Here is a 42,800-nt window from a genome sequence, read left to right as displayed (position 1 = left end):
GAAGGGAGATTATCTGCCTTATCAGCTGAGTTTTAGCGGTGCAGTGTCGGAGATATTACGGTTGTTAATCGGGCTGCCGTGGGCATCAGCGGGAGCCATCCCGGGTCATCTGAAGCATTTTTACAGCAACGCAGCGATGCTAAAGCTGCCCTCGAGGCGTGAGCGTGAATATGCGAGGGAAGTGAGAGAAAAAAGGTCAAAATATCCCTTAAAAAACAATGCCGGTCACCTTAAGTGACCGGCATTAGCCGATCGGCAGCCTTTTTTGTTGCCGTCAGTCCAGCAAAATCACTTTCGAACTCTCCGTCTCGAATAGCGGCTTACAGAGTATTTTATAACTGTCGCGGTCAAAGTGCTGCACAGCGATATCGAAGGCTTTGGCGTCTTCCAGCGTTTTGACCGTTCCCAGATAGAACCAGTGATTGATGACGTGATAATCGGTCAGCCCGTTGGCTTCTTCGGCGATGGCAATGCGCCCCGGATACGGCCAGCTGCGGATTCTCAGGGTGCTGAGTGCATTTCTGAGGCGCGCCTGATGGACGTCGGGCGTCTCTTTACCGCAACAGACACCGGCACATTTGCCGAGTGAAAAGCGGAAACACGCACGATTTTTTGCCAGTTTTTCCAGCCCCAGCGCGCCGTAACACAGCTTTTCCTGATCGGCGATATCCCGGATTTTTTCGACTGCCGACATTTTAGTTTTAAACAGGCCAAATAAATCTTCGCTGTGAGAAAAATCCACGTCATCACTAAACACAATACTGGCCGTCAGCCCCTGAAGCCGGATCGAACACAGCTTGCGGGCGGTGCGCAGCCGCTTATTAAACAGCGGTCGTCGGGTTTTAATCAGATCCGATTCCAGCAGTAACGCCCCCACTTCACCGATCGTCTCAATGAATTCAATATCGCGGGTCATATGCAGAAGTTTGGCTTCGGCAGGATTGCGGAAATGCGACATCACGCGGCTGCGGATATTCACGCTTTTACCGATATACAGCGGAAAGGCATTATCGTCGCCGTAAAAAATATAGACGCCGCTGCCGTTGGGTAAGTTTTCTAAGGTATGGCGAAGATGTTCAGGGTACTGATAAAGCTCGGTAAAAAACTCTTTTTCGGGATTCCACAAAATAACTGACCTGCTTTAACCGGATAAACGTCGTATAGAAAACAGACGAATAATACTGGCGATTTATACAGCCTTCAACCTTTATGGAAAAAATCGGGTGTAAATGTTGGACGTCAGTATTTACGCCTGCGTACGCAGCTCAATATATTCCTGTCCGCTCAGTAAGTTGGCTAATGCCGCCTCACGGATTTCGCGCTGATCGGATTGTATCCAGAGATACAAATTATCGAGGTTATCAAACCGCACCAGCACGGTATAGATAGTTTCGCCATGCACCGGGCGCAGGATATTTACATTCTGATAACCTGGAAACCGGGCCGCATCGGTCTTCAGCTGTTCCAGCCAGCGTTCATATTCCGTCAGCTTATCCCGCTGTACGCCGTGGGTGATCACCAGAGTAATGTGGTCAGGTTGATGAGGATAAGTCACAGGATGTTCCTTCTGATTAACCGTTGTTCTGGTTAACTGAATGTTGCGTTATATTCATGAACGATACGAAATCAACACGGCCATTCATAACGGAAATATTTTGGGTTGTTGTTAAACAATTTTTGGGGTGGGGAAAATAATGCGATTAAGCCTTGAAGCGCTGCTGATCCTGGATGCGCTGGACAGACACGGCACTTTTGCCGCAGCGGCCGCCAGACTGTTTAAAACCGCTTCTGCACTGAGTTATACCGTGCAGAAAATGGAAAGTGACCTGAACATTAAACTTCTGGACCGCTCAGGCCACCGTGCGACATTCACACCAACAGGCCGTCTGATGCTGGAAAAAGGCCGTGTGCTGCTGCGTGCCGTCAGTGAGCTGGAACAACAAGCGCAGTACGTCGAAAGCGGCTGGGAAAGCAAACTGACCATCAGCGTGGATGCTTCCGTCCCCTTCGCGCTGCTTGCGCCGCTGATTGACCGTTTTTACGCAGAACATCAGCACACGCAGTTATTGTTCCGCCACGATGTACTGGCCGGTTGCTGGGAAGCGCTGAGTTATGGCGAAGCCGACATCGTATTTGGTGCCGTGCAGGAACCGGTGACGCGCAGCGGCATTGAATACCGTCCGATCGGCTGGCTGGAATATATGTTTGCCGTCGCGCCGCATCACCCGCTCGCCTCGCTGCCGGAACCGCTGGTGCGTGAGCAAATCCGTCAGTATCGCGCCGTGGTGGTTCACGACACGTCCCGCCATGGCACAGGTGCGGATTTGCGCGTGCTCGATGAGCAGAAAATGCTCAGCGTTCATGATTTTAACGCCAAAGTTCACGCACAAATTGCCGGGCTGGGTTGTGGCTATCTGCCGCGTTATCTGGCCGCCCCCCATCTCGAAAGCGGTGCGCTGGTTGAACGTCGTCTGGATACCGAAACCCGCCGCGATCAGGCTTTTATGGCCTGGAACGAAAACGCGACCGGCAACGCTGCCATGTGGTGGCGCGAAAATTTACAGGATTTCGAGGGCATTGCGGCGGTGTACAGCCAGGCCTGAAAAACAAAAAGCCGCACAATGCGGCTTTTTACGGCGACTAACGCACCGACAGATAATGATGCACCTGAGGTTTATTTTCGCCACGGTGATAACGCGTCACTTCGCTTTGTAAATCGGCATCGGCATGTGACACACGCTGATGCTGACGCAAATGCTCATGCCAGGACTCCACCAGGAACCATTCCACCAGACGCGACGGGTCATCGCTGTGTTCGGTGATCCCCCACGCATAAGCACCGTCACGGCGACGCGCCAGCGAAAGTTTCCGAATTTCCGCCAGAAACGCCGGGCGATCTTCTTGTGCAATCATGTATTCAATCTGGATCATCACCGGACCGCGGTCGCCCTGCACATCGCCTTCGACGACCGGATTTTCCCAGTGACCGGCAGGCTGTAAATCCGCCTCGCCTGCGGGCAGTTTCAGCCGCCAGCATACCAGCGCGGCGATAACCAGGCCGGTACCGGCGAGTAATAACGCCCCGACCAGACCGGTTTCCTGTGCGATTAACCCCCAGAACAGGCTGCCCGCCGCCATAGCGCCGTTAAATACCATCAGGTACACCGCCAGCCCGCGGCCACGTACCCAGTCAGGCAGCACCGCCTGCGCCACGCCGTTCATGGATGTCAGCGCGATAATCCAGCCAATCCCTAATACCACCATCAGCACCACGGCCAGCCATTTTGCCGGTGACGTCGCCAGCAGCAACATCACGGCGGCGGACAGTAAGGCGGAAAGCAACACCAGCCCGTCAACACTCAGTTTCTGACGTAAACGGGGCAGCAACAGTGCACCGCAAATCGCACCGACGCCCACCGCGCCGAGCAGAATGCCGTAAAATCCGGCGGTACCGTGCAGCATATTGCGGGCAATCAGCGGCAACATCGCCCAGATCGCACTGGCGAAAGCGAAGTAAATCGCGGCACGCAGCAGCACACGATGAAGTTCCCGGCTGGCTTTGACATATCGCAGCCCGGCACGGAACGCGCCAAGAAAGTGTTCTGATAACTCATTTTTCGCTTTGACCGGACGCTTCCACCACAGTAATGCGCCAATCACAAAAACATAGCTCATGACATCTGCGCCATAAGCCGCACCGGCACCGAGACTGGCTAACAGTAAGCCACCGCCCGCAGGCCCTACTGCGCGGGCAATATTAATCCCAAGCGAGTTCAGGGCAACGGCATTTCGCAAATCAGAACGGGGCACCAGTTCCGGCACAATCGCCTGCCAGGCTGGCCCCATCAGCGCCGCACCGATACCGCCGATAAAGGTCAGCGCGACCAGATATTCCACGGTCAGCAAATTATTGTGCGACAACAGAAGCAAGGTTCCGCTGACGCCCGCCAGTAACAACTGAACAAAAATCAGCAGGCGGCGACGGTCAAGAATATCGGACAGCACACCCGCGGGGATCGCCAGCAAAAAAATCGGCAACGTTGCTGCGGTTTGCATCAGCGCCACCGCCGCAGGGTTTGATGAAAGCCCGGTGACTAACCATGAGCTGGCCACATCACGCATAAAACTGCCGGTATTGCCGAGAATGGTTGCCACCCAAATCGTGGCAAACAGCCCCTGTTTGAGCGGCGAAAAAGCGCCGCCGGCCGCAACATTATTCTGGCTCATGCCCGCTCCTTAAGGTCATTCCAGGCGACATAGATAAAAGCGCCGACCAGCCCGATGTGCTCGAAGAAACCGTTCATCATCATGGCGCGTTCATGGCCGGAAACCTGCCAGTACGCATTCGCCATAAAGTTGGCGCTGAAAGTGAACAGTGCCAGCGCCAGCGCGCCAGCCCAGCGAAAGCGCCCGGAAAGAATCAGCGCTGAAGCGCCCAGTTCCAGCACAATCACGGCCGCAGCCATGGGCGCGGCGGGCGATAAGCCGAAATGCTGCATCTCGGCAATCGCGCCAGGAAAATCGAACAGTTTGACGATACCGCCCTGCAGATACGCGGCACACAAGGCCAGCAGGGCCAACCAGCGGATAACCGCGAAAGGGATAACAGGTGCCGACAGGCGGGAAACAGGGGCATGACGCATGATGTCTCTCCTGCCGGAACCCGCCTGAGCACGGTTCCGGCTTAATGGATAAATGAAGAAGGTTACGCTTTGCGCTGAGGGGCTTTGTGCACCATGGTATAGGCATAATCGACGCCCATACCGTACGCACCGCTGTGCTCGCGAACCAGATTCATCACATCGTCGTAAGTCTCTTTGCGTGACCAGTCGCGCTGGTATTCGAGCAGAACCTGCTGCCAGGTCACCGGCACCGCACCGGCCTGCACCATACGGTCAATGGAACGTTCGTGTGCATCCACGCTGGTGCCGCCGGAAGTGTCGGTCACCACATACACTTCATACCCTTCTTTCAGCGCCATCAGTGCCGGGAATGTCAGACACACTTCAGTCCACAGGGCCGAGATAATCAGTTTCTTACGGCCTGTGGCTTCAACGGCTTTCACGAATGCCGCGTCTTCCCAGGAGTTCATTGAGGTACGCTCAATCGGTTTCACATCCGGATGTACCGCCAGTAATTCCGGCCAGATATAGCCGCTGAAGCTTTCCGTTTCAACCGAGGTGTAAATCACCGGCACGTTAAAAACTTTGCCCGCTTTAGCGAGAGCGACCGTATTATTTTTAAGCTGCTGGCGATCGATATTCGCAACGCCGAATGACATTTGTGGCTGATGGTCGATGAAAATCAGGGTGGAGTTCTGTGGGTCCAGCAGATCGAATTTAGACATTTTCATTTCCTCTAAGAGTGCATTGTTGGGTTGTGTGTTTGTATTTCACGTTGTGTTGTTGTGCTGCTGGAATTAACAATAGGTCAGGACATCAAAAGCGGATAGCGGAAAGAATTTGGCAACTTGTTCAGATTTTTTTGACAGGCATTCCCCTCTCTATACCGTCTTAAATCCCTATTACTTTCAGACTGATAGAAGCAACAAAATCTTTTAACGACTTGTCAAAAATAACCCATTATCAATATTTCCCTGCCATGCCTAATGTTGTTTGCAACACAACACACAACCTGTTTAAAACCTGCAAATAACCGCTGAGGAAATATAAAAATGAGCACATTCAATACCCAAGACGGCACTCAAATTTATTTTAAAGACTGGGGCAAAGGTAAGCCGGTGTTATTCAGCCACGGCTGGCCGCTGGATGCCGATATGTGGGACAGCCAGATGAATTTCCTGGCCGATCGCGGCTACCGCGTTATCGCTTTTGACCGTCGTGGTTTTGGCCGTTCAGAGCAGCCATGGGAAGGTTACAACTACGACACTTTCGCCTCTGACATCAACGATCTGATTGAACATCTCGACCTGCACGACGTTACGCTGGTCGGCTTCTCGATGGGCGGCGGCGACGTCACCCGCTACATTAGCCGTTACGGTTCAGAACGCGTCACCAGCCTGGTATTGCTCGGCGCGGTCACCCCGCTGTTTATTAAAACGGATGATCATCCGCAGGGCGTGGATAAATCAGTATTTGACGGCATCCGGGCCGGTTTACTGAAAGACCGCGCACAGTTCATCAGCGACTTTGCGACGCCGTTCTACGGCACTAACCAGGGGATGACCGTTTCCGACGGCGTGATGACCCAGACGCTGAACATCGCGCTGATGGCGTCGCTGAAAGGCACCGTCGATTGTGTCACGGCCTTCTCTGAAACAGATTTCCGCCCGGATATGGCGAAAATTACCGTGCCGACGCTGGTTATTCACGGCAGCGCGGATCAGATAGTGCCGTTCGAAGCCACCGGCAAGCTGGCGGCAGAAATGATTAAAAATGCAGAACTGAAAATCTATGAAGGCGCACCGCACGGTTTTGCCGTCACGCATCAGGATCAACTGAACGACGATTTGCTGGCATTCCTGAGCGGAAAATAAATCAGGCCGCAGAAATAAAACAGGCAGGTGATCTGACGATCGCCTGCCTTTTTTTATGCGGCCACTCTTACTTGTCTTTTATACCTAATATTTTGATATTCATGATGGAAAGTGAATTCGGCGGAATTTTACCCGGAATGCCGTCTTTGCCATACGCCAGTTCAGGTGGAATATACAGTGTCGCTTCGCCTTGCAAACCCAGCTTCAGCACGACTTCCTGAAGCACTGCAGGGATTTCCGTTACGGACGCGCTGATCACATTATTGTCTTTTTCGCTGGCAATGACTTTACCGTCGCCCAACGTCTCAATAATCTGCAAACGAATGCCCTTATCCATCGTCACTTTAGGTGCAGAACCTGGCTTAGTAATCTGGTAAATAAAGCCAGATTTGGCTTTCACCGCGCCTTTAGCCTTGCCCGCTTTATCGAGGATTTTCTGGTTATTCTCTACATTTGACGTTTTTTGCTTTTCCTGACGAGAGCGGATATCACTGTCCAGACTGTTCAGCGACTCCCGCATGTCTTCAGTCGACATGCTGGACAGCTCATTCATCCGGTCAACAAAGCCTTTAACAATCACATTGCGATCAATTTTCTCACCGGCGGATACCACCTGCTCGATTTTTGAATTCGCGGCCTGCCCCAGCAAATACCCGACAGAATAAGAACGCCCGGTTTTCTTGCTTTCTTTCGCCTGCAACGTTTTAAGTTCTGCATCACTGATCRACTCTCCGCCAGATTGCGTCACGGCAGCAATACTGTGTGAGGCGAGGTCTTTCTTCGTTTTATCCAGTTCCGCTGTCAGCTTATTTTTTTCTTCAGTGACTTTGGTCGCCGCCAGCTGACTCTCGCTGAGCTGGGCTGTCAGACGTTTCACATCCTCAGAAGATTTTGATAATGCCGTTTGTGACGCCTGATAATCACTTTGCGACTTTTTGTTCGCGGCCTCAGACGCCACCAGTTTTTCCGCCTGCGCTGCGCTCTGTTTCTGCAAATCTGCCAGTTGAATACTCAGTTGCGCTTTATCATCCGTGGCTTGTTTCAGGGTTTTCTGCAAGGCCAGATAACCTGCCTGAGATTTCTTATTGGCGGCTTGTGAAACGGACAACTTTTCATTTTGTGCCGCGCCTTGTTTCTGCAACTCTGCCAGTTGGGTTTTCATTTGCGCATTCTCATCAGCGGCCTGTTTCACGCTTTTCTGCAAGACCAGATAGTCAGCCTGTGACTTTTTGATGGTCGCCTCATACACGGACAGTTTGCCATTCTGTGCGGTGCCCTGTTTTTGCAAGTCTGCCAATTGAGTTTTCATTTGCGCATTCTCATCAGCGGCCTGTTTCAGGATTTTCTGCAGAGCGACATAGTCGGCCTGAGATTTTTTAACCGCCGTCTCTGACACTGACAATTTTCCGGTCTGCGCAGCAGTTTCTTTTTGCGATGCCGCCAGTTGGTTTTTCAACCCGGCATTTTCATCGGTCGCCTGTTTGAGGGTTTTCTGCAGAGCCACGTAGTCAGCCTGAGATTTCTTATTCACAGCATCTGAAACTGACAGTTTGTCATTACGTACAGCATCCTGTTTCTGCAAGTCTGCAAGCTGCGATTTCAATTGCGCATTCTCATCAGTGGCCTGTTTAAGGGACTTTTGCAGTAGCTGATTTTCATTGAGGGATTTGTTATTGGCCTCGACAGCGAACGCTATTTTTTCATTCTGGCTCGCGCCTTGCTTTTGCAGGCTGGCCAGCTGCGTTTTCAGTTGAACATTTTCAGCAGCAGCTTGTTTTGCCGTCGTCTGCAACTCAACCACATTAGCCTGAGATTTATTGCCCGTGCTTTGTAAAGCCTGCAATTTATCGGCCTGTGCAGTCGACTGCTTTTGTAGTGTCTCAAACTGCGTTTTAAGCTTATGATTTTCTTCTGTCGCCTGCTGTAATGTCGCATTCAGCACTRCGAATTCTGCCAGAGATTTACCGTTAGCGTGTTCGGATGAGACCAGTTGTTCGATGCGTGCCGAGGATTGCTTTTTCACGGTATCGAGTTGCGTTTTGAGCTGTGTATTCTCACTGCTTAATTTTTTAAAGCTCGCCTCCAGAGCAGCGAATTCTTTCTGGGCTTTTTTAGTCGCCAATTGAGAGGCAGCTACCTGTTCGGAGGATTTTTTGACTGAGCCGTCCTGACTGGTTTTGAATGCGGTTAACTGTGCTTTCAACCGGGCATTTTCACCCATAGTCTTTTTCAAAGATTGCTGAATATCTGCCACTTCGTCCTGGTATTTTTTTGTCGCCGTCTGCGCCACGGAAAGTTTTTCCGTCAGACTTTCAGCATGTTTCTGGCTGCTCTTTAGCTTCTGCAACTGAGTGGTAATCTGTTGGTTTTCTTGTTGTGTATTTTTCAGCGAATTTTGCAGTTTTTTCAGTTCATCCTGCGTTTTTTTCTGCGCAAGTTTTTGATCTGCCGACGGCGGGATGACCACAGGTTTGGCTTTTAACGCCGCGATCTGCGTTTGGAGTTGTTGATTTTCTTTTTGTGTATCCGCATAAGATTTTTGCAAAGCCGCGTATTGATCACGGGATTTTTCTGCCGTGGATTTTGCTGTCTCAAGGGATTTTTTGAGCTGCTCATTGGCCTTTTTCTGGGTGTCGCTGACATTCGCAGTAGCAGGCACCGCAGGTGCAGACTGAGTGCTCGCAGGCTGAAGCGCTTTAGTGGCTTTCCTGACTGGCGCTGGCGTCGGTTTAGGTCGCGGTTTTTGCGCTACCGGTTTTTCAACAAGGGCTTTCGGCACGACGATATTTTTTGGAGGCTGGATCAGCGGAGAGGAAGTCTTATCTTTTTCCGCAAAAACAGACGGTTCTGGAGCAGAAATTAAATTTTCACTCTGCAACTGATCCAAAAGACCCAGGTTAGCATCCACCGGTTCTTCAGCATGGGCTCCCTGTATATTGATCAGGAGCAGAATTAAGAAGAAAGACTTCACTCGCGCCATCATATTTTATTCACTTCCTGAGAGCGCTCGTCCATGCTCTTAAAGGCCGCCCCTTTAACTCTTGCGCAGATAAGTTTTAATTTAGAATCCAGCTCTATGTTCAGGATCTCCTGAGCATCTTTATTTATCAAACCTTTATTGGTTTTATAGATATCATAAGATTTTGTCAGTTGATTAAACTGCTTCTGATATAGATCAAAATCGTGAGGAGAGAGACGTTGTAATGCTTTGAATTCATTAACGCACGTATTATTCGAGCTTTTATTTACTGATACCTCTTTTATCGTAGCCACATTATTTTTAGTGCTACAAGCAGTCAATGCGATTAACGCAATGAGAGTCAAAGACATTAAGCAAGGCTTATTCATGGGGATTATCCTGTAGGGTTTTACTGCTAGAACACATTATTTTCCCAGCAAAGTACCCCGTGGAACACCCACTTTTACTGAAATGATCATTTAGCAAACACCACATCAAATAAAAACAAAATAAAATCAATAAGTTAAATTAATAAAAATGAAAAAAACCTTTCTTTTTTATGCGTAAAAGAAAATAATTCGTCGTTGTAACGATGTCTTAATGGATAAATAATTTGTGAAAATTGACATATATCATTATTTATTTTTCAGAAATCCCGCGAGATCCTCAAATATCAATTAACATTTCTGGATAAAACGGAATGCTCCTCAATCACGATTAGGATTATTGGTAGCTTTAATTTTCAAACCACCTTCCCTGCATCCAAACGTTCAACAAGAAAATCAATCATACTACGGGGAAACTGCAGTGCTCATCAGGGCACGGCATTTCCGACGGTGCGGTGTGATAGCATAGATGCAGAAACGAAAAGGCATTCCCGCAAAGGAATGCCTTTTTCTTTTAAGCATATTTTTTAAGCACTACTTTTAAGCAAGCAGGCGTCAGACCACCGGCAGTTTATCCAGAATCGCCTGTGCGGTATTCACGTCAGTCACTAATGAATTAATCATGCCTGAACGCACGGCACCGATAATCCCTGCCGCTTTTTCCGGCGTTGCCGCCACGCCGATAGTCAGCGGCGTATGGCGTAGCTGTTCAACCGAGGCCGCAATCATTCGCTCCTCGCCTTCCCAGTGCAATAACTCTCCGGTTCCCGTGAAGTAATGGCGCAGCACATCGCCTGCGGCATCGCTCAATGCCTGCTCACCGGGCGTCGCGGTAGTGGATTCACTCGGTTTCGGGGTATGCGTCAGACCCACACCGACAATCGCCGCATCGAGTTTGTCCCACAGTGAAATGATTTCCTGCACGCTCGGGTCCGAGAGAAATGCATCACGCAGTTCCGCCGAAGAAAGATAAGGGGCATGAAGAAAATACGGTGTGCCTTCCATCTGTTCCGCCGCACGGCGCACGAACTCGGTTATCTGAAAATGCGGCGCAGATTGTTGCATCCCGCCGTTGAGCGCCACGGTCATGATCCCCGGCAGACGGGGCATACCGGCCAGCGTGACTTCGCGCACTGCTCTTCCCCAGCCGATGCCGAGCACCGATCCCGCGCCTAAACCGGCTTCCTGTAAAAGAGAAGCCAGCGGCGTCGCCAGCGCGCCGAGCACATTGCCCGGCGGTGCATCCACAACATACGCATGTTTCAGCCCGAGACGTTTTATCAGGTCTGCCGTCATGTCTTCCGGTGACGATAATCCCACCACTTCGATGCGCACAATCCCCGCCGCGCGGGCTTTATTCAACAACCGGGAAATGGTTGCCGTCGACACATCCAGCTTGCGTGCAATCTCCACCTGAGACATATCAGACTCGTAATGCAGCTTCGCCACCAGATGCATCATGGCACGCGTTGCTGCAATATCTTGCAAAATTGGCTCTTTCAGCTTGAAATTCCTTTCAGTAATGAATTACACTCAAATCGTCGATTGAGGGATTATTGCGCAACACCTGTAAAAATGCAATGTGCCGGATCGGGCTTCAACCCTTGTAATACGGCATGTTACGCGATTTTCCGCCCCGTTTTTTCAGGGGGGAAAGACAGAACGTCCAGTGTAATCGAGATTTTTTAATCTGTAATAAATTTCACGCAAAGGAGAGTTCCATGTCAAAGATGTCTACCTCAGAACTACGCAGCTACCAGCAGATTTGCGGCAAAAATGGCGCGATGCTGGTGATCGCCTGTGATCAGCGCGGTGCCATGCGCAGCCTGCTCGCCAGCGACCCGCAACAGCAATCTGCCATTTCAGAACACGAACTCGGGCTGATTAAAGCCGACATCACGCAATATCTTGCCAGCAAAGCCTCCTGCGTACTGGTCGATCCGGTCTGTGCCGTTCCGCAACTGGTGGACAACGGCATTATTGCCCGCGACACCGCGCTGCTGATTGGCCTGGATGCGTCGGGCTGGGACAGTTCGCCGGAAGGCTACCGCCTGTCACGGCTGGTGGAGAATGTCGATGCACGTCGTGTGCGTGAACTCGGTGCGACCGGCGGCAAAATCATGGTGTATCTGCGTTCAGACCAGGAAGCAGCAAACCGTCATAACATTGATATTCTGCGCCAGAGCATTGAGGATTTCGCCCGCGAAGACCTGCTGCTGGTGGTGGAGTTTCTGACCTATAAACTCGACAACGAAACCGAGGAAGAATATAAAGAAAAAGTCCCGTCTCTGATTTATGGCGGCACCAAGATTTGTCTGGAGTGCGGCGCGAAGGTGCTGAAACTGCCTTATCCTGGCTCAAAACAAGCCTGTGCTGACATCACAAAACTCGCTGGCAACGTGCCGTGGGCCGTACTTTCTGCCGGGGTTGACCATTCCACCTTCCTCAAACAAGTGGCAGATGCCATGAGCGAAGGCGCATCAGGCGTTATCGCAGGTCGTTCATTGTGGAAAGACTGCATCTCACTGGACCGCAACGCGACGAAATCCCGTCTTGAATCGCTGGCGGTACCGCGTCTGAACGAACTTCAGGCCGTCATTGAACAGTATTTCCATGCACCGTCACACAACCAGACACAACAGGTGGAACATGTCTGAAAACAGAAATGCCTCACGAAATGGCTCAACCGGCAAACGCGTCATCCTGGTGAACGGGATCCCGGCGTCAGGTAAAAGCCGGCTCGCCGTTGAGCTTTCTGCATACAGCGGCTGGCTGCAACTGTCGCTTGATGGCATTAAAAATCCGTTTCTTCAGCGATTAGAGAATGTTGACCGCCCTTTTAACCGCGTACTCGGGCTGGCAAGTTATCAGGTTATCTGGGACATCATCGGCGGCGCGCCCGAAGGCAGCACCTTTATTGTCGATGCCTGGTTTGGTTTTCAGCCCAAAGAGGTGTTGCAGGATTATCTGCAACGGGCGGGCATATCGCAGGTTGTGGAAATCTGGTGCCAGATTGATGCTGAACTGGCGGCCGAACGATTTTCCTCACGGCTGGGCGAACGTTTACCGGGACATGTCGGGGCAGAATATATCCCCGAATTAAAAATTCTCGCAGGAAAAGCACGACCAATAACCCCGGGACCAGTTTATTCTGTTGACCAGAATGTTATCGGCCAAAATAAGCCTGTAAATATTGTTGATATTCATGCGTGGATAATCAATTCATTCAATACGCAAATTCAATAAATACTGACCGGAGGAAATATTCATTTACTGAAAAAGTAAGTTAATTCTGATATCAGGACCTTGTTAAACCTCTACTATCATTCATTCTTTCAGGTCTTTTGAAATTATTATCTTTCATTGATGGCTAATAGGATTGGATAGATCACAGTTTTTATTTTAATTAAATATCATACTGAGAAAAGACCCTATTCATATGAAGAGGTATTATGTTAAGCGACTGGATTAATGAAAATAACACGCAAATCATTAGCAAAATAGATGACTGGAAAAGTGCCGTGGCATTTGCCGTGCAACCATTAATTGATTCGGGCGCAGCGGAAAGTCGTTATCTTCAGGCTATATATGATATGCACCGGGAAATCGGGCCTTATTATGTTTTGGGCGAAGGTATTGCGATGCCGCACGCCCGGCCGGAAGAAGGGGTTAACCGAACGGCACTGTCTTTGGTCATTGTTTCAGAAGGCGTTGAGTTTGGCAGTGAAGATAATGATCCGGTTTACGTTATCTTCGCGCTGGCCGCGGTGGACAGCCATTCACACATCGAAATGATTGCCAGCCTTTCCCATCTGTTCTGCGATGACGAGGCAGCGGAACGATTAAAACGCAGTAAAAWCAAGCAGGAAGCATTAGAGATTATCCGACAGTTTTAGACGTGAAGTGAAAAAGATAAACATAACCCTTTATGAACACCTACAAAGAACGTAAGGAAAAATGATGAAAAAGCTATCAATCCTGGCGGTATGCGGTGCGGGTCTGGGCAGCAGTTTTGCCTGTGAAATGAGTATCGAAGCGGCACTGAAGGATCTGGGTGTGGAAGCCGATTTATCACATTGTGATATTTCAAGCGCCACTTCTTCAAGAGCCGACATTATTATGACCGGCGAAAATTTCAGATCGCAATTCCAGCATTACACCATCAACGCCAATATTATTTACCTGAAAAGACTGGTCGATAAAAATGAAATAAAGAGCAAGCTGACGCCTATTCTTCAGGAGATGGGTCACCTGGCCACTTAATAACAGACCCACTCAATTCACAATACTTATAAATCGATAAAACAATTACCGTGAACTCTACAGGGGACGCTTATGTCTTTCCTTCACTTTATTGTCAATGATGTATTAGGCCAGGCATCAATTTTAATCTCACTGATCGCCATGATTGGTCTGATCGCATTAAAGAAAAGCACCGGCCAGATCATTACCGGTACATTAAAAACGCTGCTGGGTTTTCTGGTTCTGCTTTCCGGGGCCAGCATTATTGTTAATGCCCTGACCTTTCTGGGTGAAATATTCCAGAAAGGGTTTCACATGCGCGGGATTGTTACCGACGTCGGTTCTATTGCCGGTATCGCACAACAAACTCTCGGCCGTGAAACCGCATTAATTATGGTTCTGGCGTTTATCGTTAATATCCTGATTGCCCGCCTGACCCGTTTCAAATATATCTTTCTCACCGGACAAGCATCGCTGTGGATGGCCACAGTGTGTTCCGTTATCGGTTATATGGGCGGCTTGCGCGGCACGGAACTGATCCTGACTGGCGGCATTATTGCGGGCGTCATGGCCGTCGGGATGCCGGTGCTGGCTCAGCCGATTGTGCGTAAAATCACCGGGTCCGATGATATTGCACTCGGCCATTTTTGCACCATCGGCTATATCGTGCAGGCAGGCGTGGCGAAAATCACCGGCGATGTCAGTAAAAGCACCGAAGATTTCGAGCTGCCGCAATCTTTCTCGTTCCTGCAGGACACCTACCTGTCGATGATGGTGGTGATGATCCCGATTTACCTGATCCCGGCGATTGCCGCGGGCCCGGAAGTCGTCGCGCCTTACGCCAACAGCGTTAATTATCTGGTCTATTCGTTCCTGCAATCCATTCAGTTTGTGGTCGGTGTTTACGTTCTGCTGTCGGGTGTGCGCCTGTTGCTGGCGGAAATCGTACCGGCATTTCGCGGCATCGCCCTGCGCATCGTCCCGAATGCCATTCCGGCACTCGATTGTCCGGTGCTTTTCCCGTACGCACCGAACGCCGTCATTATCGGTTTCATCTCTACCACCATTGGCTCCATCATCGGTATGTTCCTGTTCCCGAGTCTCGGGCTGGCGATGATTTTACCGGGCATGCTGACCAACTTCTTCGCAGGCGGCACGGCGGGAATCTTCGGCAATGCAGTCGGCGGACGACGCGGCGCGATTATCGGCGGTATCTTCCACGGCCTGTTTATCACCCTGCTGCCTGCGCTGTTGCTGCCGCTGCTGGGCAAGTTCGGCTTCTCGAACGTGACGTTCAGTGACTCAGACGTGATCAGCGTCGGGCTGGTATTCGGCCATATTCTCAACTTCTTCCACTAAGCAAGCCGGAGGTCATGGTTATGGACACACGCATTGAGCAAATTCTGGCGCAGCAATTGCCGCCGCAGGAGTCGGCGAAAGCGCTGAATGAGCTGGGAAAACAGTATCAGGAACAGCAGGATCTGGACGCGGCCATTGCCTGCTGGGAGCAAAGCATGGCCTGTTACGGCAAGCCGGGTTTTGCACAGGCACAGCTGATGAAAGCCTACAATGCGCGACGGCGGCAGTGCTCTGAAGCCGGTGACGGCAAAGGGCTGGAGCGATTTTCCGAAAAAATCGATGCGCTGATGCAGCAAAGTAAGGATGCAATCCGCTACGGATTCTGAAGCAATTAAAAGCCAGAACAGAGGTTCTGGCTTTTGTTTTGCACGTCTTTATTCTTCCCAATCCTTACGTAGAATAGAGGCTGCCCCCGCCGTGAGGGCCTAATCACTAAGGATTTACTATGCCGATGATCCGTCTGGAAATGTTTCCTGGCCGTACCCCCGAACAAAAACGTGACTTTGTCCGCGAAGTGACCCGCCTGGCAGCAGAAACCCTGAAATGTAAACCTGAAAGTGTGGATGTAGTGATCACTGAAATACCGAAATCACATTGGGCAAAAGGGGGAGTGTTGCCGGAAGAATAACAGGCGGAGATGAATCGTCGTCAGCCAGCACGCATTAATGTGCTGGCTGAGCAACGGATAAGGATGTTTTTACTGCTGTAACGATTTCGTCCGCTGCGCAAAACTCTTGCGCAACTTTTGCAGTTTCGGTGGGATCACCGCCATGCAATAACGGTTCTGCTGCCCCGCACCATCCCAGTAATTCTGGTGATAGCCTTCGGCCACATACACTTCGCCGAGTGGTTCGATGCTGGTCACAATCGGATCACTGTGATCGTGCTGCGCGCGCAGTATCGCCGCTTCCGCCTCTGCTTTTTGCTGTTCATTGGCCGGGAAAATCGCCGAACGGTATTGCGTGCCGACGTCATTTCCCTGGCGGTTAAGCTGGGTCGGATCGTGCGTCACAAAGTGAATATCCAGCAAATCGCCGTAAGTCAGTTTTTCCGGGTCAAACCCCACGCGGATGGCTTCCGCATGACCGGTCGTGCCGGTACAGACCTGCTCATAATTTGGGTTCGGGCGACGCCCGCCAGTGTAGACACTTTCCACCGACTCCACGCCAATGACGTCTTTGAACACCGCTTCTGTACACCAGAAACAGCCGCCACCGAAAATAGCGTATTCGATTGTCATACAGACTCCTTCACTGAGGGGGTAGAGGAAATATGGGGACGAATAATGCTGAGATAAAGGTATGGCATTAAAAAAACAGAATGTGAAATTCTTATCGCCGGTAAATGATATTATTTTGTGCCTGCTTATTTCCCTGTAAATAGTGTTGATATTGTGTCTGATTGATCTGACTTTTTTTTCGTGGCAGACTCACTGGCATTGAAATACATGGAATTCCCCTATGAAAGATGTCATTGAAGGTTTCCTCAGATTCCAGAAAGAGGCGTTTCCACAGCGTTCTAAGTTATTCAAAGAACTGGCGTTAAACCAAAATCCTAAGACCTTGTTTATATCCTGTTCTGACAGCCGGTTAGTGCCGGAATTAGTCACGCAGCGTGAACCGGGCGAACTGTTTGTTATCCGTAATGCCGGTAATATTGTGCCGCCATTCGGGCCGGAACCGGGCGGCGTTTCCGCCACGGTGGAGTACGCCGTCATGGCGCTGGGCGTAAAAGATATCGTCATCTGCGGGCACTCCAACTGCGGCGCAATGAGCGCGATTGCCAACTGCACCTGTCTGGATCATATGCCAGCGGTCGCACACTGGCTGCGTTATTCCGATGCCGCAAAAGCCATCAATGAATCCGTCGAACACGCAAACCCTGAGGCACGCGTCAACGGTATGGTGCACCAGAACGTCGTGGCCCAGCTGAGTAACCTGCGCACGCATCCTTGCGTAGCGGTCGCCCTGGCGAAAGGGGAAATTACCTTGCACGGCTGGGTGTATGATATTGAATCGGGTTGCATCGAAGCCTTTGATGCGAAAAGCGGAGCCTTTATTTCGCTGTCCGATAACCCGGAAGTACGCGCCAGTTAATTGCCCGTTAAATAAAACATCCGGAACATTTTTAAATAATGTTCCGGATGATAAATCAGCGACTTAAGACTTATTATATTGTTATCCTAACCTCTGCCGTAATATCCCCCTGCCTGCACGACAGTTAACTGATTTCTCTTTTACGCCACAGCGAGAATAATTGATGCCTGTTATCACGTTAAACCGTCTGGCTGATTTGCCAGCCGCACAGTGGGATGCGCTGGTGCCTGCGCAGCAGCCTTTCCTCAGCTATGCATTTTTATCCGCGCTGGAAGACAGCGGCAGCCTCGGGCCGCATTCCGGCTGGCATCCGCAGCATCTTCTCTGGCAGGAAAACGGGGAAATCCGCGCCGCCATTCCCGGCTATCGCAAACGCCATTCTTACGGCGAATACGTGTTTGATCAGGGCTGGGCGGATGCCTGCCAGCGTTCAGGTATTGCCTATTACCCGAAATGGCTGGGTGCGGTGCCGTTCAGCCCGGTGACCGGCGCACGGCTGCTGGGCGATGAATCTGCTGCGATCAGTCTGTTGCAGGCACTGCCGGATTTTCTGCAAGAAAATGGCCTGACCGGCGCACACATCAATTTTACCGATGAGCGCGCCAACCGGCTGATCGGCGGTGAAGCGGTCTGGCAGCACCGGCAGGGCCTGCAATATCACTGGCAGAACCGCGGTTATCGCGATTTTCAGGATTACCTCGACGCACTCACCTCACGCAAGCGCAAACAGTTTCGCAAAGAGCGCGAACAGGTGGCCGCGCAGGGCATTGATTTTGTCTGGCTGAAAGGCGCGCAGGTGACTGAAGCACAATGGGATTTCGTTTATGCCTGCTACAGCAATACCTATGCGGTACGCGGCCAGTCACCGTATCTGACCCGCRCATTTTTCAGCCTGCTGGCGGAAAGAATGCCGGAGGCGATCCGCGTGGTATTCGCGCAGCAAAACGGCCGTGATGTCGCCATGGCGTTCAGTTTAATCAGCGGTGATACGTTTTATGGCCGCTACTGGGGATGCGTGGCGGAATTCGACCGGCTGCATTTTGAAACCTGTTTTTATCAGGGAATGGAATACGCGATTGCCAGCGGCCTCAAACGGTTTGATGCGGGCGCACAGGGCGAACACAAACTGCTGCGCGGCTTTGAGCCGGTGATCACCGACTCATGGCACTATTTACGTCATCCGGGTTTGCGTGACGCCGTGGAAGATTTTTTAGTGGAAGAGCGTGCCGCCGTGCAGCGCTGGGCGGACGAAGCCCGCGAAGTGCTGCCCTACCGGCACGACGGCTGTTAAGTTCGGGCCCTAATCCATGCCGACAAATCCACCGGTCTGGTGTTGCCACAAGCGCGCATAAAGCCCGCCGTGCGCCAGCAGCTCGGCGTGATTGCCCGTCTCAACAATCTGCCCTTTTTCCAGCACCACCAGGCGGTCCATTTTGGCAATCGTCGATAAGCGGTGCGCAATGGCAATCACCGTTTTACCGCCCATCAGCGTCTCCAGACTTTCCTGAATCGCCGCTTCCACTTCGGAATCCAGCGCCGACGTGGCTTCATCCATGATCAGGATCGGTGCGTTTTTCAGTAATACGCGGGCAATCGCAATACGCTGACGCTGGCCGCCGGAAAGTTTGACGCCGCGCTCACCGACATGCGCATCCAGCCCGGTACGGCCCAGCGAATCATAAAGTTGCGGAATGAATTCATCGGCACGCGCCTGACGAATTGCCAGTTGCAACTCCTCTTCCGTCGCGCCCGGCCTGCCGTACAGCAGGTTGTCGCGGATGGAACGATGCAGCAGCGAGGTGTCCTGGGTAATCATACCGATTTGTGCGCGCAGGCTTTCCTGCGTGACGTCGGCAATATTTTGCTGATCAATCAGAATGCGACCGCTGTCGATGTCATACAGACGCAGCAGCAGATTCACCAGCGTGGATTTCCCCGCGCCGGAAGGCCCGATCAGGCCGATCTTCTCGCCGGGACGGATTGCCAGATCCAGATTGGGGATCACCCTGCCGCCTTCTCCGGAATTCTCTTTGCCGTAATTAAACTGAATGTGATCAAAGTGGATCGCCCCCTGATCGACTTTCAGCGCTTTCGCCTGCGGGATATCCGTTACCGTCAATGGCCGCGCAATGGTGTGCAGGCCGTCCTGCACCATGCCGATATTTTCGAAAATACCGTTCACCACCCACATGATCCAGCCGGACATATTCACAATACGAATAACCAGACCCGTCGCCAGCGCGATAGCCCCGACGCTTATCAGCGACTGGGTCCACAACCACAAGGCAAGACCGGTGGTGCTGACAATCAGCAACCCGTTCAGCGTGGTGACCGACACGTCCATGCCGGTGACCAGACGCCCTGCCAGTTGGGTTTTCTCGGTCTGTTCGCTAATCGCTTCGCGCGCGTATTTTTGCTCGAGATCGGTATGCGCAAACAGTTTCAGCGTCGTGATGTTGGTGTAACCGTCGACGATGCAGCCCATCAGTTTTGAGCGCGCTTCCGATGACTGCACCGAGCGTTGTTTCACACGCGGCACGAAATAACGCAGGCAAACGCCGTAACCGAAGATCCAGATAATCAGCGGGATCATCAGCCGCCAGTCCGCCTCGGCAAACAGGAACAGCGCACTGGCGGCGTAAATCACCACATGCCAGATGGCGTCCACCGCCTGCACCGCCGAATCGCGCAACGAGTTACCGGTCTGCATAATGCGCTGGGCAATGCGCCCGGCGAAATCGCTCTGGAAAAAGTTCAGGCTCTGTTTGAGGACATACTTATGATTCTGCCAGCGGATCATGCTGGTCATGCCGGGACTGATAGCCTGGTGAACCAGCAAATCATGCAACCCGATAAACACCGGCCGCAGGATCATCGCCACCGCCGCCATCCATAAAAGCTCGCCCATATGGTCGGTGAAAAAACTGCCCGGCGGTGTGTCTTTGGTCAGGTCGATAATCTGGCTGAGATAGCTGAACAGCGAAACCTCAATCAGCGCACCGATCAGTCCCACCACCAGTAAAACGGCGAAACTCGGCCAGACCTGACGCAGATAATAAAGATAGAAAGGCAGAACCTGATCCGGCGGTTCAGCAGCCGGTGCCTCACGGAAGATGTCGATCATTCGCTCGAAACGGCGAAACAGCATAGCGATCCCCTTTATGATATCCCTGCCGGCGTTGCTGGTTTCCATGCCATTTCAACGCCGTAAAGGGGAAAGCTTAGTGCAAATCGCCGGGATTGCGGCCGGTTATTTCTTCAGCACCGCATCTTTTTGCAGCAGCGACAGGACAAACGCCAGCACCATCACGCACGCGGCAATCAGATACACCGAGTGCAGCGCCGAGCCAAATGCCTGCAAATAATCAGCGCGGATGGCGGCCGGTAATTCCTGCACCGCCTGCGCGCTGAGTGAGCGGGGAAGCACCGTGCCTTCGGGGATCAGCGCCACCAGTTGATCACGCAGAACGTGGGTGAAAATCGCCCCAAACATTGCCACGCCGATGGAACCACCAATCGAGCGGAACAGTGTCACACCGGAGGTCGCCACGCCCATTTGTTTCATCGATACCGAGTTTTGTACCGCCAGCACCAGCACCTGCATCACCATCCCCAGGCCGAAACCGAGCACGCCGATGTAGAGATACAGCATATGTACCGGCGTGCTGACTTTCAGAAAGCCCAGCAGCACCATACCGGCGAAACTCAGTAAGGTGCCGATAATCGGAAAAATACGATAACGGCCAATACGGCTGATCAGACGCCCGCTGACGATCGAACTGAACAGCAATGCGCCCATCAGCGGCAGCAGTTGCATCCCCGCTTCTGACGGCGACGAGCCTTTCACCACCTGCAGATACAGCGGCAGGAAGGTCATCGACCCCATCAGTGACATGCCGATAATAAAACTGATTGCGCAACTGAGCAGGAAGGTGCGGTCGCGGAACAGACCCAGCGGAATGATCGGCTCGGCCGCCAGCGTTTCTTCATAAATAAAGCCACCAAGGGTCACCAGCCCGAACGCCAGAATGCACCACAGTTGCGGATCCGACCACTGATACACCGTGCCACCTTCGCTGGTGAACAAGATGATGCAGGTCAGCGCCGCCGCGAGATACCCCGCGCCGAGAAAATCGATTTCATGGCGGATGCGTGCAGTCTGCGATTTCAGCGCCACGCCAATCACCAGCAGGGCGAAAATCCCCAGCGGCAGATTGATGTAGAAAATCCAGCGCCAGGAAATATGCTCAACCAGAAAACCACCGATCAGCGGCCCGATGACGGTCGCCAGACCAAATACCCCGCCGAACAGCCCCTGATATTTCCCACGCTCGGACGGCGGAATGACATCGCCGACCGCCGCCATACTGACCACCATCAGCCCGCCGCCGCCCAGCCCCTGCAGGGCGCGCATCAGAATCAGTTGCGTCATGTTCTGCGCCAGCCCGCACAATACCGAACCGAGCAGGAACACGATAATCGCCGTTTGCAGCACGATTTTGCGACCGAGCAGATCACCAAACTTACCGTACAGCGGCACCACAATGGTGGAGGCCAGCAGATAAGAGGTCACCACCCACGAAAGCTGATCCAGGCCACCGAGCTCGCTGACGATAGTCGGCAGCGCGGTGGACACAATCGTCTGGTCGAGTGCGGCCAGCAGCATCACCAGCATCAGCGCGGAGAACAGCAGCTTTATCGAAGGCTTCTGTTCCGCCACCTCGCTCTGTGCCGAATTTATTGTCGTCATGAATGACATCCTGACTTGTAATTAATTAACTGTATAATTAATATTGAAGCATCAAATTCATCTGGTCAATGGATCGCCCTCCTTATGGCAGACAGAAAAATCTCAGAAACGCCAGGATCCGCACAAAAGGATCAAAACGAAGCCAACACGCCCGTGCGTCGTCCGGGTCGTCCGCGCAGTGCAAAATCCGGAGCGGATAAGCGTGAACTGCTGCTGGACGCCGCCCTGAAACTGTTTGCCCAATACGGCATCGCCGAAACGCCGCTGAGCATGATCGCCAAAGAAGCAGGCGTCACTACTGCCATGCTGCATTACTATTTCAAGACCCGCGAACAACTGCTGGACGTGATGATCGACGAACGTTTTCAGCCAGTCCGTGCCGGATTTACTGATATTTTCCAAACACATGCCGACGATCCGCTTCTGGCGATCACTAATATGGCGCAGTGCATGATTGATGCGGCAGAAAAATACCCGTGGGTGGCACCGCTGTGGGTGCGGGAAGTCATCAGCGAAAGCGGTATGCTGAAAAAACGCATGGAAGAACGTAACGGCGACAAAAACCGCAAAATCGTACAGGAATGCATTACCCGCTGGCAGGCCGAAGGAAAACTGAATCCGGATCTCAATCCGGCATTGCTGTTCATTTCCCTGTTCGGTCTGACGCTGTTCCCGATGGCCTCAATGAAAATGAGACGGGAAGGCGCGTCACCCATTTCCCCCGATATGTTGCGTAAACACGTCGCCCTTTTGCTGTTCCACGGCGTTGCGCCGCAGAAGCCGTAAGCTATTGACTATTATTTCTTGTTTATCGTCGGCATTTCACCAAATAAGTGATCAATGCCGCAATTTTTCATCTGGTGTTATCTCCCTATATTCCCTATAAATAAATATCACACAGCAGTGATTTAAAAATAATAGAGGTATATATGGAAATCCTTGAACAATTAAACAGTTTGGCCATAAAAATTAAGCAACAGTCGCCATTGATTCAAACTGAAGAAGCCACGAAAAACGCATTTGTTATGCCATTTATTAATAAGATCCTTGGATATGATGTCTTTGACCCAACGGAGGTTATTCCAGAATTTATCTGTGATGTGGGTACCAAAAAAGGCGAAAAAATAGATTACGCAATTCTTAAAAGCGGGGAAATTCAAATCCTTGTGGAATGTAAAAAAATCGGCGAATCCCTCAATGTTAACCATGCCTCTCAATTATTCCGATATTTTCATGTCACAAACGCGCGAATATCCATTCTGACTAACGGGCAGGTGTATAAGTTTTTTACTGATCTCGACGCACCCAACAAGATGGATGAGAAACCTTTTTTTGAGCTAGATCTGCTTGATTTAGATGAAAATCTTGTTCCGGAGCTGATCAAGCTTACCAAATCAGCTTTCGACGTGGAATCCATTGTTAATGCGGCAGGTGAACTGAAATACGTCAGCCAGATTAAGAAGATATTTCTTGCTCAATTCACTAATCCTGAAGAAGATTTCGTTAAATTTTTTGCCTCGCGTGTTTATGACGGAATCCTCACACAAAAAGTACGTGAGCAATTTAATACTCTTACCCGTAAAGCCGCGAGCCAGTTGTTAAATGATCAGGTAAACGAAAGACTTAAATCAGCACTCAGCGGCACGGCGCAGAATTTGCCGGTGAAAGAAATCGAAGAAGAATCCAGTACTGCACCAGCAATTATAAATACACCTGAAACGGATCAGATTGTTACCTCCGAGGAAGAACTGGAAGGATTCCACATCGTCAAGTCAATCATAAGAACCATTGTCGATGCGAAACGCATCACGCCAAGGGATACCAAAAGCTATTTTGGTATTCTCATTGATGACAACAACAGGAAACCTATTTGTCGCCTCCATTTTAATCGCACGCAATTTTATATTGGGCTGTTTGATGCAGAAAAAAATGAGACCCGGCATCCGATAGATTCCCTGGATGATATCTACAAGTTCACTGAGCATCTTAATAAAACAGCCCAGAGTTATAACTGAAGAGCTAAGGATAATTTCATGAACCTGCAGAAGCAGGTTCATGATTCTTCCACGGCGTTGCGCCGCAGAAGTTATAAGCCGGGCCACGACCTGCGCGGGTTATCCCGTGCAACTCTCTTAAATCCCTCTTTTTTGTAATGAAAAATACTGTGCAGACTCCTTTATGATGTAACGAAAATGTTGCTGTTAATCAGGGAATGCCATTCAACATGAAGGGAATGCCGCCATTAATTCTTGCGCTGTTAGCCAGTTCGTTAGTACTCACTATCGGACGTGGCGTCACACTGCCGTTTATCACTATTTATCTGACTGAGCACTATCATCTGCTGCCCAAAAGCGTCGGGATCATTCTCGGTGCCAGCCTGGCAATCGGGATTCTCAGTAGTCTTTACGGCGGCTATCTGGTGGATAAATTCAATCACCGGACGCTGATTACCGTCTCCATCAGCCTGTTCGGGCTGAGCTTTTTACTGTTGCCGTTTCTGCCGAATGTGACCGGCGTGCTGCTGGTACTGGCGCTGCTCAATGCCGCTTACGCCCTGCTCAGCATCACGCTCAAAGCCTGTATCGCCAGCTGGTTGCCGGTAGAAAAAAGGGTGAAGGCATTTTCGATGAATTACACGCTGGTGAATGTCGGCTGGGCGGTGGGCTCGTCGCTGGGCGTGTGGCTGGCGGGTTTCAGCCCGCTGCTGCCGTTCGTGATTTCCGGCGTACTGGCGCTCGGTACCGTGATTTCCCTGACCTGGGGATTGCGCAATATCCCGCATAAACCGCCGCAAACAGAACAGGAACAGAAACCCCTGCCAAAACCGAACCTTCGCCAGACACTGAGCATTCTGGCCCATGACCGTCGTCTGATTTACTTCACGCTGGGCAGCACGCTGGGTTCGGTGGTGTTCGGGCAATTCGCCGGTTATCTCTCGCAGTACCTGATTCTGGTCTCAAACGCCGCTTTTGCGTACAAAATCATCGGCGCGGTGATGATCACCAACGCCGTGATTGTTATCACCTTCCAGTACGTATTAAGCAGCCGGATGAAACAAAACAGCCTGCTGAAATGGCTGCTTCTCGGCACGATTTTCTTCATCATCGGCCTGATCGGCTTTATGACCGCCGGACAATCGGTGTTGCTTTGGGTGATCGCGATGGCGATTTTCAGCTTTGGCGAACTGATTGTTATCCCGGTGGAATACATGTTTATCGACTTTATCGCGCCGGAAAATATGAAGGGCAGCTATTACGGCATGCAGAACCTGAGCAATCTGGGTGGCGCGATAAACCCGGTCATGTGTGGTTTTCTGCTCAGTTACACCGCCCCGCCGGTGATGTTTATCGCGCTGATTGCCGCCTCGGTTGGCGGTCTGCTGTTCTTCTGGATGGGGCACCGTCTGGCGGCTAATACAGCACAGCCGCGTGCTGTTTAAGGGTTTCCATCAGCCCGATATAAGGATGCGGGCCATAGCTTATCCGGCTGACACCCGCCGCAGTGAGATCAGCCAGCGGTGGTGTCAGATTGCTGGCCATAATGTTCACCGGCAGCGCTGATACCTCACAGAGTTCGGCAATCAGTGTCAGGTCACTCAAACCGGGGGCAAAAAAACCGCTGGCTCCCGCATCCTTATAGGCAGTCAGCCGCTTTTTAGCTTCCGCCATCAGCACCGGATGCCGCGTGGCGTCGGGTTCCTGTAAAAAGACATCGGTGCGCGCATTGATAAATAACGCCATTCCCTGATTTTCCGCCACCTGACGAAGCGAGTTCAGAATCTCGCATTGTTCACGGACGCCGTTCAGCGCGGATAATCCGATTTGCTGATCCTCAACATTAATACCCACGACACCCGCCTGCAAAAGTGCGCTCAGGTTGTCGCGGCGATCCGCACCATAACCGGTCTCGAAATCCACCGTGAGCGGCAGACTGATCACAGAGGCAATGCGTTGCACCGTCCGTAACAGGCTGGAAAAAGGCATGGCTTCGCCATCCTGATACCCCTGCGCCGCCGCACACGACCAGCTTCCGGTAGCGATGGCTTTTGCCCCCGACTGCGCCACCGCCAGCGCGCTGCCCGCATCCCAGATGTTGTATAAAATGACCGGATTGTGCTTCTGGTGAAGTTGTGAAAATGCCAGTGCCCGACTTTGCTGATTCATACCCTGCTCCTCGTTTAGCGGCTCAACGCCATTCTTCGTTCGTGTTCAATCAGCCACCGCTTGCGCCATAATCCGCCGCCGTAACCGGTCAGCGAACCATCAGCACCAATGACGCGATGACAAGGGATCAGGATTGAAATCTGGTTAGCCCCGTTGGCACGGGCGACTGCGCGGGAAGCCGTGGCCTGCCCGATATCCGCCGCCAGCGCGGAGTAACTGCGCAGTTCACCCGCCGGAATAGCCCTGAGCGCATCCCAGACTTTACGGGTAAACAATGAACCGAATTCCGCCAGTGGCGTGATAAATGTGTGCTTTTCACCCGCGAAATACGCCGCCAGTTCCAGTTCGAGCTGATCAATCAGCGGCGTTCGTCCAAAAATAATTTCAGAGGACGTCAGTTGTTTCAGCCGCTCAATTTCATTAGGTAATGCCGGACGATCAATAAACTCCAGCAGATACAGTGCGTCGTGGCTGGCGATCGCCAGCATGGAACCGATCGGCGTATCCAGCCAGTCAGCCTTCAGAAACTGATGCTTTCTGGCCTGGCTCGGGTTCAGCCCGATTTGACGGGTGATCGCCGCTCGAAATCCGCTGCCGGATTCAAAACTTGCATCCAGTTGGGCATCAATTACCGGCTCTCCTCCGGCCAGCGCATCGACACCCTTGCCGATTCTGCGTAAGCGCGCCATTTCCAGAAAAGTGATGCCAAACTGTCGTTTAAAGGCGCGGCGGACGGTGGAAGGATCAACGTTCATCGCCTGCACATCGCCCTCGCTCCACTTTTTGCCTGGCTCGTTTTCCAGCGCGGCCAGCAATTTCAGCACCAGCGGGTCTTTTTCTCCGCCCTGCATCAGCGGCCGGCAGCGTTTACAGGGCCGGAATCCGGCTTCCATCGCGCTGACCATCGACGGATAAAATACCGAGTTCTCGCGCTTCGGTTTTCGTGCCGGGCAGGTCAGGCGGCAAAAAATACCGGTGCTTTTGACGCCGACAAAAGCAAAGCCGTCATAGGCCGGATCACGGGCAATCAGCGCAGCATAAAGCACATCATCGTCAGGTAAATCGAACAGCATGATTTCACTCGCAGACCGGAAACATGGGGAAAAGCATAGGGGAATTTCAGCGGGAGAAGCGACGTTTTTCGGGCGTTGATTTTAAATATTCACAGCAAGAGTGTCCGTGCCCGGCGTGATACCGGGCACGGCTATTTTTACTCCTCCAGTCCGCGGTTTTTCAGCATCGGCTCAATTGACGGAGCCTTGCCACGCCAGGTTTCGTAGAGTTTTTCCAGATCTTCGCTGTTACCGCGTGAGAGGATCTGATCACGGAATTTCTGACCGTTCTCCCGCGTCAGCCCACCCTGCTCAGTGATACCGGCAAAGGCATCATCGGCCAGCATTTCGGTCCACAGATAGGCGTAATACCCGGCGGCATAGCCGTTACCCCAGATGTGCTGGAAATAGCTGGAACGGTAGCGCGGCGGCACATACGCCAGATTCACTTTATCTTTCGCCAGCGACTCCGCTTCAAACTTATCAACATCCTGCTGCGGTGCGTCCGCGCTCAGGCTGTGCCAGTGCATATCCAGTAACGCAGCCGCCAGCAGTTCGGTCATGTCATAGCCTTTGTTGAACTTACTGGCCTTCTCGATTTTGTCCTGCAAGGCCTGCGGCATCACTTCACCGGTCTGATAATGTTTGGCGAAGTGAGTAAACACTTTCGTATCACTCGCCCAGTGCTCGTTAAACTGCGACGGGAATTCGACAAAATCACGCGGCGTCGCAGTACCGGAAAGACCCGGATATTCCTGATCGGCAAACAGGCCATGCAGCGTGTGACCAAATTCGTGGAACATAGTGATAACGTCGTCCCACGACAGCAGCGCCGGTTGCCCCGCCGCCGGTTTCTGGAAATTCGCCACGTTGTAAATCACCGGTTTCGTACCCAGCAATTTCGACTGATCGACGTAGTTGCTCATCCATGCGCCGCCGCCTTTATTATCGCGCTGATAATAATCGGCGTAGAACAGCGCCATCGATTTACCGTCTTTATCGAACACCTCAAAAACCCGCACATCAGGATTGTAAACCGGCAGGTCTTTGCGTTCTTTAAAGGTGATGCCATACAGCAAGTTAGCGGCATAAAACACGCCGTTTTCCAGCACATTATTCAGCTCGAAATAGGGTTTGATCTGCGCGTCGTCCAGATCATATTTCTCTTTGCGAACCTGCTGGGCGTAGTGCTGCCAGTCCCAGGCAGTCACTTTGAAGCCGCCCTTCTGTTTATCGATTTCTGCCTGAATATCCTGCGCTTCACGCTGCGCGCGGGCGGTCGCGGCTGGCACAATTTTGTGCATGAAATCCAGTGCAGCCTGCGGCGTTTTCGCCATCTGATCTTCCAGTTTCCACGCGGCATAACTCGGGAAACCCAGCACCTGAGCCTGCTGCGCGCGGACCTTTGCCAGCTTCGCAATCAGCTCACGGGTGTCGTTGGCATCGCCTTTTTCAGCGCGATTGATTGAGGCCTCATACAGTGCCTGGCGCGTGTCGCGGTCATCCAGTGACTGTAACAACGGCTGCTGCGTGGTGTTTTGCAAAACCAGAAGCCAGGCATTATCCAGCTTGCGGTCTTTGGCGGCCTGCGCGGCTGCCGATAATTCGGCGTCACTCAGCCCGGCAAGCTGCGCTTTATCTTTCACCGTCAGCCCGCCCGCTTTGGTGGCGGCCAGCAATTTATTAGTGAACTGCGTGCTGAGCGTTGCCGCCTGTTGATTCAGCGCTTTGAGTTTGTCTTTATCCGCATCCGAAAGATTGGCACCTGACAGCTCGAAATCCTTAAAAGTCACCTCAATCAGGCGCTGTGATTCGGGGGAAATTTTCAGGCTGCTGCGCTGGTCATAGACCGCTTTCAGCCGCGCAAACAGCTTGCTGTTGAGATGAATGCTGTCATCCATCGCCGCCAGTTTTGGCGAGGTATCTTCGTCAATTTTTTGCAGCGTATCGTTGGTATTCGCGCCGGTCATCGCGCCAAAAACGTTTTGCACGCGTTGCAGCATGACGCCGGATTTTTCCAGGGCCACATAAGTATTTTCAAAGGTTGGCGGCGCGCTGTCGCTGGCGATTTTATCGACTTCAGCCAGTTTCTGGCGGATGCCTTCGAGGATCGCCGGTTCATAATCGCTGTCTTTATAGAGATTAAATTGCGGCGCCTGGTATTCCAGCGTGCTGGGTTTCAGAAATGGGTTATCGGCATTAATAGCGTGATTCATGACGTGCTCCTGAGTGGCGGGCTGTGCGGTTTCCGCAGCCCCTGCAAACTGGCTGACAGCCAGGCTGGTTGCCAAAAAGAGAGATGACAAACGCATTCCAGTCTTCCTTATCTGAGTGAGAGAAGTGCTCCGTTAAGTCATTGAGAATAGACCTCACTCAGCGATCCGGCAAAAGGCAAACGTAGGTAAATCGTGTTATTACGAGGCGGATTCCATATTTTCGATAAAACTTTTCTGTCAGGATACCGGCCTTAGCAGGGCATAAAAGATGACAGAGGTTCCGATGATCAAAGACCAGACGTTCAGTGACCAGCGTTTTAGCGTGAAGCAGTTTACCGGCGAGACACTGGAGAACTGCCGCTTTTACCGCTGCCGTTTTGACAGCACCGATCTGTCAGAAACGGCGTTCGTCGATTGTCTGTTTTACGATGATGGGGAACAAAAAGGCTGCTCTTTCCAGCATGCAAAATTGCAGGATGCCAGCTTTAAACGCTGTGATCTGACGATGGCTGATTTCAAAAACATTCAGGCACTGGGTTGTGAAATCCGTGAATGCAAAGCCACTGGCGCAGATTTCAGCGGCGCGAGTTTTATGAATATGATCACCTCGCGCACCTGGTTTTGCAGCGCCTTCATGACCAAAAATAACTTCAGCTACGCGAACTTCAGCAAAGTCATTCTGGAGAAATGCGAGTTATGGGAAAACCGCTGGACCGGCGCGAACGTGCAGGGCGCAAACTTCAGCGGCTCCGACCTTTCCGGCGGCGAATTCACCGAGTTCGACTGGAATAACGTCAACATTACCCATTGCGACCTGACGAACTCCGATCTGGGTGAGCTGAATATCCGTAAAGTCGATCTCGATGGCGTGAAAATCGACGACTGGCAGCAGAGTCATTTGCTGGAAAAATTGGGGATGATTGTGATCCATTCGAAGTGAGAGGATACGATATAAAAAACCGCTCTCTGAAGCGGCTTTTTTGTGCCTGAAATCCCCAGGCTGCCCGCCGGAAAGTGCGCTTCCCCTCCGCCCTTCATCAGAATCTCACCGCAATATGCTATAACAGACCTTCGCTTTAGCCACGAAATTAACCTCATGAAAGATAATAGTATTTATTCGCCTCAGGCGTCTGTGCCGGAAAAATCACGGGTGCTGGGCTGGTCTGATTTATTCTCGCTGTGGTTCTCGCTCGGTATGGGTCTGATGGTATTGCAGGCCGGTGCCATTCTGGCTCCGGGCCTCGGGCTGGCGGGCTCGCTGGCAGCCATTGTGTTGGGGTCTGCCGTCGGCGTTGCGCTGCTGGCACTGGTCGGGGTGATCGGCGGGCAGACGGGCATGTCGTCGATGGCGTCGCTGAGGCTCAGCCTCGGCAAACGCGGCGTGGCACTGCCGGTGCTGTTCAATCTGATCCAGTTGATCGGCTGGGGCGCGTTCGAAATTGTGGTGATGCGCGATGCGGCCAGTCTGCTGGCAAAACGCGCCTGGGGCGACGGCAGTTTTTGGGCGAATCCGACCCTCTGGACGTTTATTTTCGGCGTCGTTGCCACCTTGCTGGCGGCCAGCGGGCCGCTGGCGTTTATCCGCCTGGTACTGCGCCGCTGGGGGATCTGGCTGTTGCTGGCGAGCTGTGCGTGGCTGACCGGTTATCTGTTCCTGCACGCCGATTTATCCACACTGTGGCATAAAGCCGGGGACGGTTCGATGCCGTTCGCGCTGGCCTGCGATATTGTGGTGTCGATGGCATTTTCGTGGCTGCCACTGGTGTCGGATTACACCCGTTTCGGCAAATCTGCGCGGCAAAACTTCTGGGGAACGGCCTGCGGATATTTCCTCGGCAGCGTGTGGATGATGGCGCTCGGCGTGGCGTATACGCTGGCGTTTGTCAGCACCTCGACCGATGCCAATGCGCTGCTGCTGGCGCTTTCCGGGATCGCACTGGGTATTCCGCTGTTACTGATTCTGGTGGATGAGCATGAAAATGCCTTTGCGGATATTCACTCAGCGGCGGTGTCGGCGGGGACTTCCCTGCCGGTCAGCGTGGGTAAACTGACGCTGGGTATCGGCCTGCTGTGTACGCTGATCGCATGGGCCGTTCCGCTGACGCAATACGAAAACTTCCTGCTGCTGATTGGCTCCGTGTTTGCGCCGCTGTTTGGTGTGGTGCTGACGCATCATTTTGTTCTGCGCAGGCAGACACAAAAAGACCTGAATATACGTTCCCTCGCAGCCTGGATTACCGGCATTGTGGTTTATCATCTGATGGCAAATCTGCTGCCGGATATCGGCGCGACAATTCCGTCGCTGCTGGTGGCGGGGCTGGTGTGCTGGGGATTAGGGCGTAAAGCCTGAGATAAAAAAACCGCCCCGAAGGGCGGTTTCTCTACTGCTACAAACCCGGGCCCGTGCTGACATTGATGTTGATATGAGAAACATTAACGTTCCATCCATCACCAGCAGTTGTCATCAAAGAACCCAGTACAACGATCAGTGCATAAATACACTTATTCATTGATGCGGCCTTTTACAACCGCGTTTCACCAATAAGCACCGGGACCGACTGGAGAAGGACAAGCAGTGTTTGGGTTGCCTGTCCGCGCGGTACTCAAGTGCTAATTTCAAGCCCGGTGACCCGTCGCTAAACGGGCAAACTAGCCCCGCGCAGATGCTACTACCAAGACCATAAAAACAATAAGGATATGTGTATAGAATTTAAACTTGCTGCCTTCCCACCCCTGGTGTAAGTTAGTGGCGTTTGGGTTGCCTGATCCCGCTTATTATTAAAGCGTGAAACTGGGTTGATTTAGCGCTAACTGAATCACCCAACAAAAAAACCGCTCTCTGAAGCGGTTTTTTTGTGCCTGAAATTCAGCCCTTACCGTCTCATTTCCCCTGGCCGAAAAAGTCGTTGTACAGCATGTAAAGATGCGCCGCACTCCATGAGAAGTTTGGTGCGCCCTGCTGCTGGCCGTTGAGCGGATTGTAGTTTTCCCGGATAGGTGCATCCGAAATCAGACCATCGGCGTGATCAAAGAAGGCCTGTGCCATTTTCACAGCATCTTCGCGGTAACCGTATTGCTCCATGCCTTTCAGGCCGAAATATAACTGATCGACCCAGACCCTGCCGCGCCAGTAAATGTCTGCACCGAACGCCGGATTGGTCAGTGCGGCGGTGCCCAGCGGCACATAGGTGTTAAATTCGCGCACATCTTTCATCACTTTCACCACGGCGTCGGCATGCGCCTGCGTCGCTGCACCGTTAAACAACGGTGACCAGCCTTCCGGGCCTTTGCCGCGTTCGACGATTGGTTTGCCCGCGCAGCCGTTGGCCAGCGGTTTGTCTTCAATGCGGATGTCATAGAAGAAGCCGCTGCGGCTGTCGAACATGCAGGTGTTGATGTATCCGGCCAGTTTGACGGCTTTCGCGCGAAAATCTGCGGCGGCTGTTTTCTTGCCCAAAATGTCGGCGATTTCGGCCATGTATTTGTTGTCGCTGTACATATAGCTGGCTTCATCGACGGATTCCTGTAACAGCGAATACCCCAGCAACGTTCCGTCATCCGAACGGTTTTCGGCGAATTTGACCTGCCAGTCCTGTTTTTTACCGCCATTTTTGATGTATTTCGCCAGCTGATCGGCATCGATAAAACCGAAGGCCGCCGCATCATCCCGCCCCGATTCCCACGAAGCCGCCACCTGCGCCGGGATTTCGATGCTGTCGTACTGACCGGATTTCACCACGCGGTCGTAGTTTTTCAGCCCGGATTCGGTCTGTTCTTTCTGCCCTTCCCTGACGGTAAACAACATTTTGCCGTCAGCGGTGTTATGCGCTTTATCGCGCGTGGCGCCATATTCCGGCACGCCGTTATGGTTGTGGTCACGGTTGTGCAGCCACCAGTCGTGATAAGCGACCAGTTTAGGGTACATCTCCGCCAGCCATTGTTTATCACCGGTCGTTTTGTAGATTTCCATCACCGACCACGCCGCCAGACTCGGTTTCGTGTTGCGCTCATTCCAGTTGGTGCCATCGCCGCCACGTTCCGGACCCGGGTTATAGGCAATCAGATCAGGTACAAAACCGGCATCCCACGGACGAACCGGATCACCGGGCGGGATCTGAAAGGCAAACACGGCGCGGATATTGTTTTTCGCCACCTCGGGATTGAAATGCGCCATCGCATACGCTTGTTTCCAGGTGTCCCACGGCCAGGTCTGATTGCCGGAGAACCAGCGGCCAGTCACCGATGGCGTCACCGAATCAAACTTCATCGCACCTGCCGCCCCGCGCCAGTTAGCGGTTAATGTTTCGATGGCTTTCACCGCCACACGTTCCTGATCTTTGGTTGCTTTCGGGTTTGTCAGACCGGCATTCAGGTAGCCTTCCCAGCGTTTTTGCGAGGCATCCAGATAAGGCTGGGGATGCGCCAGAATATCCTGGATTTTCGGCTGCTCTTTCTGAACCTCAGCGGCCGTCAGCAGATGCGAATAAGTGGTGTAAAACGTGGTGGAACCGGCGATTTTGGCTTTGCCGGTAAACTGATGGCCTGTAACCGTCATCTGCATCGGCAGGGATTTGTGGATCTGATATTCGGACTCGCCGGAGGTCATCAGGCTTGAGGCCTCGCGCACTTTGCCGAAAATCACACGCAGGCCGTCAGCAACCGGCAGGATCTGGCGCGTATACCCCGGATATTCCTGCCCGATGGTTTTATCCGATGGCGGTTTTCCTTCCTGAGCGCGGAGCTTTTCCAGCAGTTCGCCGTCCCAGACCAGTTCCAGCGGGGAATCCGTGGTGATTTTAGTTTCCAGCAAAGAAGTGCGGGACGTCGCGAAACGCAGGGTCATGTCGATGCGGATGCCGGGCGCGGTCAGCGTCTGGATAAGCGCCCCGGGAATGCTGTAAGCGGTCATGCTCAGCGCGACTTTTTGTCCGGCTTTATACACCGTCAGCCGGTCAAAGTTATCGGCCATAAAGTTGATATATTCTTCGGTCAGCAGCGCCGGTCCAGGGAATCCGCCCATACCTTGCGGGCCAGACGGCAGTAAATGCCCGTGCCAGGCACCCTCATCAAATAAAGGATTAAAACGCTGATGCTCGTCGAAATCATAATCGAGCATATATTGCGGCGCGCCGGTACGGTTAATAACGTTTTTAAACGAATCAGCCCGCAAAGTCTCGGCGTTTTCTGCCTGTGTGTGTGCAGAAATAAATAAAGCAGCACAGATAATTAAACTGAGCGGCCGGTGCGGATTAATTTTTTTCATTATGATTTTCCCCAGTAGAAATATTGCATAAGAAATACCGAGTTGCTGGCGCCGGTATTGTCATTGCTCATATAGAATTTGCTGTCTAATGCGGTCGCGAACCGGCCGCCGTAATATTCGTACCAGATACCGGCCTGTGCGTAAGACGTGGTGGTATCGAAAGTAGTATCCCGCGAATGTTCGGCATAACTGTACGCGGTGGATAAATACAGTCCGGTGACCGCTTCAACCATGGCGCTGACCATCATTCCTGATTCGTGGCCGGAATGGCTGCTGTCGCCTTTGCCGGTGTGATGCCAGACGCGCCCTGCCAGATTTTTACCCTGCAAACCCGCGAGGAATAGCTGCCCGGTGCCATCGGTCAGTTCCAGACCGTTGAGCAGCGTCAGCCCTTCCATCAGATCATATTGCGTGTAGCCGTTGACCATCGCCTGATAGGTGTATTTATCTGAATAACGGTCGTATTTTCCGAAATGGAGCAATGCAGTACTTTCATTAACACGGCTTTGCGGTGCGGCGGTCAGGCTGTAACGAAACTTGCCGGTCAGGTTTTGCACCTTCACTGCCTGCGTTAAATCGCGGGTATTAGGGATCACGTAGCCGTATTCCGGCGTGAAATCGCCCCACCATTGCAGGTCATCCAGCGAGGAATCGTTGCGCATACTGAGGATAAATTCGGTGCCCCGATCAGTACGATAACCACCGTAAAAACGGTTTAAGCCGCCTTCGAATCCGCCCCAGCGGTGATCAGGCACCCAGGCGTTTCCGTGATGATCGGCCTGTACCGTCCAGCCTTCGCCGTAAATAAGCCCGAACCAGTTACCGTGTTTTATTTCCAGACCACCTTCGATATAGGTTCCGTCGCTGTATTTGTGCTGATCTTTGCCATTTAAATACACGCTGCCGCCGCCGCCCATTTCGCCATAAAAGCGATAAGCAGTGGCGTCGCGGCTGACCGGCGTTATTTCCGGTGGTGCTGATTCATTATGTTCGGCGGGGACAACCGGTTCCTGCGCCCGCAAATTCATTGATAAGGAAAATAATAAAAGTACTAATATTTTATTTAATGATGTGTTCTTCATCGGTATGCGCTTCTTTGTTTGGTTATTATGAACAGGAAAGCAGAAGTAAAACGCATACTAGTAAATATTTTACTAAAATATACTTAAAATTAGGTAAAGCGTTAACTCTGTCACAGTGAGATTTTGCGGGCCGGAAGGCCGGTGAGCGGTGTACATAAGGCACTGATCACATTAAGCTACGGCTTTGGTTTACCTGATGATGAGACGCTGATGGCTACTTTGAAGGAAATCGCTGAGGCCGCGAACGTATCCGTTGCGACGGTTTCACGTGTGCTCAATGACGATCCGAGCCTGAGCGTAAAAGCGCAGACCCGCCAGAAGATTTTAGAAACGGCGGAACGCCTGGAATACAAAGTCTCGCCTTCCCGCCGCAATGCCACGCAACGCATGACGTTTGCCGCATTGTTTACTTACCGGCAGGGGCTGGAAATAGACGATCCTTATTATCTTTCCATGCGCTATGGCATTGAAACACAATGCGAAAAACTGGGTATCACCCTGATTTCCGGCTATGACTTTACCGGCGAAAAAGCGCTGCCTCCGGCGGACGGTTTTCTGGTTATCGGACAACCTCAGGCCGCACTGCATACGCAGCTCGCGCAACAATCCACGCCGGTCGTTTTCATTGATGGCGTAATGGAAGACCCGCAATCTGACTGCGTTAATGTGGATTTATTTAAGATCAGCCAGAAGGTCATCGACTTCTTTATCGGTCAGGGCTATTCGCGCATCGGCTTTATCGGCGGCCGCGATCACCCTGAATTCCCGGATCAGCGCGAGCAGGCCTTTGTGGAATATGGCCGTCTGAAAAACGTCGTCCAGCCGGACGATATCTGGTACGGCAATTTCACCAGCCAGTCCGGCTATCAGTGCGCCAGGAAAATGTTGCAGCAAAATGCGCCTTATCCCCCGGCGTTGCTGATTGCCACCGATACCATTGCGCTGGGCGTGACCCGTGCGCTACTGGAACACGGCGTTAAAATCCCCGAGCAAATCGCGCTGATCAGCGTTAATGACATTCCGACAGCCCGCTTTGTGTTCCCTTCTTTATCGACCGTTCGCATCCATTCCGAAACCATGGGCGCACAGGCGGTCAACCTGCTGACCGAGCGTCTGCGCGATGAACGCACCGTGCCGCTGTCGGTATTTGTGCCAGGATCGCTGCAACTCCGGGACACTACCCGCCGGTAAAATTTAACTGCATGATCCTCAAACCGATTTTTTATTTTTTGTGATCGCCCTGACAACCAGTAAAACTTTTTAGTTATTTTTACTAAATATTTACTATCTTCTCTCCCATAGAAACACGTCTCAGGAGAGATCACGTGAATAATTGGGAAAATATCGAGAAGCAGTCGGAGAACCGTTTACCGCCACGCGCCTCCTTTTTCAGCTATGAAAATCCACAGGCGGCGCTGCGTTTCGATCGCGCAGCCAGTCACGGCTTTCAGTTGCTCAGCGGCCGCTGGCAGTTCCGCTTTTTCGAGCACCCGGCGTTAGTCCCGGATGAATTCTACAATCAGCCGATGACTGCATGGGGTCACATCACCGTCCCCGGCATGTGGCAGATGGAAGGCCACGGCCAGCTGCAATATACCGATGAAGGTTTCCCCTTCCCGATCGACGTTCCTTACGTTCCCACTAATAACCCGACCGGCGCGTATCAGCAGCGTTTTACCCTCGATGCAGCCTGGACAGGCAAACAAACGCTGATCAAATTTGACGGCGTGGAAACCTATTTCGAGGTGTATGTGAACGGGCACTACGTCGGATTCAGCAAAGGCAGCCGCCTGTGCGCAGAGTTCGATATCAGCGCCAGCGTGAAACCGGGTGAAAACCTGCTGTCGGTGCGTGTTTTACAGTGGGCGGATTCAACATATATCGAAGATCAGGATATGTGGTGGATGGCGGGAATTTTCCGCGATGTGTATCTCATCGGTCAGGATCCGGTTCATCTTAACGATTTCACCGTAGTCACCACATTCGATGAAAACTACTGCGACGCCGTGCTCAATATTGATGCCGTGCTGCGTAATTTACTCCAACCCGTCAGCGGTTATCGTCTGCACGCGCAGTTATTCGACGATGGCGTCTGCGTGGCACAGTTATCAGCAGATAACCTGAATATCGGCGATGAAACGCGCTGTCGCCTGGACATTCCGGTCAGTCATCCGCGCCAGTGGAACGCGGAACATCCTGAGTTATATCAGCTGTTGCTGACGCTGTATGACGACACGGGACAGATGATTTCGGTGGTACCTCAGCGCGTTGGCTTTCGTGACATCGGCGTGCGCGACGGGCTGTTTTACGTCAACGGACGTTATCTCAAGCTGCACGGCGTAAACCGCCACGACCACGATCACCGCAAAGGGCGCGCGGTTGATATGGCGCGGGTGGAACGCGATATCATCCTGATGAAACAGCACAATATTAACGCGGTGCGCACCGCGCATTACCCGAATGATCCTCGCTTTTACGAGTTGTGCGATATCTACGGATTATTCGTGATGGCCGAAACGGATCTGGAAAGTCACGGTTTCGCGAACGTCGGCGATCTGAGCCGCATCTCCGACGATCCGCACTGGGAACACGCCTATGTGGAGCGTATCGGGCGTCACGTCATGGCGCAAAAAAACCACCCGTCGATCATTATGTGGTCGCTTGGCAACGAATCCGGTTATGGCTGCAATATCCGCGCCATGGCGAAACACTGTAAAGCCCTCGATCCGACGCGTCTTGTTCACTACGAAGAAGATCGCGACGCCGAAGTGACCGACGTCATCAGCACCATGTATTCCCGCGTACAGATGATGAATGCGTTCGGCGAATACCCGCACGCCAAACCGCACATCATCTGCGAATACGCGCATGCAATGGGCAACGGTCCCGGCGGATTAGCCGAATATCAGGCCGTTCTGAATCGCCATGACAGCCTTCAGGGGCATTACATCTGGGAATGGTGCGATCACGGATTGCTGGAAACCGGTGAAAACGGCCAGATGCGTTATACCTACGGCGGCGATTACGGCGATTATCCAAACAACTACAACTTCTGCATGGACGGGCTGATTTACCCCGACCAGACGCCCGGCCCCGGCCTGCGCGAATATAAACAGGTGCTGTGCCCGGTCGGCGTCAGTCTCCGCGGCGGCGCGCTGCACATCAAAAATCGTTACTGGTTCAGCTCACTGGAAGACATCACGCTGTCGCTGACCGTTCAGGTCGCCGGACGCGGCCTCGAAACCCGAGAAATTTCCCTGCCACACCTGCAACCCGGCGAAGGCGAAACGCTGGCGCTGCCAGAATTTCCCGCCAGCGGTCAGGAAGTTTTCCTGAATGTTGGCATCCGCAAAAACAGCCCGACGGTGTACAGCGAGGCGCAACATCCGCTCGGACAGTATCAGATGCTGTTGCAGGCAGCCCGCCCGTCAGCCATGAAACCTGCGCCGAAAAAGTCCGCAACGCTGTTATGTGATGAGCAAAAACATCAGCTTATCGTCAGCGGCGAGGGCTTCCGGCTGGCATTTTCCCGTCTGGACGGCGAACTGCAAAGCTGGCAAGTGGATGACGAAGAGATCACAGGCCGTGCGCCGAAACTCAATTTCTTTAAGCCGGTCATCGACAACCATAAACAGGAGTTCGAAGGCCTCTGGCAGCCCCATCATCTGCATATCATGCAACAGCATTTCCGGCAGATGCACTGGGCGCGCCAGGAGGACGACGTCGTCATTGAAGTGCAAAGCATCATTGCGCCGCCTGTTTTCGATTTCGGTATGCGCTGCACTTATCGCTGGCAGATATCGCCTCAGGGCGTCGTCACCCTCGATTTATCCGGCACGCCTTACGGTAATTTCGATTCAATTATCCCGAAGATCGGCCTCGATTTTGGCGTCAGCCGTCGTTTCACGCAGGTGGAATATTACGGGCGCGGGCCGGATGAAAACTATCAGGACAGCTGTCAGGCCAATCTCATCGGCCATTATCAGCAGCCGGTGAGCCGTTTATTTGAAAATTACCCGATGCCGCAGGACAACGGTAACCGGCAGGATATGCGCTGGCTGAGTCTGTGCGATGACGCTGGAAAAGGGATTTTCATTCAGCCACGCCAGCCGCTCAATTTCAGCCTGTGGCCATACAGTGCGCAGATGCTGCAACAGGCGCAGCATATTGATGAACTGACGCCGGACGGCTGCCTGACCCTCAATCTCGATCACAAAATTTCCGGTCTGGGCTCCAATTCCTGGGGTTCCGAAGTGCTCGATTCTTATCGCGTCTATTTCTCGGCATTCCGCTACGGCTTCACGATGGTGCCGTTCAGCCAGCATGGCACCAACAGCCAGCAGCTCGCGGAATTCACCTTTCATCCCCGGGAGGAAAACTGATGATTATTCTCGACTGTTTAACCGAATTTCAGCGGCTCTACCGTAGCGGAAAAAAATGGCAGCGCTGCATGGAAGCCATTAATAACCTGGACAATATTCGTCCCGGTGTTTTCCATTCCGTCGGCGATTCGCTGGTTTACCGGCTCGCCAGCGGCAGCGAAAAACAGCGGGCGGAATTCGAGGGTCACCGCCGTTATTTCGATGTGCATTACTACCTTGAAGGCACGGAGGAAATCGAGTTTTCTGCGAAATCTGCCCTGCACCGCGTGTCGCCTTATGACGATGAAACGGATCGCGAATTTTTTACCGGTCAGGGTGAAACGATAAAGGTACCTAAAGGCCGCGTGATCATTTTTGATAACCACGAAGCGTACCGGTTCAGACCGGAAAAAGACGTCAGAAAAGTCATTTTAAAAGTGACCGTCGAAGAGAGTTATTTCGTTAATAAATAATAAAAAAACAAGAACCACTTACCCTATAAACATCGCAGTTGGAGAGTATTTATGGCCGGGTCCAGTCGAAATACCATAGGCAAATTTGGATTGTTATCCATGACATTTGCCGCCGTTTTTAGCTTCAATAACGTCATCAACAATAACATCCAGTTAGGCATCGCCTCGGCACCGGTATTTCTGGTGGCGACCATCATCTACTTTATTCCGTTTTGTCTGATCATCGCCGAATTTGTCTCATTGAATAAGAGTTCGGAAGCCGGTGTGTATGCCTGGGTGAAAAGTGCCCTCGGCGGCCGCTGGGCGTTTATGACCGCCTATACTTACTGGTTCGTGAATTTGTTTTTCTTCACGGCGCTGCTTCCCCGCGTTATCGCTTATGCGTCTTACGCCTTTTTAGGGCACGATTATATTTTCACGCCCTTCACGACCGCGATTATCAGCATCTGTCTGTTTGCCTTTTCCACGATGATTTCCAACAGCGGTGCGAAACTACTCGGGCCGATGACCTCCGTCACCTCGACATTAATGCTGCTGCTGACGTTCTCTTATATCGTGCTGGCGGGTGCTGCGCTGATGGGCGGCGCAGAACCGGCGGATCCGATTAATGTTCAGGCGATGACGCCGCATTTTAACTGGGCATTCTTAGGCATTATTGCGTGGATATTCCAGGCAGCAGGCGGCGCAGAATCGGTCGCGGTATACGTGAATGACGTCAAAGGCGGCAGCCGTGCTTTCGTGAAAGTCATCATTATTTCCGGGCTGGTGATCGGCGTGCTGTATTCCATCGCCTCGCTGCTGATTAACGTGTTTGTGGCCAAATCCGCGCTGCATTTTACCGGCGGCACGGTGCAGGTATTTGAAGGGTTATCCGCACACTTTGGATTACCGGCGGTGCTGATGAACCGCTTTGTCGGCGTGGTTTCCTTCACCGCCATGTTTGGCTCATTACTAATGTGGACGGCAGCGCCGGTAAAAATCTTCTTTACTGAGATTCCTAAGGGGATTTTTGGCGAGAAAACTATTCGTCTGAATAAACACGGTGTTCCGACCCGCGCGGCGTGGATCCAGTTCCTTATCGTTATCCCGCTGATGTTAATTCCGACATTAGGCTCAGACAGCGTGCAAGATTTAATGAATACGCTGATTAACATGACCGCTGCCGCGTCGATGCTGCCGCCGCTGTTTATTATGCTGGCGTACCTGAATCTGCGTCTGAAATACGACAGCGTCGAGCGCGATTTTAAGATGGGTTCCAGAATGCAGGGGATCACTATCGTCGGTACACTGATTGTGATTTTCACCGTCGGGTTCATCGCCTCAACCTTCCCGACCGGTGCCAGTATTATCACCATTGTGTTCTATAACGTCGGCGGACTGGTGTTGTTCCTCGGCTATGCCTGGTGGAAATACAATAAATATTCCAAAGAACTGGACGATAAAACCCGTTATCACGAAGACACGCCGCTGGCGAGAATTGTGCTGGAATCGCAGAATGAAACAGCGCGGGTGAAGAAAGAGAATATGGCAAAGTCACTTTCCGGGGCGTAAGACTGCGCCCTGCAAAGCGAAAATAAGGACATAAAAAAACCGCCTGAAGAGGCTAATGCCGGTCACTTAAGGTGACCGGCATTGTTTTTTAAGGGATATTTCGACCTTTTTTCTCTCACTTCCCTCGCATATTCACGCTCACGCCTCGAGGGCAGCTTTAGCATCGCTGCGTTGCTGTAAAAATGCTTCAGATGACCCGGGATGGCTCCCGCTGATGCCCACGGCAGCCCGATTAACAACCGTAATATCTCCGACACTGCACCGCTAAAACTCAGCTGATAAGGCAGATAATCTCCCTTCAGGCTGAACGCCATCTTGATCATCTGGTAACGAATAAGGTTATAACTCAGC

Annotated in this window: 36 protein-coding genes and 2 pseudogenes; 21 read left to right on the top strand and 17 right to left on the bottom strand. The window is 52.2% G+C overall.

From position 1 onward, the window contains the following. Positions 1-238, top strand: a pseudogene (locus AC1DUO_RS17020) (IS4 family transposase); the annotation flags it as partial. Between the two features lie 36 nt (positions 239-274). Here AC1DUO_RS17020 and cho read toward each other — a convergent pair. Both cho and AC1DUO_RS17010 read right to left on the bottom strand, forming a co-directional pair. Then, positions 275-1,126 (bottom strand): excinuclease Cho, encoded by an 852-nt coding sequence (gene cho, locus AC1DUO_RS17015; RefSeq protein ID WP_119261093.1) that lies wholly within the window; start codon positions 1,124-1,126, stop codon positions 275-277. A 120-nt stretch (positions 1,127-1,246) separates the two neighbouring features. Continuing rightward, on the bottom strand, positions 1,247-1,555 hold the full coding sequence (locus AC1DUO_RS17010) for an antibiotic biosynthesis monooxygenase (protein ID WP_112197958.1): 309 nt from the start codon (positions 1,553-1,555) through the stop codon (positions 1,247-1,249). Between the two features lie 139 nt (positions 1,556-1,694). On the opposite strand from AC1DUO_RS17010, the gene AC1DUO_RS17005 reads away from it, so the two are divergent. After that, positions 1,695-2,603 carry a LysR family transcriptional regulator gene (locus tag AC1DUO_RS17005; RefSeq protein WP_119261092.1) on the top strand — a complete coding sequence of 303 codons (909 nt, stop codon included), beginning with the start codon at positions 1,695-1,697 and terminating at the stop codon, positions 2,601-2,603. 37 nt (positions 2,604-2,640) lie between these two features. Here AC1DUO_RS17005 and AC1DUO_RS17000 read toward each other — a convergent pair whose 3' ends face one another. From AC1DUO_RS17000 to AC1DUO_RS16990, 3 genes are all read right to left on the bottom strand, one after another. After that, positions 2,641-4,227, bottom strand: coding sequence for an MFS transporter (locus tag AC1DUO_RS17000; RefSeq protein ID WP_112197957.1), 1,587 nt, complete (start codon positions 4,225-4,227; stop codon positions 2,641-2,643). Beyond that, on the bottom strand, positions 4,224-4,643 hold the full coding sequence (locus tag AC1DUO_RS16995) for a DoxX family protein (RefSeq protein WP_119261091.1): 420 nt from the start codon (positions 4,641-4,643) through the stop codon (positions 4,224-4,226). Before AC1DUO_RS16995 ends, AC1DUO_RS17000 begins: the two co-directional genes overlap by 4 nt. 62 nt (positions 4,644-4,705) lie before the next feature. After that, on the bottom strand, positions 4,706-5,347 hold the full coding sequence (locus tag AC1DUO_RS16990; protein ID WP_013573513.1) for a hydrolase: 642 nt from the start codon (positions 5,345-5,347) through the stop codon (positions 4,706-4,708). Between the two features lie 327 nt (positions 5,348-5,674). Here AC1DUO_RS16990 and AC1DUO_RS16985 point away from each other — a divergent pair, with 327 nt between their 5' ends. Beyond that, positions 5,675-6,496: an alpha/beta fold hydrolase gene (locus AC1DUO_RS16985; RefSeq protein ID WP_112151954.1), complete on the top strand. Its 822-nt coding sequence runs from the start codon at positions 5,675-5,677 to the stop codon at positions 6,494-6,496. Between the two features lie 67 nt (positions 6,497-6,563). Here AC1DUO_RS16985 and AC1DUO_RS16980 read toward each other — a convergent pair whose 3' ends face one another. The 3 genes from AC1DUO_RS16980 to AC1DUO_RS16970 form a co-directional block, all read right to left on the bottom strand. Then, on the bottom strand, positions 6,564-9,479 hold the full coding sequence (locus tag AC1DUO_RS16980) for an FKBP-type peptidyl-prolyl cis-trans isomerase N-terminal domain-containing protein (protein ID WP_477988087.1): 2,916 nt from the start codon (positions 9,477-9,479) through the stop codon (positions 6,564-6,566). Next, a complete protein-coding gene (locus AC1DUO_RS16975) occupies positions 9,476-9,844 on the bottom strand; it encodes a hypothetical protein (RefSeq protein ID WP_013573510.1) in 369 nt (122 codons plus the stop codon). Before AC1DUO_RS16975 ends, AC1DUO_RS16980 begins: the two co-directional genes overlap by 4 nt. A gap of 552 nt (positions 9,845-10,396) precedes the next feature. After that, complete coding sequence (locus AC1DUO_RS16970) at positions 10,397-11,329, bottom strand: sugar-binding transcriptional regulator (RefSeq protein ID WP_119261089.1); 933 nt, start codon at positions 11,327-11,329, stop codon at positions 10,397-10,399. 233 nt (positions 11,330-11,562) lie between these two features. Between AC1DUO_RS16970 and AC1DUO_RS16965 the strand changes: the two genes are divergently transcribed. From AC1DUO_RS16965 to AC1DUO_RS16935, 7 genes are all read left to right on the top strand, one after another. Then, positions 11,563-12,498, top strand: a complete 936-nt coding sequence (locus AC1DUO_RS16965) for a tagatose-bisphosphate aldolase (RefSeq protein ID WP_126124049.1) — start codon at positions 11,563-11,565, stop codon at positions 12,496-12,498. Then, positions 12,491-13,087 (top strand): P-loop nucleotide/nucleoside kinase family protein, encoded by a 597-nt coding sequence (locus AC1DUO_RS16960; protein WP_013573507.1) that lies wholly within the window; start codon positions 12,491-12,493, stop codon positions 13,085-13,087. The genes AC1DUO_RS16965 and AC1DUO_RS16960 overlap by 8 nt, the downstream gene beginning before the upstream one ends. Positions 13,088-13,293: 206 nt before the next feature. Further along, positions 13,294-13,737 (top strand): PTS sugar transporter subunit IIA, encoded by a 444-nt coding sequence (locus tag AC1DUO_RS16955; protein ID WP_477988086.1) that lies wholly within the window; start codon positions 13,294-13,296, stop codon positions 13,735-13,737. 64 nt (positions 13,738-13,801) lie between these two features. Continuing rightward, positions 13,802-14,104 (top strand): PTS sugar transporter subunit IIB, encoded by a 303-nt coding sequence (locus tag AC1DUO_RS16950; protein ID WP_013573505.1) that lies wholly within the window; start codon positions 13,802-13,804, stop codon positions 14,102-14,104. A gap of 72 nt (positions 14,105-14,176) precedes the next feature. After that, the gene (locus AC1DUO_RS16945; RefSeq protein WP_013573504.1) at positions 14,177-15,442 is read left to right on the top strand and encodes a PTS sugar transporter subunit IIC; all 1,266 of its coding nucleotides are present in this window, start codon (positions 14,177-14,179) and stop codon (positions 15,440-15,442) included. A gap of 20 nt (positions 15,443-15,462) precedes the next feature. After that, a complete protein-coding gene (locus AC1DUO_RS16940) occupies positions 15,463-15,768 on the top strand; it encodes a hypothetical protein (protein WP_013573503.1) in 306 nt (101 codons plus the stop codon). Positions 15,769-15,887: 119 nt separating this feature from the next. After that, positions 15,888-16,070, top strand: a complete 183-nt coding sequence (locus AC1DUO_RS16935) for a 4-oxalocrotonate tautomerase (protein WP_013573502.1) — start codon at positions 15,888-15,890, stop codon at positions 16,068-16,070. A gap of 69 nt (positions 16,071-16,139) precedes the next feature. On the opposite strand, the gene msrA is transcribed toward AC1DUO_RS16935, so the two are convergent. Beyond that, on the bottom strand, positions 16,140-16,682 hold the full coding sequence (gene msrA, locus AC1DUO_RS16930; RefSeq protein WP_013573501.1) for a peptide-methionine (S)-S-oxide reductase MsrA: 543 nt from the start codon (positions 16,680-16,682) through the stop codon (positions 16,140-16,142). A 220-nt stretch (positions 16,683-16,902) separates the two neighbouring features. Between msrA and AC1DUO_RS16925 the strand changes: the two genes are divergently transcribed. Further along, positions 16,903-17,538 carry a carbonic anhydrase gene (locus AC1DUO_RS16925; protein ID WP_112197952.1) on the top strand — a complete coding sequence of 212 codons (636 nt, stop codon included), beginning with the start codon at positions 16,903-16,905 and terminating at the stop codon, positions 17,536-17,538. A 163-nt stretch (positions 17,539-17,701) separates the two neighbouring features. Next, entirely contained in the window at positions 17,702-18,829 is a 1,128-nt protein-coding gene (locus AC1DUO_RS16920; protein ID WP_477988085.1) for a GNAT family N-acetyltransferase, read from the top strand. Positions 18,830-18,838: 9 nt separating this feature from the next. Here the strand turns inward: AC1DUO_RS16920 and AC1DUO_RS16915 are convergent, their stop codons facing one another. Beyond that, positions 18,839-20,686 (bottom strand): ABC transporter ATP-binding protein, encoded by a 1,848-nt coding sequence (locus AC1DUO_RS16915; RefSeq protein WP_013573498.1) that lies wholly within the window; start codon positions 20,684-20,686, stop codon positions 18,839-18,841. 102 nt (positions 20,687-20,788) lie between these two features. Next, positions 20,789-22,288: an MDR family MFS transporter gene (locus tag AC1DUO_RS16910; protein ID WP_013573497.1), complete on the bottom strand. Its 1,500-nt coding sequence runs from the start codon at positions 22,286-22,288 to the stop codon at positions 20,789-20,791. 84 nt (positions 22,289-22,372) lie between these two features. On the opposite strand from AC1DUO_RS16910, the gene AC1DUO_RS16905 reads away from it, so the two are divergent. The 3 genes from AC1DUO_RS16905 (at position 22,373) to AC1DUO_RS16895 (ending at position 25,727) form a co-directional block, all read left to right on the top strand. Further along, complete coding sequence (locus AC1DUO_RS16905; protein WP_013573496.1) at positions 22,373-23,074, top strand: TetR/AcrR family transcriptional regulator; 702 nt, start codon at positions 22,373-22,375, stop codon at positions 23,072-23,074. A 143-nt stretch (positions 23,075-23,217) separates the two neighbouring features. Beyond that, positions 23,218-24,303, top strand: a complete 1,086-nt coding sequence (locus AC1DUO_RS16900) for a type I restriction endonuclease (RefSeq protein WP_013573495.1) — start codon at positions 23,218-23,220, stop codon at positions 24,301-24,303. A 209-nt stretch (positions 24,304-24,512) separates the two neighbouring features. Further along, positions 24,513-25,727, top strand: coding sequence for an MFS transporter (locus tag AC1DUO_RS16895; RefSeq protein ID WP_013573493.1), 1,215 nt, complete (start codon positions 24,513-24,515; stop codon positions 25,725-25,727). On the opposite strand, the gene AC1DUO_RS16890 is transcribed toward AC1DUO_RS16895, so the two are convergent. From AC1DUO_RS16890 to dcp, 3 genes are all read right to left on the bottom strand, one after another. After that, positions 25,699-26,451 (bottom strand): isocitrate lyase/PEP mutase family protein, encoded by a 753-nt coding sequence (locus AC1DUO_RS16890; RefSeq protein ID WP_119261086.1) that lies wholly within the window; start codon positions 26,449-26,451, stop codon positions 25,699-25,701. The genes AC1DUO_RS16895 and AC1DUO_RS16890 overlap by 29 nt on opposite strands. A 14-nt stretch (positions 26,452-26,465) precedes the next feature. Further along, on the bottom strand, positions 26,466-27,524 hold the full coding sequence (locus AC1DUO_RS16885; RefSeq protein WP_119261085.1) for a bifunctional transcriptional activator/DNA repair enzyme AdaA: 1,059 nt from the start codon (positions 27,522-27,524) through the stop codon (positions 26,466-26,468). Between the two features lie 137 nt (positions 27,525-27,661). Continuing rightward, entirely contained in the window at positions 27,662-29,815 is a 2,154-nt protein-coding gene (gene dcp / locus AC1DUO_RS16880; RefSeq protein WP_119261084.1) for a peptidyl-dipeptidase Dcp, read from the bottom strand. Positions 29,816-30,002: 187 nt separating this feature from the next. Between dcp and AC1DUO_RS16875 the strand changes: the two genes are divergently transcribed. Then, positions 30,003-30,659, top strand: a complete 657-nt coding sequence (locus AC1DUO_RS16875; RefSeq protein ID WP_013573489.1) for a Qnr family pentapeptide repeat protein — start codon at positions 30,003-30,005, stop codon at positions 30,657-30,659. A 156-nt stretch (positions 30,660-30,815) separates the two neighbouring features. Continuing rightward, on the top strand, positions 30,816-32,069 hold the full coding sequence (cytX, locus tag AC1DUO_RS16870) for a putative hydroxymethylpyrimidine transporter CytX (RefSeq protein WP_013573488.1): 1,254 nt from the start codon (positions 30,816-30,818) through the stop codon (positions 32,067-32,069). Positions 32,070-32,600: 531 nt separating this feature from the next. On the opposite strand, the gene ygjK is transcribed toward cytX, so the two are convergent. Together ygjK and ygjJ are read right to left on the bottom strand one after the other, a co-directional pair. Further along, positions 32,601-34,982, bottom strand: coding sequence for an alpha-glucosidase (gene ygjK, locus AC1DUO_RS16865; RefSeq protein WP_126124047.1), 2,382 nt, complete (start codon positions 34,980-34,982; stop codon positions 32,601-32,603). Beyond that, entirely contained in the window at positions 34,982-36,064 is a 1,083-nt protein-coding gene (gene ygjJ, locus AC1DUO_RS16860; protein WP_014411472.1) for a protein YgjJ, read from the bottom strand. Before ygjJ ends, ygjK begins: the two co-directional genes overlap by 1 nt. A 210-nt stretch (positions 36,065-36,274) precedes the next feature. On the opposite strand from ygjJ, the gene ebgR reads away from it, so the two are divergent. From ebgR to AC1DUO_RS16840, 4 genes are all read left to right on the top strand, one after another. After that, on the top strand, positions 36,275-37,255 hold the full coding sequence (ebgR, locus tag AC1DUO_RS16855) for a transcriptional regulator EbgR (protein ID WP_037033902.1): 981 nt from the start codon (positions 36,275-36,277) through the stop codon (positions 37,253-37,255). Between the two features lie 134 nt (positions 37,256-37,389). Further along, the gene (ebgA, locus tag AC1DUO_RS16850) at positions 37,390-40,446 is read left to right on the top strand and encodes a beta-galactosidase subunit alpha (RefSeq protein WP_477988076.1); all 3,057 of its coding nucleotides are present in this window, start codon (positions 37,390-37,392) and stop codon (positions 40,444-40,446) included. After that, positions 40,446-40,898, top strand: a complete 453-nt coding sequence (locus AC1DUO_RS16845; protein WP_119261081.1) for a beta-galactosidase subunit beta — start codon at positions 40,446-40,448, stop codon at positions 40,896-40,898. The genes ebgA and AC1DUO_RS16845 overlap by 1 nt, the downstream gene beginning before the upstream one ends. A 51-nt stretch (positions 40,899-40,949) precedes the next feature. After that, positions 40,950-42,449 (top strand): amino acid permease, encoded by a 1,500-nt coding sequence (locus AC1DUO_RS16840; RefSeq protein ID WP_112197941.1) that lies wholly within the window; start codon positions 40,950-40,952, stop codon positions 42,447-42,449. A gap of 62 nt (positions 42,450-42,511) precedes the next feature. Here AC1DUO_RS16840 and AC1DUO_RS16835 read toward each other — a convergent pair. Then, positions 42,512-42,800: pseudogene (locus AC1DUO_RS16835) on the bottom strand (IS4 family transposase); the annotation flags it as partial.

It is taken from the genome of Rahnella sp. P4_A8, assembly GCF_056402435.1.
This window is presented reverse-complemented; position numbering and strand designations above follow the sequence as displayed.

Bases quoted from the DNA above. Each gene is read 5' to 3' on its own strand.
- AC1DUO_RS17005 (WP_119261092.1), top strand. From the start codon at position 1,695: ATGCGATTAAGCCTTGAAGCGCTGCTGATCCTGGATGCGCTGGACAGA.
- AC1DUO_RS17000 (WP_112197957.1), bottom strand. From the start codon at position 4,227: ATGAGCCAGAATAATGTTGCGGCCGGCGGCGCTTTTTCGCCGCTCAAA.
- AC1DUO_RS16995 (WP_119261091.1), bottom strand. From the start codon at position 4,643: ATGCGTCATGCCCCTGTTTCCCGCCTGTCGGCACCTGTTATCCCTTTC.
- AC1DUO_RS16990 (WP_013573513.1), bottom strand. From the start codon at position 5,347: ATGTCTAAATTCGATCTGCTGGACCCACAGAACTCCACCCTGATTTTC.
- AC1DUO_RS16985 (WP_112151954.1), top strand. From the start codon at position 5,675: ATGAGCACATTCAATACCCAAGACGGCACTCAAATTTATTTTAAAGAC.
- AC1DUO_RS16975 (WP_013573510.1), bottom strand. From the start codon at position 9,844: ATGAATAAGCCTTGCTTAATGTCTTTGACTCTCATTGCGTTAATCGCA.
- AC1DUO_RS16965 (WP_126124049.1), top strand. From the start codon at position 11,563: ATGTCAAAGATGTCTACCTCAGAACTACGCAGCTACCAGCAGATTTGC.
- AC1DUO_RS16960 (WP_013573507.1), top strand. From the start codon at position 12,491: ATGTCTGAAAACAGAAATGCCTCACGAAATGGCTCAACCGGCAAACGC.
- AC1DUO_RS16950 (WP_013573505.1), top strand. From the start codon at position 13,802: ATGAAAAAGCTATCAATCCTGGCGGTATGCGGTGCGGGTCTGGGCAGC.
- AC1DUO_RS16945 (WP_013573504.1), top strand. From the start codon at position 14,177: ATGTCTTTCCTTCACTTTATTGTCAATGATGTATTAGGCCAGGCATCA.
- AC1DUO_RS16940 (WP_013573503.1), top strand. From the start codon at position 15,463: ATGGACACACGCATTGAGCAAATTCTGGCGCAGCAATTGCCGCCGCAG.
- AC1DUO_RS16935 (WP_013573502.1), top strand. From the start codon at position 15,888: ATGCCGATGATCCGTCTGGAAATGTTTCCTGGCCGTACCCCCGAACAA.
- msrA (WP_013573501.1), bottom strand. From the start codon at position 16,682: ATGACAATCGAATACGCTATTTTCGGTGGCGGCTGTTTCTGGTGTACA.
- AC1DUO_RS16925 (WP_112197952.1), top strand. From the start codon at position 16,903: ATGAAAGATGTCATTGAAGGTTTCCTCAGATTCCAGAAAGAGGCGTTT.
- AC1DUO_RS16915 (WP_013573498.1), bottom strand. From the start codon at position 20,686: ATGCTGTTTCGCCGTTTCGAGCGAATGATCGACATCTTCCGTGAGGCA.
- AC1DUO_RS16910 (WP_013573497.1), bottom strand. From the start codon at position 22,288: ATGACGACAATAAATTCGGCACAGAGCGAGGTGGCGGAACAGAAGCCT.
- AC1DUO_RS16905 (WP_013573496.1), top strand. From the start codon at position 22,373: ATGGCAGACAGAAAAATCTCAGAAACGCCAGGATCCGCACAAAAGGAT.
- AC1DUO_RS16900 (WP_013573495.1), top strand. From the start codon at position 23,218: ATGGAAATCCTTGAACAATTAAACAGTTTGGCCATAAAAATTAAGCAA.
- AC1DUO_RS16895 (WP_013573493.1), top strand. From the start codon at position 24,513: ATGAAGGGAATGCCGCCATTAATTCTTGCGCTGTTAGCCAGTTCGTTA.
- AC1DUO_RS16890 (WP_119261086.1), bottom strand. From the start codon at position 26,451: ATGAATCAGCAAAGTCGGGCACTGGCATTTTCACAACTTCACCAGAAG.
- AC1DUO_RS16885 (WP_119261085.1), bottom strand. From the start codon at position 27,524: ATGCTGTTCGATTTACCTGACGATGATGTGCTTTATGCTGCGCTGATT.
- dcp (WP_119261084.1), bottom strand. From the start codon at position 29,815: ATGCGTTTGTCATCTCTCTTTTTGGCAACCAGCCTGGCTGTCAGCCAG.
- AC1DUO_RS16875 (WP_013573489.1), top strand. From the start codon at position 30,003: ATGATCAAAGACCAGACGTTCAGTGACCAGCGTTTTAGCGTGAAGCAG.
- cytX (WP_013573488.1), top strand. From the start codon at position 30,816: ATGAAAGATAATAGTATTTATTCGCCTCAGGCGTCTGTGCCGGAAAAA.
- ygjK (WP_126124047.1), bottom strand. From the start codon at position 34,982: ATGAAAAAAATTAATCCGCACCGGCCGCTCAGTTTAATTATCTGTGCT.
- ygjJ (WP_014411472.1), bottom strand. From the start codon at position 36,064: ATGAAGAACACATCATTAAATAAAATATTAGTACTTTTATTATTTTCC.
- ebgR (WP_037033902.1), top strand. From the start codon at position 36,275: ATGGCTACTTTGAAGGAAATCGCTGAGGCCGCGAACGTATCCGTTGCG.
- AC1DUO_RS16845 (WP_119261081.1), top strand. From the start codon at position 40,446: ATGATTATTCTCGACTGTTTAACCGAATTTCAGCGGCTCTACCGTAGC.
- AC1DUO_RS16840 (WP_112197941.1), top strand. From the start codon at position 40,950: ATGGCCGGGTCCAGTCGAAATACCATAGGCAAATTTGGATTGTTATCC.